The following is a 55,837-nucleotide window of genomic DNA, read 5'->3' on the forward strand; positions in this document are numbered from 1 at the left end:
TCCGTTCACGCTCCACAAACTCCAAGTCAATCCAGTCACTACAACCGCTGAGGCGGGTGATTTTGGCCATGAATCAGCACAAAATCACTCCCGCCTCATCCTTCACTCTTAACTAAACACGACCGTATGTGACGGTGTATCTTTAATCGGAGACGTATTGTTACCTTCCTATAGTGTTCCGATGGTGAGAAAGCTGTTTCCGACGGTTTTCACGGTTGTCCTCCTGACCGCTTGGTCGATATACTTTCTGCGAACGAACGTCTGGATTGGCGGCGGGCTCTTACTCATAGCAGGATTGACAGCCATCGCGTACCTCTCGCCCTCCACTTCTATTCCAACGACCAACTCCAGCTCGCGCTAATCGCGTGGTTCTTCTCGGTAGCGACGGGGATACTGGTAGCTATCGAAATTTGGCACGAACGGACGTTCGGAGAAACGTAGTCGAGCGGCCGACCGGTCGCGGTCCGCTCCAGACATCTAATCAATTGTTAAGAAATCCTCCACCCATGTTAAGAAAATATATAGTTATCTGAAGTCACGATTTACCGTTTCTCCCGCCCACCACCAGCACGCGCAGGTCGTTGACGTTCGTGCCGGTCGAACCCGTCCGAATCGCGCACCCCGCGTCGGCCAGCGGAGCGAGCGCGTCGTTGTCCGCGAGCGCCTCGCGGGCCGCTTCCGCCGAAATTCGCCCGTCGGCCGACGCCGCGGCGTCGGCCGACTTGATAACTGTTCCAGCATCCACCAGCGCGCCCGCCGCGTCGGTCCCGCCGTCGCGCCCGTCGGTGTCCACCGCGGCGAGCGCAACCGGCGCGTCCTCCTCGGCGTCGAGGTCCAGCGCCCACGACAGCGCGAACTCCAAATTCGGCCCGCCGACCCCCTCTCCGCGGACCGTCACCGTCGTCTCGCCGCCGGAGAGGAGGACCGCCGGTCCCTCGACCGGGTTTCCGGAGGCGCGACTCTCCTCGGCGACCGCGGCGTGGGTCTTGGCCGCCTCGCGGGCCTCGCCGCGGACCCGCGAGGAGAGGACCAGCGGGTCGAACCCCCGGTCCCGAGCGCGCTCCGCGGCGGCGTCGAGCGCGGTCAGGCCGTCGGCGAGGACGTGAATCGACACGCGCTCGAAGGCCGGATGCCCCGATTTCGGCGTCTCTCCGATTTCGCCCCGCTCGCCGCCTTCTCCCGCCCGAGCGCCCCGCTCCAAACGCTGGCGGACCGCGGCGGGCGCGTCGATTCCGTAGCGGTCCAGCACGTCGAGGGCGTCCCCGAAGGTCGTCTCGTCGGGCGAGAGCGGCCCGCTGGCGATGGTTCCGAGGTCGTTGCCCACCACGTCGCTCAGCACGAGGCCGACGACCCGGGCCGGGGCGGCGCGCTCGGCGAGTCGGCCGCCCTTGAGCGCCGAGAGGTGTTTCCGGACCGCGTTGATTTCGCCGATGTCCGCGCCGCTGGCGAGCAACTCGTCGGTGACGCCGCGGAGGTCCGCCAGCGAGACGCCCTCGGCCGGGGCGGGCAGGAGCGCGCTCCCGCCGCCGGTCACGACCGCGAGGACGAGGGTGTCCTCGCCCGCCGAGTCGGCGAGTTCGAGGACCTCGCGCGCTCCCTCGACGCCGCGCTCGCTCGGAATCGGGTGGTCGCCCTCGCGGACCGCGATTTCTAGTGTATCTGGACCAGCGCCATCGTCGGTCACGACCGCGCCGCGGTCGATGCGCTCGCCGAGGAGGGATTCGAGCGCGCTGGCGACGGGAACCGCGGCCTTGCCGCCGCCGAGGACCAGAATCTCCGCGTAGTCGTCGAGGTCGAAGGACTCGCCCGCGACCGAGAAGTGGCCGTCGTCGCCGAGTTCGACCTCCTCGCGGACGACTCGGTCGGGGCGGGCGGCCGCGAGGCCCGCCTCGACGCAGTCGAGTGCGAGACCTCGAATTCCCTCCTCGTCCCCGCTCCCGACCAGTTCGTCGCGGTTCCGTATCATCGTCGGGGATTCGCCTGCGGGACGGTTAAATCTCGGCGATGGACTCCGGGCGATGGCGGCTCAGCATTTTCGAGGTGGAGCCTCCGGCCTCAAGGAGCGACCGAGGCGTAGCGAAGGGAGCGAGTAGGCCGGAGAGGAAACCGACATGGTACGACGCAACCGGCATACTGCGACAGACCGACTCCCGAACGTATAAGTACCGTTGGCTCTTCTCTGAAGTATGGATGTGCGTCGAACCGCCGTCGTGAAACTCGTCGTTTCCGACGAGCAACGCGACGCACTCCACCGAACCGCCGAGCAATACCTGTACTGCGCGAACCGAACCGCTGACTACTGTTGGTCCGACACCTCCTACACCGAATGCAAGACCAACAAACGGCAGGTACGGGACGCGCTCTACTCCGACCTCCGAGAGGAGACGGACCTACAGGCACAACTCGTCCAAGCTGCCATCAAACGCGCCGTCGAAGCCGTCAAAGGCGTTATCGAACGCTGGAAGAAGGGACAGCGCGTCTCTTGTCCCACGTTCACCGCCGAGACGATGGACTACGATACGCGAAGCGCGACCTTCTACAGAAACAAGGTGTCGCTGGCAACTGTTGAGGGCCGGGTCGAACCGTCGTTCGTTCTTCCGGCAGACAGCCCCACGCCGTATGAGCGATACGTGTTGTCCGAGGAGTTTGAGTTCCGTGAGAGTACGCTTCGATACGACGCGGCAACCGACGAGTTCTACCTCAACATCTCGACTCGGCGGACAAACGGTAACGACGAGGTTCCGGCAGATACCGGGCACCCCGACCAAACGGTCCTCGGTATCGACCTCGGCGTCAACAGTCTCGCTGTCTCATCGACCGGCACGTTTTGGCAAGGAGACGACTACGACCATTGGTGCCGCAAATTCGAGAAGCGACGCGGCGAGATGCAACAGCGCGGCACGCAAGCCGCTCACAACGCCTTGCTTCGCCTCGGAAAGCGCGAAGAAGCATGGCGGAAACAGTACATCCACACGGTCGCCAACGAACTCGTCGTGGAAGCCGTTGAACACGACTGCGATGTAATCGTGTTCGAGGACTTGACCGACATACGCGAGCGGTTGCCGCACGCGAAGTGGCACCATGTTTGGGCGTTCCGACGCCTGTACGAGTACGTCTCCTACAAAGCGCCCGAGCAGGGCGTCTCCGTGGAGCAAGTCGAGCCGAACCACACGTCCCAACGCTGTTCTCGGATGGACTGCGGATTCACGCACGAGGACAACCGCCACGGAGAACGCTTCTGTTGCCAGAAGTGCGGGTACGAGGTGAACGCGGACTACAACGGTGCGAAGAACATCGGGCTACGGTACGCCCGGAAGCGGACACACAGACTCCGTTCCTCGCCCAAGTCGGGGAGCGGAGACGCAGAAGTAGACCTGCGTGTGAATGGTGGGACGTTGAACAGCGAGAGTCACCGGCCTATTGCTGGCGACTGATTGCCGGGAGTCCACATCAAAGCCCCACCCTCAAGGACCGAGGCGCGGAGCGCCGAGGGAATAGGGTGGGGTAGTTTACATGAAGCGACTGTACCGACACGACGAGCATCGCAGTTCGTCGTTGCGATGCACGAGGACGCCCCGCGAGCAGTTCGGGCACGGGCCGACGACCGCCGACCCCTCGGTCTCGCTGTTGGCCCGAACCACCCGGCGAAGCCACCGGATTTCCGACTCCAACTGCTCGACGCGCGCTTCGAGTTCCCGAACACGCCGCTCCCGGCGGCGGTTGCGCTCGCGGCGACCACCGCGCTCTCTGTCTGCTTCCCGAATCACGGCTTTTCACCGACTACCCGTACGCTGTCTGCCGTAGTAACCGTTCGCACACCTGCAAGTTCGCTTAGAGAAAGGACTTTGCCGCCTGTCAGCGTAGCGCCTCCGGACCATGAGTTCCGAGACACGACCGGAGCGTTCCGACCGCGCCGTCGCTCGCCCCCGAGGTGAGCGCCGATGAGCGTCGTCGCCCGCCTCGAAGTCATCCCGACCCGCGAGGAGAGCATGTCCGACGCCGTCGCGGACGCAGTCGAGGCCCTCGAAGGGTTCGACGTGAGCTACGAGACGACGCCCACCGACACGGTCATCGAGGCCGAGAACGCCGGAGAGGTGTTCGCCGCCGCGGAGGCCGCCCACGCCGCGGTCGCAGACGACCGGGTCATCACCTCCTTGGAGGTGGACGACCAGCGCACCCGGAGCCAGCGCCGCCACGACCGCGTGGAGTCGGTCGAGCGCCGACTCGGCCGACCGGCCAAGCGCGAGCGCCCCGCCGGAGCGTCCCGAGGGCGAGAGACCGAAGGACGAGACCAAGAGACCGGGACCCAGTCGGCCCTGTACGGCGGACCGCGCCGGTCGAAAGCCGCGCCCGCCGAGACCGGTCCGAGTCACTCGCGGTACCTGCGAGCCGAACGACCCCTCCCGCGCTAATCCATGAGAGACGGAAAGTCGCCGGGTGAGAAGTCGCCGGACGAGGAGTCGCCGGGCGAAGGGTCGCCGGACGAGGAGTCGCCGGGTGAGAAGTCGCCGGATGAGAAGTCGCCGAGCGAGGAGCCGCCGGACGAGGAGGTGCTGGAACTCGACGGCGAGGCTGGCGGCGGCCAACTGTTGCGGACCGCGCTCGCGCTCTCGATGGTGAGCCAGACGCCCTTCCGGATGGAGAACATCCGAGGCAATCGACCCACGCCCGGCCTCAAGTCACAGCACCTCACGGGCGTCCACGCCGCCGCCGAGGTCTGCGACGCCGCGGTCGAGGGCGCTGAGCCGGAGTCCGAGGAGCTGACTTTCCGGCCGGGAGCACCGACCGGAGGCCGAGTCGAAGTCGAAATCGGGACCGCGGGGAGCCTCCTCCTGCTGTTCGACGCGCTCGTGCCGATTGCGACCCGTCTCGACCGACCGCTGGCCGTCACCGCGACCGGCGGGACCGACGTGAAGTGGTCGCCGACGATGGCTCACTACCGGCGGGTGAAGCTCCCGCTGGTGCGAAACGCAGGTCTCTTTGGGACGGTCGAGTCCGCCCGGTCGGGCGGGACCGGGTTCTACCCCGCGGGCGGCGGCGAGGCGACCCTCCTGCTCGCGCCCTCCGAGATGGACCCCATCGAAGCGACCGACCGGGGGTCGCTCGAAGGCGTGCGAATCTACTCGAAGTCGTCCGCCGACCTCGCCGAGGCCGACGTGGCCGAGCGACAGGCCGCGGGCGCAGTCGAGGAGTTTCTGGCGGGTCTGGACGAGGAGATTCCGGTCACCGAGCGAACCGTCTCGGCGGTCGAAACCCTCTCGACGGGGTCGGCAATCGCGGTCGCGCTGGACTACGAGGAGACGACCGCCGGGTTCGATGCGCTCGGCGAGAAGGGGAAACCGGCCGAGGAGGTCGGCGCGGAAGTCGCCGAGAAGGCCCTCGGGTTCCACGAGGGCGTCGGCGCGGTGGACGCCCACACCGCCGACCAACTCGTCGTCCTTCTCGCGCTGGCTGGCGGTCAGGTGGCGATTCCGGAGGTCACGGCCCACGTCCGGACCGGCGTGGACCTCGTGAACGAGTTCGGCTTCCCTGTCGAAATCGAGGAGGGCGAATCAGGCGAGCCAGCAATCCTGACTGCACCGAGGTCAGAGTAGCCAGCCGCCCTGATTTCTCGCAGTCACCGAATCCGGTGGTAATCGTACTGCCCGCGGATGTTCTCGTGGAAGTACGACCCGTGAGAGCGGGCGCTGAGGAACTCCTCGTAGGTGTCGCGGGCGACGTCGGCGTACCGGTAGACGCCGCCGCTCTCGAACTCGATTTCGAGTCGCTCGGCCTCGTCGTCGTAGCCGATGGACCGGATGGAACTCGACGCGACGGGCGTTCTGGTCTCGGTGACGCAGTCGAGTCGCTCGTAGGGGACGTAGCCGACGATTCGGTCGGCGTGGTAGAGGACGAGGCCGTTGCGGCCCTCCTCGAGTTCGTCGCACTCGATTCGCTCGTCGCCCACCGTGATGGCTTTCATGTCGGGTGTTCGGCGGATTCGGTGGTCAAGCCATCGGCCGGGCGTCGGTCGAGGTCACACCGCGGACGCGTAGTCGGTCGAGGTCTCGCCGCGAGGCGTTGGCGGAGTCGGTACAACTACGACCCTCGCGTGCCTACCCGGTTCCATGCCCGAACTGTACGGCGAGTACGACGGCGAGGCCGAGTCGCAATTCGCCGCGTGTGTCGTCTGCGGGAAGACCCTCGACCTGTTCGAGTCTCACCCGATGTTCCGCGACGAAGACGTGTCTGAGGTCGGTGACGTGGTCGCTCGAACCTACCACTTCTGTAGCGACAACTGCCTCGAAACGTGGCGGCGCGAGCGGGACATCGGGCAGTAAAAAAGGACGCTGTGTTGCTCTCTCAGGCGATGCGCCGTCTGACGCCGCTGGAGATGCGCTTGCGGTTGTAGAGCAGTTCGCCGAACACCCAACCGACGAGCAGGAGTCCGGCGGCGACAGCGCCGACGAAGTCCCACGGACCCATCCAGACCGGACGGACCCACGGCGCGATTTTCGACCACTGGGTTGCGAACTCGCCCATCGGTTCGGCGATGGGCGTCCCGGCGAACGCGGCGGTCAGCCACTGCGAGAAGGTGAGTTTCTCGCCGGTGCCGGGCGTCAGGCCCGCGCTCCCGGTGATGGGATACTCTCCTCGGGCGTTCTGGTCGGCCATCGTGGGCCGGTCGGTGCCCATCGCTTCGTCGCCGAGGTGCATCCGTTCCACGTCGTAGGGTGCCCACGGCGCGTAGAACTCCCAGACGATTTCGCCCTGCGGGTTGACCTCGATGACGCGGTGGTTGTTCGAGTCAACGATGAGGGTGTTGCCGTTGGGTAGGCGGTCGGCGTCTCGGGGCCAGTTGAAGCTCTGCTGGGACCCGACCTGCCACGTCTGTTCCCATCCGTCGTCACGCTTGGCGTACTCGACAACCCGGTCGCCGTGACTGTCGGCGACGAGGAGAGTGGGCGTCCCGTTCTCGCTCTCCATGTAGGTCGGGTTGTGCTGTTCGTTCATCACGTCGTAGTTGTTGTCGCTCCCGAGGCGCATGTCGATGTCCTTGGTGGAGCGATTGATGACCATCACCTGGTCGAAGTTCCGCGGCGAGACGAGATACTGGCCCTCGGCGATTTTGTCCACGTCGTTGACGTGGGTCCAGTCGTCGTTCGTGCCGTCACCGGCGTACGTGCCGCCCTGCTTTTTCGTCCAGTCGGTGTGGTTGCGGAACTGCCACTCCCAGACGATTTCGTCCTCGCCGCGGTCGTAGATGAAGATGCGGTCCTCGTTGACCTCCTTCTCGGGGTTGTAGTTCCGCATGTTGGCGACCAGCAGTTGGTCGCCGTTGATGAGGTCGGCGTCGTGGGTGTCGTGGACACCGTCGAAGCGCTCCTTCCAGACGACTTCGTCGTCCTGCGGGTTGTACTCGTAGATGATGGTCCCGCCGCGAGCGGTCCCGGTAACGAGGACGTTGCTCCCGTTCACCGGGTCCACGTCGTAGAACCACGTCGCGTCCACGTTGGACCCGTTGTGGACCCACTTCACGTCGCCTCGGGGACCGACCCCGACGAGGCGGGCGGGCTTCTTCCCGTTGGCTTTGCCCTTGAACTTGAATCCCTGTATCGAGATAACCGTCGTTCCGCCAGCGGGCGACTCGATGGTCCCTTTCTGGAGGTTCGTATCGCTCGGTTCGTACGTGAGGGCGGAGACCGCTGAGGGGGCAAGCAACGACACGATGACCAACAACACCACGGCGCGTACCAGCCACGGCCGCGATAGGAATCGCGTCTTCGACTCGTTCGACATACACTCCGATACATCTATCCGCGATATATGGGTTTTGTCCTCTTTCTCCTAGAAGGCGCTGGCAAACTACCATAAGTTGGCCGGGAATTTTACCCGGCTTCGACCCTGGTGCAGGTATCGCTGTCGGCAACGAGTTCGAGTGAGAGGAGGCAGAAAGAAATCAAAACAAAACCTTAAGAAATATATTTCATTCTTATAGACAACAGATTATTTCTTTTAGGTCCAGCTTACCGCCGGACGACTCGTCGGGCGCGCGGCCGAGCAACCGGCGGCAGGGGCACGGTGAAAGATTCCAACACCGAACGACCGGCAAACAGTTCACGGGCGGGATGAAGGGGCCCGACCGGGCGGGGCTGCAACAAAGCAACGTCACACCGGTCCTGCCGTTCGGGATAATTCACGGTCACGTCGAGACGACCCGACCGGACAGAACCGTTCGAGACGGAACTCCATCCTTCGGCTAGTTTTATGCCCGACGAGGTGGCCCACCTACCGAGAGCATGTTCCAGAATCGAACCGACGCCGGACGGCAGTTGGCCGACCTGCTCGACGACCACGACGTGGACGCCGACGTGGTACTCGGAATCCCTCGCGGCGGCCTGCCTGTCGCGCGCCCCGTGGCCGACGCGCTCGACGCCCCGCTCGACGTCATCGTCGCGTCGAAGATCGGCGCGCCGAACAACCCCGAACTCGCCATCGGCGCGGTGGCCAGCGACGGGTCGGTGTGGCGCAACGACGACCTCATCGACCGCCTCGGGGTGGACGAGGAGTACGTCGAACGCGAGCGCCAGTCCGAAGCCGAGGCCGCGCGCGAGAAACTCGAACGGTACCGAGGGACCGACGACCCACCGGACTTGGAGGGCAAGCTCGTGGTGGTCGTGGACGACGGCCTCGCCACGGGCGCGACGACGACGGCGGCGCTCCGGCAGGTCCGCGAGGCCGGGGCGAGCCGCGTCGTCCTCGCCGTGCCGGTCGGGTCGCCCGACTCCGTCGAGCGACTCCAGTCCGAGGCCGACGAGGTGGTCGTCCTCGAAACGCCGCCGCACTTCAGCGCAGTCGGCCAGTTCTACGAGTCGTTCGCGCAGGTCTCCGACGAGGAGGCGATGGAGTATCTCGACGGCTGAGGGCGATGGAGTATCTCGACGGCTGAGGACGATGAAGTCCCTCGAAGGTTGGCGGCGCTTCGGCAGAAGAATATTGCAGAATTTCACAATACTGCTCGCACGAGGACATTCCAGCTAATCCGCGGTATTTACCGGCTTATATCCGGATAAATGGGGCGTTCAGGCGTCGAAATACGCGCGGCAGAACCGCTGGAAGAGGCGGCTTTGAGTGCGAGACTCATGCACGACAGCGAAACATTTAAATAGTTACCGGCCTTACTGATGGTTAGGAAGCGAGGCCCGCGGAGATTCTTTAGGTTTTCTCCTCTCCCTGAGCCTCACCCAACCCATCCATCATGACGAGTACACGCATCCAGAGCTACGACGAACAGAACGGTGTAACCGAGTCCGAGCGAACCGACGAGCCCGAAACCGAGGAGACCGCCCGCGAGACCGAGGACCAGCAGGTATGCCCCGAGTGCGGCGGCGACCTCGCCACCCACGACAACGAGACCGTCTGCGAGGAGTGCGGTCTCGTGGTCGACGAGGACAACGTGGACCGCGGCCCGGAGTGGCGAGCGTTCGACTCCAAGGAGAAGGACCAGAAGAGTCGGGTCGGCGCACCGACGACGAAGATGATGCACGACAAGGGCCTCTCGACCAACATCGGCTGGCAGGACAAGGACGCCTACGGCAAGTCGCTCGGTAGCCGCCAGCGCCAGAAGATGCAGCGGCTCCGCAAGTGGAACGAGCGGTTCCGCACCCGCGACAGCAAGGAGCGAAACCTCAAGCAGGCGCTCGGCGAAATCGACCGCATGGGGAGCGCGCTCGGCCTCCCCGAGGAGGTCCGCGAGACCGCGTCGGTCATCTACCGCCGCGCGCTGGACGAGGACCTCCTGCCGGGACGCTCCATCGAGGGCGTCGCCACCGCCGCGGTCTACGCCGCCGCGCGCCAGACCGGGACTCCTCGGTCCATCGACGAGGTCGCTAACGTCAGCCGCATCGACGAGATGGAGTTCAAGCGGACCTACCGCTACGTCGTCCGAGAGCTGAACCTCCAGATTCAGCCCGCCGACCCCGAGGACTACGTCGCCCGCTTCGCCAGCGAACTCGGCATCTCCGACGAGGCCGAGCGCCGCGCCCGCGAACTCCTCCGGACCGCCAAGCGTCAGGGACTCCACAGCGGCAAGTCGCCGGTCGGCCTCGCCGCCGCCGCGGTCTACGCTGGCCCGCTCCTGACCAACGAGAAGGTCACGCAGGCGGAGGTCAGCGACGTGGCGCAGGTCAGCGAAGTGACGATTCGGAACCGCTACCACGAGCTTCTGGAGGCCTCCGAGAGCGGCGCGGTCCCGGCCTAAATTCGATTTCGACGGCCGGAAGAGCGGCTCTGGGGCGTGAAACCAGTTTTTCGGCGCTGTTTTAAAACGAAGGAGTAGCGATGCGGAGAGTTCAACCCATCAGCAGAAGTTCTGGGTCGCGTACACCTTCCCCTCGCCGGTGACGAAGACGCCGATTCCCTCGTCGTCCCACGCCTCGGTCAGGATGTTCTCGCGGTGGCCCTGCGAGTTCATCCACCCCGTGACGATGCCCTGCGCCAGTTCGTCGGCGTTCGCGTACCGGACGATGTCGCCGTCGCCAGTCCGGACCCGCCGGTCGTAGTAGGTGTAGGCGATGTTCTCCGACCCCGTGTAGTAGGTGCCGTCGCCCGCGTCGGCCCGGCAGTCGTAGCCGAACTTGTCGTACCGGTCGCTCATGGTCTCACCGCTCGGCGAGGTGTGGGCGAAGTAGTCGTTTTTCGCCATGTCCTCGCTGTGATAGCGCGCGATTTCCCGGAGGTCGGTGTCGAAGTCGAGTTCCGCGAGACCGTGGTCGGCGCGGCGCTGGTTGACGTGGTGGTGAACCCGCCGCTCGACCCGACCCCAGTCGAGGTCCGAGAGCGGGGTGTCGCCGCCCGATGCGTCGGCCCCCTCCACGACGAGATACCCGACTCGCTCGCCGAGATGGGCCGTCTCGCCGTCACGGCTCCGTTCCTCCTCGACTTTCACCTCGACAGAGGAGTCAGTCAGATTGCGGTACCGGACCCCGCAGGTGTTCGCGCCCCGGAAGGTCTGGACGGCCGCGACGAGGGTCGGGTCGCTGTAGGTCCCGCCGAACTGGATGGTCCGCCACGACCCGACCACGTCGTCCCGCGTTCCGGCCTCGAACGCCCGACCGTTCAGCGTCCCCGAACCGGGTTCGACCGCGAGGTAGCCCACGTCCTCGACTCGGTGGGGCCCGCCCGCCTCCTCCTCTTGAAGTCGGGCCTCGAACCCCGAGGTCGAGATATTCCGCTGGCGAGCGACGACCGGTTGCGGCCCCTTCACGGTCTGGGCCTGCGAGAACACGACCGGCGCGGTCGAAAACGAGGCGGAGAACGACTGGCTCGCCCAGCGGTGGTTCGTGCCGAAGCGACCGGCTTCGAGGGTCGTCCCGTCCGCGAGGCTGTGACTCCCGGCGTCGGCCGCGACCCATCCGAGCGTCTCCTGCCGGTGGGGCCCGTCGAGATAACGCCACTCCTCGACCGCGATTTCGAACGAGGAGCCTCCATCGGACCCGGCCACGTTCCGGAGTCGCGGCGTCGCGGGTTGCGGCCCCTGATAGGAGAGCGACGGCGCGAGGACGACGGGGGCCGAGTAGGAGCCGGACAGTTCGACCGTCGTCCACTCGTGGTTGGTCGTGACCGCGCCGACCTCGGTCGGGACGCCGTCTGCGGTGGCGGCGCGTGCGGTGGTGTCGGCGGTAACAGACTCACCGACCGCACCGAGTCCGAGACTTCCGGCGAGGAGGCCAGTCGCTCGGAGGTAGTCGCGTCGGTCGAGCAGTGATGGCTCTGAGCCGCCGTCGGGGTCCTGGTCGTGCGCCATGCGCAGTTCAAGGTTCGAGTAAGACTTTATCAACGCTCTGCTCTGGGACGGACCCGCCTCGGGTTCGAGCGAATCAGAGCATCCGAAGGAGGTAGAACCCGACCAGCGCGACCGACGAGAGGAGACCGAGGACCGCCGTCACCGGCACCCATCCGACGTTGAACGGAACCTCGAACTCGGGCGACGCTCCGGTCGCCTCGGGGTTCCCGGCTTCCGTGGTTCTCCCGGCCTCCGCGGCCCCCGACCGCCGGAGGTTCAGAAGCGCGGCATTGACGAGTCCGAACAGCGTCAGCATTGCGAGGTTGGCCAGTTCGGCGACGGTGCCGATGTCGCCGAGGAGCGCGAACGGGACCGCACCGACCCCGACCAGCGCGACCGCGAAGTAGGGCGTCTTCCGGTCCGGATGCACCCGCGAGAGAACGGTCGGGAAGACGCGCTGGTCGGACTCGGCGACGCCGTAGACCAGCCGAGACGTGGAAATCAGGTTGATGAGCGCGGTGTTCGTGGTCGAGAACAGCGCGACGACTGCGAGGAAGACCCCCGCGCTCGGGCCGAGACCGACCTGCGCGACCAGCGCCAGCGGCGAGTCGGACCCGCCGAGCGTCCGCCAGTCCACGACGCCGACCGACGAGACGGCGACCAGCGCGTACAGCACGGTCGTCGTCAGGAGTGCGAAGACGATGGCCCGTGGCACGGTCACAGACGGGTTCTCGGTCTCCTCGGCGACGTTGACGAGGTCCTCGAACCCGACGTAGGCGAAGAAGACGAGGAAGGACGCCCGGAACAGGCCGGTTAAGTCGTTCGGCGTGCTGAAGGGGTCTACTGCGCCCCAGGACCCGATGCCGACCCAGATGACGACCAGCATGCCGACCACCCCGGCGGCGGCCATGAAGACGTTGAGTTTCGTCGAAACGTCGATGCCGACGAAGTTGACGACGGACAGCACCGCGACCAGCGCGAGCGCCGTCGGGACGATGGACACCGCTGCGAGCGACGAGAGGTAGCCTGCGAACGCGAGCGCAACCGTTGCAGCCGCGATGACGCCGACGAGCAGGCGGGCGACCGCGGTAAACTCCGCGACGAGGTCGCTGTCGAACGCTTCGCTGACGTAGGCGTAGTCGCCCGCAGCTGACGGGAGCCGCGAGGAGAGTTCGGCGTAGCTCAGGCCGGTGAACGACGCGACGACCGCCGAGAGGAGGAAGGCGACGACGATCGATTCGCCGGTGAGTGCGACCGCCTCGCCGAGTATCGCGTAGATTCCCGCACCGAGGATTTGGCCGACGCCGTAGGCGGTCGCTCTCGGGAGGCCGATTTCGCGCTGGAGGTCCGGCATACGTGATTCGGCGATACCTATTTTCTCTCTGCCGCCGTATTTGCTTTCGGGGAGATACCATGCCCGGCAAGAAACTCCTGATGATAGTCGGCGACTTCGGGGAAGACTACGAGATTATGGTCCCGTTTCAGGCCCTGCAAGCGGTGGGCCACGAGGTAGACGCGGTCTGCCCGGAGAAAGAGGAGGGCGAGACGGTCAAGACCGCGGTCCACGACTTCCGAGGAGACCAGACGTACGTGGAGACTCGCGGTCACAACTTCCAGCTGACCGCCTCGATGGACGACGTGGACCCCGCGGAGTACGACGGACTGGTCCTGCCCGGCGGGCGAGCGCCGGAGTACCTCCGGACCCACGACGAGGTGATTTCCGCGGTCCGGCACTTCTTCGAGGCGGACAAGCCGGTCGCGGCCATCTGTCACGCGGCCCAGATTCTGGCCGCGGCGGACGTCATCGAGGGCCGGACCTGCTCGGCGTACTCGGCGCTGGAGTCCGACGTGGAGGGCGCGGGCGGCACCTACTACGACGGCGTGACGACCGACGGGAACCTCGTGTCGGGGCGCGACTGGAGCGACCACGTGGAGTGGATTTCCCAGTTCCTCGACGTGCTGGGGACCGAGATTAGCCACGGCGAGGGCACGCAGGCCGAACCGGCGGAGGAATAAACAGCGGTTCCGAATTCGACACCCTCAAATCCGGTTCCGATTCTCGGAGTGTGGGAATTAATGGCAAGTTTCTCGGTCTCTTCCGTCGTCGTTCTACTCGGGGGAAGAACGATGACAGTTCAAGACATCGCCAGAGACGAGGTCGTAACGACTCAGCCGAGCGCGTCCATCGCCGACGTGGCGGCGACGATGCGCGAGGAGAACGTGGGGTGCGTCGTGGTCGCCGAGGACGGCCGACCGACAGGCGTCGTGACCGACCGGGACGTAGCACTGCGAATCGTCGCCGACGGTGAGTCGCCCGAGGAGATGACCGCCGGAGACGTGATGACCGGCGACCCGGCGACGATTCCGACCGACGCCGGGGTGTTCGAGTTGACCGAGGCCATGAGTGCGGCCGCGGTCCGGCGGATGCCGGTCGTGGACGACGGGGGGAGTCTCGCGGGCATCGTGACGCTGGACGACCTGAATCGCCTGCTCGTGGACGAGATGGGCGAGTTGGCCGACGTGGTCGAGGCCGAGTCGCCGCCCTACTGAAACCACATTTTTCGCTATTCGTCAGTCGTCTCAGTCTCGCTCAGTCTCGTCGTCCTCGGCGTGGACCGTGAGGACCGGCGCGTCGGCGAGTCGGACGACCTTCTCGGTGACGCTCCCGAGGAGATAGCGGTCGATACCCGTCCGACCGTGGGTCCCCATCACGACGAGGTCCACGCCGTTCTCGTCGGCGTAGTCGAGGATGGTCCGGTGCGGAGTACCGTGACCGACTGTGGTCTGGACGCGCTCGACGCCCGCCTCCTCGGCGCGCTCGGCGGCCGAGGTGGTGGTTTTCTCGGCGTAGCGGTCGAGTCGCTCCTCGACCGAGGCGGCCTCGATTTCGTTCGGGACCGACGCGACGTCGACGACGAACAGGAGGTGGATTTCGGCGTCGTAGGTCTCGGCGAGGTCCAGCGCGTGGTCGAGAGCGCGGTCGGCCTGCTGGCTTCCGTCGATGGGGACGAGGATTCGCTCGTACATGCTCTCCTCTTCGCGGGGAACCCACAGAAAAGGGCCAGTCAGTTCTCAGATTTCGGGAACGAACTCGGGGAAATCGAATCGCTGGCGCGTCCGGCGTCTCCTCGTCGCTGTCGTGGCCGTCTGTCACCACACCTTTGGCAATCGGCGTCGTGAGTCCGGACGATGCCTCCGGTCCGCCGAATCGTGGCCGACGTGCTGAAGCCCCACGAACCGACGCTGGTCGAGTTCGCCGAGCAGATGGCCGCCGTCGAGGGAATCGCCGGAGCGAACGCGACGGTCATCGAACTCGACATGGAGGTCCAGAACGTCAAGTTGACCGTCGAGGGCGAGGACGTGTCGGCCGACAGACTGCGCGAGGCCATCGAGAACATCGGCGGGAGTCTCCACTCCATCGACGAGGTGTCGTGCGGCGAGTACGTCGTCGAGGACCGCCAAACGCCACAGGATTAGCGTGAACCCGATTCGTCGCTTTCTCCGTCTGCTTCGGCACGAGGACGTGCAGGCCATCTCCCGGCGGTACTTCATCTCCAACGGGTTCGACGGGACCCTGACCAGCATCGGCGTCGTCCTCGGCGCGGTCCTCTCTGGCGTGCCCGACGGCGTCACGGTCGTCAAAATCGGCGTCGGCGCGGGGGTCGGACTGGGGACCTCGGGCGTCTGGAGCGTCTGGGAAATCGAGCGCGCCGAGACCAAGGCCGCGATTCGCCGGACCGAGCGGGCGATGCTCACGGACTTAGACGACACCGGATTCGAGCGCCGCCAGCAGAGCGTGCGGACGGTCCACGCCATCGCCAGCGGGATTGGACCGCTCATCGGGATTCTCCTCCCCCTGCTCCCGTTCCTAGTCGAAGGCGTCCTGCTGTCGCTCTGGCAGGCCGCTGCGGTTTCGGTCGCGCTCGGGGTGGGGCTGCTGGCCTCGTTCGGGGCCTACATGGGGTCGATTTCGGGCCAGCGGTGGTACGTCGCGGCCTTCCGGATGGGACTGGCGGGACTGGTCGTCGCGCTCATCAACCTGTTTCTGCCGGGGTAGCGGAGATTCGGGGCCGCACAGATTCGGAGGTGCGCGGGTTTCGATGGCGGTCGAAATTCGCCCGGAAGTGACTTTTTTCTCTGTTTTAAACATCCAAACCCATTTTTAAGCATTGTTTTACGTCTTTTAGACGATGCCGAAGGCTTTCAGACGGAAGACGGCAGACCGGCCGGTGGGACGCGCCCCGGAGTTTCGAGGTGACGAAGGACGTGGCCGAGCAGATTTCGTAATCAGGTCTCCGCGCCTTCAGTCTCTTCCTCCCCACCGCGGACCGTCAGCACGGGCGCGTCGGATAGTCGGACGACCTTCTCAGTGACGCTCCCCAACAGGTAGCGGTCGATACCGGTCCGGCCGTGGGTGCCCATGACCACGAGGTCCGCGTCGTTCTCGTCGGCGTAGTCGAGGATAGTGCGGTGGGGGACGCCCTCCACGACCGCAGTTTCGACGCGCTCGACACCGGCCTCCGCGGCGCGCTCGCGGAGTCGGTCGGTTATCTTACTCCCGGCCTCCTCGAGTTGGTCGATGACCGTCACGGCGTCGAACTCTGCCGCTAAGGCCGACACGTCAACGACGTAGAGGAGGTGGATTTCGGCGTCGTAGGTCTCGGCGAGGTCGAGCGCCTGCTCGAAGGCGCGGTCGGCCTGCTGGCTTCCGTCGGTCGGCACGAGGATTCGGTCGTACATACCCGTCTGTTCGACGGGGACTGACAAGAAGACTCGGCCGATTCCCCGGAGATGGGAATCCGCCGTTACGTATTTTCCGTAACCCGTGGTAGACCCGCACATGAAGTACGACGACTTCATGGGCCAAGTCCAGAATCGACTCGAACTGCCAGACACCGGCCGGACGGTCCGGGCGACCCGCGCGGTCCTCCAGACGCTGGCCGAGCGACTGCAAGAGGGTGAGGCCGAGGACCTCGCCTCGCCGCTCCCGATGGAGGTAGACTACTACCTGCTGTCGGCCGACTCGGGCCAGCGGTTCGACTACGACGAGTTCCTCACTCGCGTCGAGGACCGCGCGAACGTCGAGCGCTCCGACGCCGCCTACTACGGAAAAGTGGTGGTCGGCCTCGTCAGCGAACTCGTTCCGGCGGGCGAACTCGAACAAGTCCGGGCGCAACTCCCCGACGACTTCGACACCCTGTTCGACCTCGTGGACGCCGAGGAGGTCGAGGAGTAGCGAGAAACGGGAGACCAGACCGTCAGCCAGTTAGCCCGTCAGCCAGTCAGACCGTCATCTGCATCTCCGACATCTTCACGAAGGCGGTCTCGTAACCCTCGTGACGGGCGATTTGCGGCGGCGCGTCCACGACGACAGAGAGTTCGTCGCCCGACTGGAGGCTGTCCACCGCCGCGCCGTAGTGGTACCCGAACTCCGGACTGAGCGCAGGCCGGAGGATGTCGTCGAAGACCGTCTCTCCGTCCCGCGTCACGTTCGCCGACAGCGACATGAACGGGAGCGGGTAGCGGTTGTACGGCGTCCGAGGCGAGACTGCGAGATAGGAGTTCCCGTCGGGAACGAAGTGCGGGTTCTCGTCGGGCGCGAAGACCGCGAACTTGACGTCGCCGGTGGAGGCCATGCCGACGGTGTTGGGCAGCGCGTCGGGCTTGGGCACCTGCGCGATGGGCATCTTCATGTCCATCGGGTCGAGCGCGCCGGGGGTACCCTTCTTGTCGGGGAGTTGCTCGTAGGGAAGCCCGCCGAGTTTCTCGCGGGTGTGTTCGAACTCCACGTCGATGGTGGTCTGCTCGCCGAACGCGCCCTCGAAGGGACCCATCCCGCGGGCCTGCATCGCGCCGATAGAGAGCTTCGCGGTGTAGGTCCCGTCGCCGTCGAGTGTCACGTTGTCGCCGAAGTGGTATCCCATGTTCTGCGAGAGCATGGGCCACAGCGACCGGGAATCGACTTCCTCGCCGTCTTTCAGCACCTTCGCCGAGACGTTCGCAGTCGGGAGGACGGTCTCGGTCTCCGTGTCCCAGATGGACGCCATCAGATGGGCGGTGGCCTCCTCGCCGACCTGCGCGAGGTTGGTGTCGGTGCCCGTAATCGTCCAGAAGGCGTGGGGCGCGCTGTACATCAGGCCGACCTTGTACCGGTCCTTCCCGCCCATCCCGACCATCTCCATCCCGTCGATGTGGGTGGGGTAGTAGACCTGCTCCTTGCGGTTTTCGACCGTGGTGAACTGGCTCGAAGTCGCCGACCGGGTCTCGAACATCCCGGTACACCCGGCGAGACCCGCGAGGCCGAGGGTCGCACCAGCGCGGAGGAAATCGCGGCGTTGCATTGCTGGGAGCTAGTGGAGTCGGGAAAATACGGGTTCTGGTACGGGCGTCGAAAAGAGGTGTCAGTCTATTCGTCGTTATCTCGGGTGAGGACGATGTGGAGGTCATTTATAAATGCGATGTTGCGTGCCTTCCAGAATTTCCGGCCAGCATAAAGGGAAAGGAGGAAAGCAAAAATAACTAGCCAAAAAGCAAGGGTTTCCCATTTACTGAACGCATTTAGATTTGTATTCAAGCTAGTTCCAGAACACTGCAAGATGGCAAATTCGACAAGAAGAACGATGGGCAGTAACAAAATACTTCTGAAGAAATTTACAATTGCTTCGTATTTCGAATAAAGAGTTGCTTCACGATACAGAAGTGTCTCACCGTATTTTTTAGCCTCTTCATTTTCATATTCTGCTCTTAGCCTTCTGCGGAAGTAGCGGTCTAAATCTTCTAAAACTTTGGTTGATACTTTATTAGGAATTTTATTTTTGTCAATGTTTGATCGGTGGCTACTCTCTTCAATTAATTCTTTAATGCAGTAGTCGGGATTCTCCTTGTTCTTTGAAAACGAAGGGAGGGAACCATCGCGTTCGATAACTCCAGTAATCCTACTATTTATCCATTTTAGACAGGGGGAAATTATCGACCCAACCGAGTGGATTAGACGGCCGACAAAATATGCTAATACAAAAAACGCAGTCCCGGCTATCAGGGTTGAGTTCGATAGCGAATCAATTTGAGGTACATCATAAAAAATAAAGGATAAGACAAGAGCTATTGCGCCGGGTATTATATCCGCTAATAAATCATATAGTGTAAAATTTCTAGTCGCCATATCACGAAATAGGGAAACCCCGGATTAAATTTCTGTCCTTTTTACTGGTGGTTTTATAATTCGTCCTGAAACAGCACCGATTCCTTGTCCCCGCACCCCTCTCGACCGCAGACTCCCGCCTCGTCACCAGCACGCTCGACGCCTTCAGAAAGCCGATCAAGCTCCCAGACCGCCTCGTGGCCGGTCTCGGTCCGGTGGTCCTCGATGCACTCGCGGGCCGCCGCGAGTTTCTCGAACTCCTCGTCGAGGTCGCAGTCGGGACAGGTGACGGTGGCGCGTTTGTTCGCCATCGTTCGGAGTGAGGAGTCGGGAGGATAAAATCCCTCCGGGGTCGCGCTCGGGCCATCTTCCACCAGCGAACGCTCGATGAAACAGTCCACCGACAAACGCCCGGCCGACCACCGACAAACGCCCGGCCGACCACTCCACCACGGAGTGGATGAAGGGGCCGACCGGTCGCGTTCAGTTTAGTCGTCTCCGGCGGCCCTATCTTCGCGGGCGGTGCCGAGAGCGAAGATATCCGCCGGAACGACCGCGAGCGGTCGGGGGCTTCAAGAAGCCTTCTTCGACACCTTGGTTGTAGCTCCCCTCGCAGTACCTTTGATTCCTCACTCCCGTCGAACGTCGTGGCGAAGCGTCCCGACGCCCTCGACTTCGACCTCGACCTCGTCGCCGTCTTCGAGGGGCGCGACCCCCGAGGGCGTCCCGGTCGAAACCACGTCGCCGGGTTCGAGCGTGAGGTACGTCGTAATCTCTTCGAGGAGTTCCGGCACGGACCAGATGAACTCGGCGCGCGAGGAGGACTGGCGCACCTCGCCGTTGACGCGCAACTCGACCCCGGCGTCGTCGGGGACCTCCTCGGGCGTGGCGAGGACCGGCCCGAGCGGCGCGGAGTTGTCGAAGGCCTTGCCGCGGACCCAGTTCTGCTCGCGGTCTTGGTCGTCGCGGTTCGACACGTCGTTCATGCAGGTGAAGCCAGCGACGTAGTCCATCGCCTCGTCCGCCGAGACGTTCCGGGCCTGCTCGCCGACGACGACCGCGATTTCGGCCTCGTGGTCCACGCGCTCTTTGCCCGCCGGGAGCGGGACGGTGTCGCCGTGGCCCGAGAGGGTGTTCGGGGGCTTGAGAAAGAGGAGCGGTCGAGCTGGAACGTCCTTGTTTCGCTCCTCGGCGTGGTCGTGGTAGTTCAGCCCCACGCAGACGATTTTCGAGGGGTCGGTCGGCGGGAGGAGGTCCACGTCCTCCTCGTCGTAGCTCCGTCCGGCGGCCTCGATGCCGTCGTCGGTCCACTCGCCGGTTCGGACGCTCCCGGCCGGGTCGCGGAATCTGACTTTGCGCATGTCAGGGGGTGTGTCGGGAGGGGGTAAAGAGGTTCCCGAATCCGCAACCCTGTGGGTGTTCTTCGGGCCGAGGATGAGAATCAACGACCAAAACGAACGTGGACAACGACGAGGAGCTAGCTTCAGACTTGAGCCAAGCCGTCTGCCGCACAGCACCGCACCGCTCCGCGACAGCCTCACGCCTCCCCAACCTCGGCGGCCGCGCGAGGCGGCCGCCTCCCTCGCGCGGTTGGCGGGGCGCACGAGAGCGCCCCGCCAGCGCGCGCCGGGTAGGTAAAACACAAATCGAGCGCGAGAGAAAGGAAAGAACGCTATATATTTTCTATAGAAATAATTATAATTCTCTAATATAGAATAAGTTAGTTCCCGTCCGGCGTCGGCAACGCCCGCTTCTCCCGGGGCGGAAGCAGGAAGTTCCCCCGTCTCAGCACCTCCATGTACTGCAAGATGCCGTTGTTGTTCTTCTGGCCGACCGCAGATCGCTCCGCGAGGTCCTCGCCGTTCATCGCCTCGCGGGTGTCCACGAAGTCCGAAATCGTGCGCTGGAGCGAGACGAAGTGCAGACCCGCGTGGCCGCCGTCGGTCGAGTCGAAGTCCCGGCGAATCATCACCGGCGAACCGTCCTTCCTCGCTCGGGCCGACTTCTGGGAGTGGCCGACCATGCCTCGGGTCCGGGCGTGGTCCTCCGCGTGGGCGGGACAGCCCTTCTCTTCCATCTTCGCCGAGTCGCCGAGGTTGTCGCCCGCGCCCTCCACGAGGTCCTCCTCGGCGTGGACCGGGCAGAACATCTTGCCGACGCGCTGGCTCCGACTGTCCTGTTCGTACCACTGTTCGAGATTGAGTTGAATCCGTGAAATCTGGGAGGTGGTGCCGCCAGCGAACGGCCCCTCCCGAATCGTCACGCTGTCCTCGCTGGCCTGATTCTTCTCGAACCCGGACTTGAAACCCATGTAGAGGGGAGCCTCGTCGTCCACCGGCCCGGAGTCCGGAATCCCGTCCACGTCCTGATGGTCGGCGGGCAGGCCGTCGCCGACGAACCCAGTTCGGCGGTCGGCCTTCTCGAAGGTTCCGGAGAGGTCGCCCTCCATCTCGACGCCGTTGATTTTCGATTGCTTCCCGAGGAGGGCCTCCTCGGCGGCCAGCACGACCTCGGCGTGGTCGCTGGCGAGGTGGACCACGGCGTCCTGCGTATCCAACTCGGGCTCCTCGAACGGCGCGAGCGCCCTCGGCTTCTGCAAGTCAACCGAGTCGGGCAGGTCGGCGTCGAACCGCTCGAAGTACGACCGCGAGTAGCCGACCGTGAACAGCAGGCCCTGATTCCCCCGTTCGTAGGCGCGTTCGAGGCTCCGGAAGGCCGACTCGACGCTCTCGCGGTCCGATTCCGTCGGCGGCCCGTCGCCCGCGTAATTCAACAGGAGGAGGACCCGATGCCGAGGCGGTTCGACGTTGCCGTGGTCGTCCGTACTGAGATACTCGTCCCAGGCGTGCTGGCGGTCGGGGAGCGTCGAGAGGTCGTCGGGACCGGTCGCCACGTCGAGGTCGTCGCCGCGGCTCATGCAGGCCGACAGCGCCGACGCGCCCCCGATTGCGACCGCGGCCTTGGCGAACTGGCGGCGAGACAGTCCTCCTCGTTCGCTCGGTCCGCCTTCGCCGGGTTCGCCGTCGCTCGGTCCGGTGTCGTCCATCGCGGGTGAGTAAGGACGGGAGGTGAAAGGGGGTTCTGGTTCGCGCGTCGAAACGCTCGGGTCGGTCGGCGAGAACCAATTACGGACTAATCCCACGACGTTTTGCTATCTCGGGCGCGCAGTTCTGCGCGCCCGGGATAGCGTTCTGGAAGAAGCTCTCGCCGCCGAAGACGCTCCGGCACAGGGAACGGAGGAACCCGCCCGTGGCGTTGTACTGTCGGGGAAAACGGTTCGGGGCGAGAGCGCGAACCTATCAGGTATCCAATTGAAAAACGTTTCTGCGAACCCTTTTGTGACTCGCAATCGCTTCTCGAAACGTGACCGACGAAAATCTCGACATTCTGGAAGAACTCGCGGGGCTTCCGACATTCCACCACCCGACGGTGTCGCCCGACGGCGACGAGATTGCGCTGTACTACGACGTCTCGGGCCGGAACGAACTCCACTTCGCGGACGCCGAGACCGGCGAGTTGACGCAGGTCAGCGACGGCGAGGTGCCGCGGAACGCTCGGTGGTATATCAAGTGGAGCGCCGACGGAAGTCGGGTCTTCTTCCACGACGACCACGGCGGCGACGAGCAGAACGACGTCTTCGCCATCGACCGCGACGGGAACGTCGAGTCGGTGGTCGAACTCGAGGGCCAGACGGTCCTCTCTGACGTGGGCGAGGACGGCGAGACCCTGCTGGTAGCCTCGCCCGAGAGCGGCCAGATGAACTTCTACCGCCACGATTTGGCGACCGGCGAGACGACCCAGCTCACCGACTACGAGCGGGCGGTCCGGGCCGGAAAGCTCTCGCCGGACTGCGAGCGCATCGCCTACGCCACCAACGAGGCCGACGACTACGACAACGTGGACACCTACGTGGCGAACGCAGACGGGAGCGAGGCCCGCAATCTCGAAATCGGCGAAATCGGGGCCGAGGCCTGGCCCGCCGACTGGGGACCGGCGGGCGAGCGCCTGTTGGTCTCGGACAACACCGAGAACTTCTCGCGGGCCGGAGTCTACGACCTCGACAGCGACGAGGTGACGTGGTACGGGAATCTCGACGCCGAGGAGGACCCAGTCGGCTTCCTTCCCAGCGGCGACCGGTTCGTCGTCCAGCGCACCCGAGACGCCCAAGTCGTGCCGGTGGTCTACGACGTTGCGTCGGGCGAGGGACGCGAACTCGACCTGCCGGAGGGGGTCGCCAGCGTCTCCCAGACCGGCGAGTTCGCGCTGGACGACGACCGGATTGTCGTGACCCACACCTCCTCGAACCGGCGGCCCGAACTGCTGGTCTACGACCTCGACAGCGACGAGTACGAGACGCTGGTCGAGGCCGAGTACGGCGAGTTCGACCCCGAGCGATTCGCGGAAGCCGAGTACTTCACCTTCGAATCGCACGACGGGCTGGAAATCGGCGCGCTCATCTACGACTCCGGGGAGCGGCCCTCGCCGCTGGTGGTCAACCCTCACGGCGGCCCGCGCCACGCCGACAGCCTCTCGTGGGACCTCTACACCCAGTTCCTCGTCTCGCGGGGCTACAGCGTCCTGCAGGTCAACTACCGGGGTTCGACCGGCCGCGGCCGGGAGTTCGTGGAACGGCTCTACGACGACTGGGGCGGCGGCGAGCAGGAGGACGTGGCCGAAGCCACCCGCCAACTGATGGCGGAAGACTGGATAGACGACGAGCGCGTGGTCGTCTTCGGCGGTTCCTACGGCGGCTATTCGGCCTACTGGCAGATGGTCCAGTATCCGGAACTCTACGCGGCGGGCATCGCGTGGATAGGGTTGACGGACTTGGAGGAGATGTACGAGACCACGATGCCCCACTTCCGGACCGAACTCATGGAGAAGCAGCTCGGGTCGCCCGAGGAGAACCCGGACCTCTACCGGGAGCGCAGTCCCATCGAACACGTCGAGAACCTCGACGCGCCCCTGCTGATGGTCCACGGCGTCAACGACTCGCGGGTCCCGGTCTCGCAGGCCCGACTGTTCCGCGAGGCGTTGCTCGATGCCGGATACCGAGAGGGCGAGGACGGCGACTTCGAGTACGTCGAACTCGGCGAGGAGGGCCACGCCTCCTCGGACATCGACCAGAAGATTCGGCTGTTCGAGACGCTGGACGACTTCCTCAAGCGTCGATTGCCGGAGGCGACGGCGAGCGTCGAGCAGACGGACTGAGCGCGCGACGCCACCGCCGAAACAGCGGAAACGCCGGTGTCGAACGGCGCGGGTGTCGCCCAGCGCAGTATGACTCAGACGAGGCGCGGGTCCGGAGCCTCGACCGCGTGGCCGCACCGCGGGCACCGGTAGCGCGCGCCGTCCTCCTCGGCGAACTTCCGCGTCGGGCCGACGTACCCGCACTCCGGACAGCGGCGAATCGGGAGGCGAATCACGTCCGACGCGACGGCCCGGACGAACAAAAGCGGGTCGCCGTCTCGCGCGAGACGGCGTTCCCCGGCGGTCGAGTTGCCGACTCGACCGCGACCCACGAGGGAATCCCGACCGCCTCGAAAACAGCGGAAATCGCGGTATGGCCGAAGACAGCGGAAAGGCCGGGGTGACGAGTGCCGGAGGCCGGACGGCGGAAAGGCCGGTGTGACGAACAACGGAAACGATGGCGTGACGGTGCGGCGAACAGCGGAAACCCCGGTGTGGCGGGAGACAGCGGAAACGACGGGGTGGCGCGGTGGAGGAGGGTCGAAGCGTCGCAACGCCGCGACGGACAGCGTGATTCTAAAGCAATCAGGACAATTTATAAACACCAGTATTTAATTCTTTAAGACAAGATATTATTCTTCTCGAGGAGACCGTAGCGTCGGTTCCCCCGGAGCGCGGGACTGATTACCCTCCAACCCCCAAAACCGGTGATGGCGGTCCGAAAGAGAGACGGGATTCGAATCACCGACGCCGACCGGACCTACGTCGCCGACGCCGCCAGCGCGGTCGGCGACGTGAATATCGTGAGCCACGCTCACGCGGACCACACCTTCCGGAAGACTCCGGAAGCGGTTGTCTGTTCGGCCGAGACCGCCGCGCTGGTCGAGGCCCGGACCGGCGCGTCGCTCCCGGAGTTCCGCGAGGAGACCGACGAGATTACGCTCCTGCCCTCGGGTCACGTGGTCGGGTCGCGGGCCGCGCTGGTCGAGGCCGACGGTGAAAACCGCCCAGACGGGGCCGACCGGCGCTACCTCTACACGGGCGACTTCTCGACGCGCGACCGACTCTACTTGGAGGGGTTCGACCCCGTGGACGCCGACGTGCTGGTGATGGAGACGACTTACAGAAGTGCAAGGAGAAAGCCCCATGCTTTAGCGCGGGGATGAATCCGACAATTCCTCCACCGACCACGTGTGAACGGATGTTTTAAGTTGTCAGATACTGTAGTGATAGTCAACCGAGGCGGCCTGTCCGCCCTGCCAATCGGACAATATCGGAATTCTCCGATTCCGCGCAGAAAGAACCCCTTTCTGTATCGGAACACGGGGTGAAGTCAGAAAAGTATCTCCGAATCCCATGCCGGGATAGGAGTAACGGCTGGTTGGCACAGCCAGTAGTCGTCTTTCGAGGCGACTACAAACCGTAACCATCCCAACCCAGCGGTGCGGTGCCGTGGGAATCCTCGCCCTTCAGGGCGGGGAGGATGTCAAGGGACGCCGACCTACCGATTTCCCCCGGAAACGGAGCTTCAGGGCCGGATTCGGGACTGGCTGGCGGACCACGACGACCGACCGCTCGTGCTGTTCGGCTACTCGCTCGGCAGGGCCCAGAAGCTCCAGCGCCTCGCCCGACAGGCGACGAACCGCCAAATCGTGGTCCACGACGCGATTCGGACCGTCAACGACGCCATCGAGGAGGCGACGGACCTCGACTTTCCGGCCGGGCCGATTCCGTCGTCGCTGTCGGCGGGAGACGACAGCGACGACGGAATTGACCTCGCGGGCGACGAAATCCTGATTCTCCCGACCAACCTCTCGCGGAGCGACTGGGTGGAAACTCTCACCGAGCGCCACGACGCGCTGAAGGCCGGGTTCTCGGGGTGGGCCGTCGAGGAGTCCTTCCGCTACCGGGGCGGCTACGACGCCACCTTCCCGCTGACCGACCACTGCGACTTCGACGAGTTGGTCGCGGTCGTGGAGGCGGTGGACCCCGAGGTGGTCTACACCCACCACGGGTTCGACGAGGAGTTCGCGGACCTCCTCGCCACCCGGTACGACTACGACGCCCGGCCGCTGCTTGGCGACCAGACGCGATTAGACGACTTCTGCTGACGGGAGTCCAGACAGTTTGATTCGATAACAACCCAATCTATTTCCGGTTAGGCTGTCGGGATTCCGACATGGTCTCCCGCGACGGACGCTCGCGCTTCCGTTCCCGACGCGGCCTCACGACGTTCGGAGCTATCACCGCGCTCCTCTTCGGCGCGGCGTATCTCGACTTCGGCACCGGACTGACCGGCGAAACGAGCCTCCTGCGACTCCTCGTCGGCGTCGCCGCCGCCGGAACGCTCCTGACCGCACCGTGGCTGAACTGGCGACAGCGCGCCGCGTCGCTCGCGGTGGTCGTCGGACTCGCCGCCTTTCTGTTCGGCGTCTACGGCGGTGCCGTCAGTTGCCACGAAGCGGAGTACGGAGTGCCGACCGACGACCACGGCGTCGAGTACGACTGGTGGACCAACACGCTCCACTTCGGCGAGAACGTGGACGGGTCGAACTACCGATGTCTGGGAACGCCGAGCCGGACCGCCACGCTCGCCGGATACGCCCTGACGAGTGCTGGCGCTCTCGAACTCCTGACTTAACCGGACCCCTCACGGCCGAACCTTCCGGGGCATCAACGTTTACGTCGATACCCGTCGTGCCATGAGCCATGCCGACAGTTGCCATCGTCGGGGGCGGCCCCGCCGGACTCAGCGCCGGACTGTTCACCGCGAAGAACGGCCTCGAAACCGTCGTGTTCGACACCGACGAGACGTGGATGCACAAGGCACACCTGTTCAACTACCTCGGCGTCCGGAGCCTCGGCGGCGACGAGTTCATGACCATCGCCCGCGGGCAGGTCGAGGACCGCGGCGTGGACCTCCGGATGGGCGAGGCGGTCACGGAAGTCGAGGAGAGCGACGAGGGCTTCACTATCACCACCGAAGACGCCGAGTACGACGCCCAGTACGTCGTCTTCGCCACGGGGACCGACACCGAACTGCCCGAGCAGTTGGGATGCGAGTTCGACGACGAGGAACTCGTGGCCGTGGACCTCTCGATGGAGACCAGCGTCGAGAACGCCTACGCCACCGGCGCGATGATTCGCAATCAGGAGTGGCAGGCGGTCATCTCGGCGGGCGACGGCGGCGCGGCCGCTCTCGACATCCTGAGCAACGAGAAGGGCGAGAAGTTCCACGACTTCGACACTCCCGCCGACGTGCCGAGTCTGAGCGATTTGCCCGACGAGAAGGCAGGAGGGGAAGACGACGAGGAAGAAGCGGAAGACGAGTAGGATTGAGTCCCCGTCTCACAGCACCGAGAACCTTTTTGACTGGCGGGTTTTCTGTCAGGTCATGACGGAAACTACTTCTTCTCTCGAAGGCTCCAACCTCGAAACCCCGGAACTCGAATCGTCCCTCTCGAAACTCGGATCGTATCTCTCGGCGGAACTCGGCGCGGACGTGACCGAAATCGAGATACTGGAGGAAGGTCTGAATCTCATCGCCTCGATTTCGACCGCGGAGGACGAGAGATACATCCTCCGACAGCCGAACAAGTTGCGAGACGCCGGGTACATGATAGGGATAGAGCGGGAGTGGGAGGTGATGCGACGACTCGACGCGACCGAACTTCCCACTCCGGAGCCAGTGGTGTTCTGCGACGACGAGTCGATTCTCGGCGACCCGTTTTTCGTCATGACCCGCCTCGACGGCGAGACCGTTCCCCTCGGCTCGGACCTCCCCGAGCGATTCCGGAGTCCGGACTCGCGCGAGCAGTTCGCCAACTGTCTCGTAGACACGCTCGCAGCGATGCACTCGCTGGACGCGGAACCGTTCGCGGGCCTCCTCGAACGAAAACCGCCGCGGGAGAAAGTCGCTCGCGCGTCGGACCGACTGGACGAGGCGACGAACGTGACGGGACGCGAGTTCACGAGACTTCGGTCGGTCGGGGACTGGCTTCGGGAAAATGCTCTCGCGGACTCGAACACGACGCTGGTCCACGGCGATTTCAGGCCCGGCAACCTCCTGTTCGCGGAAACCGACCGGCCCCAAATCAACGGCGTCCTCGACTGGGAGTCCGCGCTGTTGGGCGATCCGCTGACGGGACTGGGCTACCTCCTGCTCCGGTGGCGCGACGAGGGCGACCCGACGCCCTCGCTCGACCGACTCGAAGCCGAATACTCGAACGAGGAGGAACTCCGGCACCTCCGGGAGGTCAACCAACACGGGTTGGCTCCCTTCACGTCGAGACCCGGCAGTCCGACCCGGCGGGAGCTTATCGCTCGCTACGAGGAGCAAACGGGCTTCTCCTTCGAGAACGGGCAGTTCTACGTGGCGCTCGCGGCGTATCTGCTGGCGACGGTCTGGGCGGACCTCTACCGCGAGCAAGTCGAGTCCCGGAAGGAGGCGGCGTCCGGGGAGGACGGGGCAGAGACAGCATCTGAGGCAGAGTCAGAGACAAAATCAGAAGCCGAGTCCGACAGGCTACCGCACATCGACTACGTGACGACGCTCGCCGAGAGCGTCGTCAGCGGGGCGTTCGAGGTGTAGAGAGAAGATGAGATGTGGAACGGGACAGATTCACACGTCGTGGCCGTACAGCGGCGGGTCGCTGGCGGTGTCCACGACCACGAGGGGTTCGGCCCCCTCCGAGAACATCCCGTCGAGGGCCTCGCGTCCGTCTCGGTCCTCGGCGGAGGCAACCATCTCGCGGCGGTGGACCTCGCGGGCGGCCTCGGCCTCGTCGTCGGACAGCGAGAGTTCCGACCGGAGCGTCTCCCAGATGCCGTCGCCGTAGAGGTAGTAGGCCTCCTCGTCGCGCCACCCGAAGTTGTGCTGTGAAGAGTACTCGTACTCGTCGTCGTTTCGTGAAACTGCGTCCTGAATCCGGGCGAGCGCGTCGTCGAGGGACTCCTCGCTCACGCCGCGTTCGTCGGCGACCGCCGCGATTCGGTCCTCGGAGAACGGATGGTTGGTATCGCTCATGGCTTTCGGGGTGCTACGACGGAGGGGTTTAGAGGTTTGATGGCTCCTCGGTCCCCGGTCAGTTCGACCGCTTCTCTGGCTCCTCTTCGCTCGCCAACTTGTCGGCCAGCGACTTCGAGACGCCAGAGAGGTACGCCCCGCCCCAGACCGCGACCAGCACCCCGCCGACCAAATCGAACACCAAGTCGCTCATCGTGTTCGCCAGACTCACCTGCGCGAGGACGCTCTCGGTTCCCGTCATCGAGGCCATCCCGTCGAGGCCGAACTCCAGCAGTTCCCAGAGGACGCCGAACGCGAGCGTGAAGATGAGGATGAACCCGGCCACGAACTTCCGCGGGAGGTAGACCAGCGGGTCGTGAACGTCGAACGCCCGGACCGTGGCGTAGCCCGCCGCCGCGACCAGCGACGACGAGAGCGCGTGGGTGAGGTTGTCCCAGAGTCCGAACATCCCGTAGAGTCCGAGCGATCCGATAGCGTGGAGGAAGACCGGAATCACGATCCAGAGCGTGAGGCGGGCGTCGATTGGCAACCCGAAGTCGCGTTCGAGGAGGCCGGGCAGTTCCATCACCGCGAGCGCGACGAGGGCGTTGACGACCACGCCGACGTTCAACTCGTAGAGGCCGACCGCGAGGACGCCGACCAGCGCGAGTTGGAAGGCGCGGACGACCCGGCGCTGGTCGCGGTCGGAGAGGCCGAGCCAATCGTCGGCGGAGTCGGCGTCGGCGGAGTCAGCGTCGCCCTTCGAAGCCGAGGACTCGGTGGCCGACGACTTGCGCTCCCTCCCAGTCCAGAAGCCGAGGCGCTCGCGGTCCACGCGCCGGAAGTAGACCGTGAACAGCAGTCCCGCGAAGACGCCGACCCCCGTCGCGGCGGTCAGCGACCACATCACCCAGTAGAGTCCCCGGAGGTTGCTCGTCCCGAGCGCGAGGTCCACGGTCCACTGGACCACCGCCCACGCTCCCGCGGCGGCCATCGTGGTGGTCACGACGAACAGCACGGCGAACCCGGGCGACATCTCGACCACGGTGAAGGTGTCGAACTCGACCGCGACGGCCAGCGCGAGCGCCGGGACGACCAGAAACGCCGCGACCGACCGCGGCAAGAGCAGGTCGAACGACTCGAGGACGTAGGGAACGGCGACGAACAGCGACACCTCCCACGGGAGCGTCGCCGACCAGCGCCGGTAGGCCGCGACCGGCACCGCTGCGATGGCAATCGACGCGAGGCCGAGACCGGTCCAGAGGAAGTCGCCGCGGCTGGTGCTGACGAGCGCGGCGACGCCGATGCAGGCGAGCAAGACCCACGTTGCGACCGCGTTTCGTCGTCGCGCGACGATGCCGTCCGCGGCTTTGGTCTCTCCGGGCACAATCGGGATACGGCGGGGACAGGTAAAAGCGTGGAGCAGGGCGAAATTGGCAGATTACATATCGCAGAATGGAGTTTATTCTACCTCTCCCTCGAACGCCTCGGCGAGTTCCGCGCGCATGAACTCCCGGCGGACCCGGCGAGCGCGCTCCTCCGAGAGGTAATTCGACATGACGACGCGGGGGTCGTCGCTCCCCTGTTCGGCCGCGATGCCCTCCAGTTCGTCCAGCACGCCCTCCAGAACCGAGGTGTAGGTGTCGTACCAGTACCGCCGACAGAGCTGTGGACTCGGGCGCTCGCCGTCGATTTCCTCGGGGAGGCCTGCGCGCTCGGCGAGGGTTCGAAACCACGACCAAATCGTCTCGCGGGCCGCGTGAGGGTCAGCGCCCTGCCGGGAGGGGAAGAGGTAGCCCGACCAGTCCGCGTCCTCGCCCGCGAGGTCCTCGATTCTGTCGTCGAGCGCGTTCAGTCCGTAGACGAGGTTGACCTCGCCCGGCCCGTTCTTTCGCTCCTCGAACGTGACGTAGGGCGCTTCGTCCGGTCCCACGTCGCGGACGATTTGGGAGACGTGGAGGCTGGCGACCTCGTTCGCTCGGAGTCCCCACGCCGCGAGGGCGACGACCAGCAGGCGCTCGCGGGGCGAGTCGGCCGCCGAGGAGAGGTCTTGGACGTGGCGAGCGGAGAGGAGCGACGGGTCGGACTCCTCGGCCTGCCACTTGAACTCGTCGTAGAGGCCGGTCGCGGGGTTGACCGCGGCGAGTCGGCGACCCACGAGGTGCTGGTACCAGTCGTCCACCACGCTTCGGACCCGGACTTTCGTTCGGGCGCTGTACTCGCGGTCGTTCAGCCAGTCGAATGCCGCGTAACAGGCGTTGACGGCGTCGTACACCGGAACATCGGACTCGCGGGCGACGGCCGACAGCAGGTCGTCGGTGTCGTTGGCCTCGCGGTACGCTCGGACGTAGAGGTTGAGCCGACGGCGTTTCGCGTCGATAGACGATTTCCGGAGCGAGTGGCGGGAGCGCCGCCGATCGAGGAAGTTCCGGAGCGCGTCTCGGGTCTCGGAGTGGTCGGTCTCCCAGTCGTAGCCGTCGCCGCCGCCCAAACCGAGGTCCTCGCGCCAGAAGTCGCCGAACGAGCGGTCGTGGTGTCTGCGGAGGGCGGCGACGAAGGCGCGAAGCCCTTCGTTGCGGAACCACTGATGGGTCGGACGGTGGTTCTCCGGGTCCTTTCCCTCGGCTTCGAGCCGCGGGGCGACGGCCTCCCAGTAGAGGTCACAGAAATCTTCGAGCGAACACGTCGTCCAGCGAACGTCGGCGAAGGGGTCGCCACCCTGACCGTCCTGTTTCGTCGTTTCAGTCACGGGTTCGGTCCTCCCGTCGCGTCGAACCGGCGGTAGACGCCGTCTGCGTTGGATGGCGCGAATCTAAGACCGTCATATCTGGTCGTTTCGCCGGTTCTCACGCTTTGCTTATAATTTTATGGAAATAACGGACTGGTGGAGTCTGTTATCCCCACGGAATATTCGGCGCGAGCGACGGGAAAACGAATAAACTGTATCTCGATATATAAAATTCCCGGGTCGAGTCGTGGCGAGCGGGAGACGATTGACTCGCTGAATCAATCGACTTTGCCACTCGAAAGGACGCTGAGGCCCATCTAAGCCAACTATCTAATTTCTAAAGAAAGGTAATTGTTTTCGAAGCAATGCTAGACCAACGTCTCTGGTCGGTCGCCGAGGTAGTCGAAGACGGCCCCGAGGGTGAACCCGTAGGAGAAGTGCGCCCCGAGCGTCAGCACGAGGTACAGCACCAGCGCCAGTCCGGTGTAGCCCTCGTAGAACGCGGGTGCGAACCCGGTCCAGAGGACGAATCCGAACGGGAGGCCCTTGGTCGCGTACTTCTCTCCCGGCAGGTACGCCCCGATGGACGCGAACAGCAGGGGCCACATCACCATCCCGGTCAGCAGGAACAGGACGAACCCGACCGCGGTCGGACTCAGCGGTAAAATGGCGTTGAATCCGGTGAGTTCGGACAGCGTCCCGAAGCTCTCGATTTGGAACGCCCCGAGCGACGCCGCGATGAGCAGTCCCACCGTCAGCGCGCCGGTCCCAACCAGTCCTCCGACCGCGCCGATGAGACCGTCCACGACGATTCCCCATAGGTGATCAAAGTCCGGTTCCGCGGCCGCTTCGGCCACGTCTTCGCGCATTTCGGCCCCGATGTCTCTCTCTTCCCCATCCATGTGGGTAGTTACCACCTCACGAACGATAAGCCTTCCTCAACGTTCACGAAAGTTTGTCCAAAATAGATAAGTCCACGCGTCATGTTATCAACCACCATGAAGCTGGGGGCCGGGGACTACGCGCACGTAGTCCTCCAGCAGGGGGGAATCGTACCGAAGGGAACCCGCGTCGAAGTGTTCCGACAGATATTCACGGTCTTTCTGGCGCTGGGGACGCTGGTCGGGGTCGTCGTCGTCGGCTACATGGTGTACAACGCCTACAAGTACCGCGACGGCGACGGTCGGGGCGACGACCCGGACGCGCCGCGCCTCGGGGAACTCCCGACCGGAGGAGGCGGCGGTCGGAAACTCTTCCTCTCGTTCGGTCTCAGCACCATCATCGTGGTCTCGCTCATCGCGTGGACCTACGGGACGCTGCTCTACGTCGAGGAGAACCCGCCGGGCGAGGAGGGAGAGACCACCAACATCGAAGTGGTCGGGTTCCGGTTCGGGTGGGAGTTCGTCTACCCGAACGGCCACTCCGCCTCCACTTTGCGCGTACCTGAGAACGAGACGATTCGCCTGAGCGTGACCTCAGACGACGTGTTCCACACCTTCGGGGTGCCCGACTTACGCGTCAAGACCGACGCGATTCCGGGCCAGACGACCGACACGTGGCTCCGCGCCGACGAGACCGGGACCTACGAGGCCCGGTGTTTCGAACTCTGCGGCGCGGGCCACTCCTACATGACCGCCGAGGTCGTCGTGATGGAACCCGACGAGTACGAGGCGTGGTACGCCAACACCAGCGGCCCGAACGGAAATTCGAACAGCAGTAGCGCGGGCGACGCGCCGGACGGTTCGTCCGCGCTCGGAGCGCCGACCGGCGCTCCGAGCGTGCCAGCGGCCGCGAGTTCGCTGGAGGTGGTTGCATGACGGACGAAAATACGAAAGCCGACGGCGGAGTAGCCGACGCGACCCACGGCGCGGACCACCACCACGACCTGCCCGACCCCGGTCACGTCAAGCGATGGCTGGTCACGACCAACCACAAGGACATCGGCGTCCTCTACACCATCACGGCGCTGTTCTTCCTCGTGTTCGGGGGCGTGCTGGCGCTGCTGATGCGCCTCCAGTTGTGGACGCCGGGCGTGAGCCTCCTCGAACCGCTCCAGTACAATCAGGCCGTCTCTGCACACGGCCTCCTCATGATTTTCTGGTTCCTCTCGCCGTTCGCGTTCGGGTTCGCAAACTACGTGGTGCCCCTGCAAATCGGCGCGAAGGACCTCGCTTTCCCCCGACTCAACGCGCTGTCGTACTGGCTCTACCTGTTCTCGGGGATTCTGATGGGCGTCTCGTTCTTTCAGGGCGGCACCTTCTCCGGCGGGTGGACGATGTACGCCCCGCTCAACCTGCCGGTCTACACGCCCAACATCGGCGCGAGTACGGCGGTGCTGGCGCTCACGATGTTCACCGCCTCCGTCACGGTCGGGTCGGTCAACTTCCTGACGACGATGCACCGGATGCGCGCCGAGGGGCTGACTCTGCGCCGGATGCCGCTTTTCACGTGGACCATCCTGCTCACGACGTGGATGATGCTGTTCGCGTTCGCCGCCCTGCTGGCGGCGCTGATGATTCTGTCCGCAGATAGGCTCCTCGGGACGACCTACTTCTCGGCGACCGGCCACGCTGGCTCGCTGCTGTGGGCGCACCTGTTCTGGTTCTTCGGCCATCCCGAGGTCTACATCGTCTTCTTCCCGGCGCTGGGCGTGATGGCCGAGTGCTTCCAGACCTTCACGGGGCGTCGGCTCGTGGGCCGCAAGTGGTTCATCGCCGCGATGGTGCTGGTCGCGCTCCAGAGCTTCCTCGTCTGGATGCACCACATGTTCCTGACGAGCATCAACCTCCAAATCAAGACGCTGTTCATGGCGACTACCATCGGCATCTCGCTGCCCTTCGACCTGATGGTGTTCGCGCTCATCTACACCACGGTCAAGGGGAAGGTCCGGTTCACCACGCCCTTCCTGTTCTCCTTCGGCGCGCTGATGCTGTTCATCCTCGGAGGCATCACGGGCGTCTTCCTCGGCGCGGTGGTGCTGGACTACGAGTTCCGTGGCACCTACTGGGTGGTCGCGCACTTCCACTACGTGATGGTCGGCGGCGTGACCGCGCTGGTCGGCGGCCTCTACTACTGGTACCCCAAGATGACGGGGAAGATGTACGACGAATTTTTGGGCAAGGTCCACTTCGCGCTCTACTTCGTCGGGTTCAACCTGCTTTACTTCCCGATGTTCGTCGCGTGGGAGACTCCTCGGCGGGACTTCGTGTATCCGGAGGTCTTCGTCGGGTGGCACCAAGTCGCCACAGTCGGCGGATTCGTACTCGGAGCCTCCTTCCTCGTGATGTTCTACAACCTGTTCGTGAGCCTCTGGCGGGGCGAGGAGGCCGACGACAACCCGTGGCAGTACTCGACCACGACCGAGTGGGCGATTCCCTCGCCCCCGCCGCTGGAGAACTTCCCCGGCAAGCCGACTTTCCGCGACGGGTCGCTGAAGTTCCTGCCGGGGGCCGGTAGCAGGACCGGCGGCACGGGCGGGAGCGTGGCCGACGGCGGGGAGTTCACGGTCGAGGAGGCCACGGACGGCGGCGCGTCAGTCTCGCAGGCCGCCGACACCCACGCAGCGGACGAACCCGAGAGCCACGCGAGCATCTGGCCGTTCGCCATCGGCGTCGCGTCGTTCGTCCTGCTGTTCGGCCTCTCGGGTCTCCAGAACGCCAGCTTCCCGTCCGGAATCGAAGGCGGGTTCTACGCCGCGCTGACGGTCGGCGGACTGGTCGGCGGGCTGGCCGCGCTCGTTGCGATGGCGACCGAGGAGTTCCACGCGCTGACCGGCCCCTTCGGCGAGAGCTGGCCGTTCGAGGGCGTCGAGAACACCAAGCTCGGGGTCTGGATATTCCTCGCCAGCGACGTGGTGCTGTTCGGCGCGTTCGTCGGCTCCTACGCCTTCATCCGGGTCGCGGAGGGGTGGACGAACTGGCACCACCTGATTCCCGAGGCCCACGTCCCTCTGCCCGGACTCATCAACACGTACATCCTCCTCACGAGCAGTTTCACGGTGGTGCTGGCGCTCGTGGCGGCGGAGAAAGGGAGTCGCTGGGGACTGGTCGGGTCGCTGGCGACCACCTTCGTCCTCGGGATGGCGTTCCTCGTCAACAAGGCGCTGGAGTGGTTGCACCTGTTCCACGTCCACACCGAGGCCTTTCCGCAGGGGTGGAACATCGGGACCAACATCGCGTCCTCGACGTTCTACCTGACGACGGGTCTGCACGGCCTGCACGTCATCGCGGGGCTAATCGTGACGCTGTACCTCCTCGTGCGAGCGTGGAACGGGGCGTATCTGGACGACGACCGGCCGGTGGAGTACTTCGGCCTCTACTGGCACTTCGTGGACATCGTGTGGCTGTTCCTGTTCCCGCTGTTCTACATCCTGTGACCACGACCAGAAAATCAACCACCGACATCCAACCATGACCCGAGTCAAACTATACACCGCGATTTACGTCGTACTGTTCGCGTTCGCAACAGCGCAGGTCCTCGTCGAGCAGTCGGGCGGCCTGCCCTACTGGACCGCGTTCTGGGCCATCATCGCGCTGTCGTTCGTGAAGGCGCTGATGGTAGCGTGGTACTACCAGCACCTCAAGTGGGAGCCGCGGTCGGTGACGTTCACGATGTTCGTCGGCCTGCTGGCCGCGCTGGCGCTGACGACCGCGGCGGCGTACTCGATACTCTGACCCGGCGGGATCTCGACCTTCACGTAAAATTTTTTACCGGAGACTCGGACGAACGACGCACGGCCGAAAAAGACGTTCGAGTGACGTGTCCGTACTGCGACGGGAAGACGGGGTGTCGATTCCCGCGCGCCGGTCCGTCCGGCGCGTCCACGAGGAGTACAGCGGCCGGAAGGTCCGCGACGGGTTCTGCAACCAGTGCGGCGAGGAGTTCGCGGTCAGGTACGAGTAGCCCGCTTTCTCGATTCATCCCGGCGTCTGCATCGCCGAGGCGGCCATGTACGCCAGCAGAAGCAGGGCGTATATCGCCACGAGCGCCGCGACGACCTTGAGGTGGAACAGAAACAGGTCCTCGCGCTCGGCCTCGCGGGCCTCGTCGTACGCCACTCGCTGGTCGTCGGTGGACTCCTCGGCGTGAACGTCGCCGAGGTGGAGCGCGCGCAGTCGCTCGGTCCGGAAGGGTCGAGCGCAGTAGGGGCACCGCGGGGGCGTCTCGCCGTCTGGCACCCGGACCTCGGGGAACTCGGAAGTCCCCGGGGGTTCGGGGGTCTCGGGAGACTCGGGAATCTCCGGAGATTTGGGGGACTCGACCGCCATCTATCCGGCGAGGACGAGTTTGACGGCGATTCCGGTGACGAACAGCGTGCCAAAGAGCCACGCACTCACCAGCGCGGCGTGGGCGCTCGGCAGGCCCCGGAAGCGAGCGGAGTTGTAGGTCCCCCAGAGCAGGAACGCGCCGAGGAGGACGCCGAAGACGACCGCGAGCGCGAGCCAGCTTCCGACCGCGCTGGCTACTCCGGCGTCGCTGACGAGCAGGACCGCGCCGCCGCCCGCGATAGCGACCAGCGCGAGGAACCCCGCGACCCACGCGCCGACCGAGTCGTCACCGGACGCCCGGGCGGAGCGCCCGCCGTCCGCACTTGCTCGCCCGCCGGTCCCTGCGACGCCAGCGAGTTCGTACCGCCGCCAGTTCTCGATTCGGAGGACGAGCGTCCCGACCGCGAGCAGGAGCGCCCCGGTCAGGATGGCGCTCACCAGATAGGTTGTTTCGGCCATACGAACCAGTCCATAACAATTGTTAGTTATTAACAGGCATAAGCTTTGACCTCGACTGAGCGCGGACGTTCGAGATTCGTTTCCGTCTCGGGAAGCCTGTCGAGTGCCGACGGAAACTCCCGCTCGCCAGCCACACACCTTTCCGGCTGGAGACCCTGTATTTAGGAATGGCAGACGACAAAACAGGCCGGAACAAGCAAGCCGACGACGCCGAGCGACGCCAACGAGAGCGTGACCTCGCCGCGGAACTAGAGCGCAGCGACGAGACGGAACCGCAGGTAGACGCCGCGGAACTCACCGAGTTCGAGGAGGAACTCGAATCCGTGTCCTTCCCGGCGACCGGGAGCGAGGTCGTCGCAGCGGTCGGCGACCGGACGGTCGAATCGACCGCCGAGAGCCACACGGTAGAAGAGTTGGTGCCGGACACCGACGAGGAGACGTTCGACTCACCTGCGGCAGTCCGAATGCGGGTGCAACGACCGACGGTCGCCGCGGCGATGAAGCGAATCGTAGAAGCGACTGCGACGCTCCAGAACGCGAGCCTCGGTGGCTCGCAGCGCGACGCCTACGAGAAGACCCTTCGGGAACTCAAAGCAATCGACGCCGACGACGACGACGAAGGGATTCGGGTCATCACCGACTGGATAGTCGAGCGAATCCGCGACAAGAAGAAGCTACCGGAGTCCCGAGCGGTCCGCCGCCAAGCGGCGAAGTTCTGCCGGTCGAACGGCTATCAGGTCCGGAACGACGAGTGGCTGGGAATCTAGACGACGCGAAGATGCCCGTCATACGTTAGCACAGTTCAGTCAGTTTTAATAGATAACCGATTATAGCCAAAGACACTCCGTCGCCCGGCACGACCGGGCGCGCGAGGTGATTCACCCATGAGCAATCCACCACTCCGGGCCCGCACTTTCGGCAATACTGCCGAGAGCGGCCAGTCCGGTATCCCGGCTTGCGAGCGTTATGCCGGGACTATCTGGGCGTTCGAGCGCGCCGGAGGGGTGGATTCTGTGGGTGATATGACCTATCGCCTCGAACGGACCACCCCGACCGCGTAAGGCGTCTCGGGCGCGAACTCGGTGGACTCTGTCTCCGAGTTCGCGCGGACCGGAACGCCGGGTCGGCTCGCTTCCTCTCGATTTCGACTCGGAAGCGAGCGGCGTGCGTCGGGAAGGTGGTCCGTTCGGCCACGTCCTTCTCCGGCGCACCGACTCGGTAGCACGGCGCGCGTCTCCCGCGAGTCGGCACCCACCGACCAGAGGCATCTCCGCGCTCCCGTAGCGTCGCGTCTCGCGCTCGGGAGACGGGCAGGCATCGACTGCAAACGACACACTCAGAACACCACAACAATGAACGCACGCGAAATCGACGCGACCGCCGACCTCGAAATCCAAGTGCCCCGCGGCGACGACGGCACCCTGCAGGACGGTATCGTCACCGTCCTCGGCCGGAGCGCCGCGGTCGACCGCACCGAGGTCGTGGACATCTCGGGCGTCACCCCGACGCTCAACGACCTCCGCGTGGACGCCGAAGTTCGCCTGCGCGTCCACCTCGACGACTCGGTCGAGGACGAGCGGGCCGCCGTCCGCGAGACCGTCGCCGACCAGTTCGGCGTCCGCACGGTCAGCGCGGTCGAGACCGACCGCTCGTCGTGAGGAGCGGACTCCTCGTCCCGACGCATCGACACACCAACTCGACGTACCGACGAACCACCGAACCCGACCCAATCCAGACCCATGCGATACACGAAGTACACCGCGAAACTGCCGACGAAGACGACACTCCGAGACGCGGCGACCCGAACTCGCCGCGCCGCGAGTGGCTACGCCGCAGGCGCACTCGTCGCTGGCGCGGCGATAGCGACCCTCGGCGCGGGTGCGACGGCCGCCGTCGTCGCGCTCGCCGTCCTGCTTGCGACCCTGCCCGCCAATCCCTTCGCCCTCCTCGCGGCCGTCGCGGCGGTCGTCGCCGCGGCCCGCGCGGTCCCCCTGCTGGCGCTCTACGCGGCCCGTCTCGCGGCCCGGACGCTCGACTGACCCGCGAATTAGCCATCTTTTATCTCCTGTTTCTGTAGCATTTTATCGTTGACAACAGTCCGAGTAGGCGGTCGCAAACGGCGCGAAGGCCCTCCTTACGCCGGAGCAAGGCCCGCCATAACAATGGAAACGTGGCCCAGAGAACCCGATGTCATGGACGTACTGAAAGACATCACGGACGGCCTGCGGGGAAGCGACGGCGACGAGAGCGAGGAGAGCGACCGGACCGGCACGGACGCTCGCCGCGAGGGCGCGGCACGCTCCTCGACCGCCGACTCGGCGGGCGATTCGGCGAGCAATTCGGCAGGCGACTCGGCGGGCGACTCGGGCGCAAACGGCGGCGATAGCGACGAATCGGGGTCGAATGCGTCGGGCAAATCGACCTCCTCGACCGAATCGGCCCCCGAGGAGATTCACGTCTGTTCGTTCTGCGAAACCGAGTTCGACGCCGGGCGCGACGCCTGCCCGGAGTGCGACGCGAAAATCGTCCTCCGGGGTGCGAGATAGTCCGTCCGGAGCGAGATAGTCCGTCCGGAGCGAGATACCATCCCCCTAAACACGAGATTACACAGTTTGACACGCGGCACTTATCGCGCAACGTAAGTGCACTTTTACACCGGATGGTATCGTGGCGAGCGTCAATGACCAGACGGTACACTCGACGCGAGTTTCTGGGAGCAACCACGGTCGCCGGAGTAGCCGGAATCGGCGGCTGCGCCGCTCCGACCGGAAGCAGGCGCGGCGACGCCGACACCGCGGACTCGAAGGGGAACGGGTCCGGGCCAGCCACGGTGACCGAGACGACGCCCGAGGAGATGGCGCAGGCCAACGCCGACCCCATCGACGTGCGGGGCGCGCTCTACGTCCCGGCTCGGGCGTGGAACACCTTCCAGATGTGGCACAACTACGACGAGAGCGTCATCGAGCGCGACCTCGGCTACGCCGAGCGGGTGAACATCAACGCCATCCGGACGTGGGTCAGTTTCGAGCAGTGGCACGAGGACCCCGAGAAGTTAGAGCAGTCCATCGACCACTTCCTGAACGCGGCCGACGACCGCGGGATACGGGTCCTGTTCGGCCTGTTCGAGAGCGTGGGCAAAGAGCCGAGCGAGAAGAACCTCCACGACCAGGACCCGCTGACGGCCCCGCCGGTCCAGTCGCCCTCGAGCGACGTCATCGTCAACGAGGACAAGTGGGACGAACCCCGCGAGTTCGTCCGGTGGTTCATGGACCGCTGGAAGGACGACGACCGCCTGCTCGCCGTTGAGGCGATGAACGAACCGGGCTGGCTCCCGAACATGAAGAAGTTCGCCGCCGGGATGTTCGAGACCATCGCCGAGAACCGCGGGTCGGTCCCGCTGACGGTCGGCTCGACCAGCCTCGCCAACAACGCCGACTACGTCGATTGGGGCGCGGACATCCTCCAGTTCCACTACAACTTCCCGAGCAACAAGCAGGTGTACCACGACCTGCTCCCGGACGCCAAGCAACTCGGCGAGGACCTCGACATGCCGGTCTACCTCACCGAGTGGCAGCGCATCGCCAACTACGGGTGGGGTAGCACCAAGACGGTAGACCAGTGGCAACCTGACTACGCCTCCATCGCGCCGACCATCCACCAACACGGCATCGGCAACTTCTTCTGGTCGCTGATGGTGAAACCGGCCTACGTCCGGTACATGCGAAAGCGGGGCATCATCAACGGCCTGTTCCACGAGGACGGCGCGGTCTGGAACAAGGACGACGCCGAGGCCATCAAGGCGATGTCCGGCGAGTCGGACGTGAGCGACATCGAACAGCGCCAAGAGTGGCCCGAGTGGGCGATGAAAGTCAAGCGTCACGCCCACAGCGGCGGGTAAAGTCGAGGAGGGAGGGCGGCCTCAGTAGAGTTCCCCGCCCAGCGGGACCCCCTCGTCCGGCGCGACGAGGACGGGATGGCCCTCCTCGTCGGGGACGCCCACGGTCAGGACCTCGGACTCGTAGCCCGCGATGCGGACCGAGCCGAGATTCGTCGCGCAGAGGACCTGCCGACCGACGAGTTCGGCGGGGTCGTAGTTGTACCCGGTCTGGGCGACCGACTGGACCTCCTCGTCGCCGAGGTCGATTTTCAGCTTGGCCATCTCGGGCTTGTTCGTCGCGGGGAACTCCTCGGCGTCTGTGACCTCGCCGACGCGGAAGGTGGTGTCGAACGGACCTTCGGACATGGGGACTGCTTGTGCGGCATCTGACTTAAGTATCGAGTCGGAGGCAGACCGTGGTGGTCGGATTTGGGTGACAAATCTCCGGAATCGCTCGGTGGAACAATCTACGCTCCTTGGCGGACTGAAAGGGCGAGCGCGGTTCGCATTTACGTGGTCGTCTCAGCGACCCCTATCGGAGGCGAATCGAAGGTGAGCCGGAGATATGTCGCTGAGCGACCGCGAACCGCGCGAGGGCTTTCGAAACTACAGCTTGCGATTCGACTGACTTCTCCGAACACTCCGGAAACTACGGAGGAAGGAAACAGGAAGCTAGCTTCAGGCGTGAGCCGAGGCGTCTCCCGCAACCGCCCCGCACTGCGACCGCACCTCGTCCTCCCCAGCCTCCTCCTTCGCTCCTTGCAGTCGCTCAGTCGTCCACCGTCAGAGGCAAGCTCTGACGAGCCTTGCCTCGCTACGCTCGGCAAGACCTCGCGCGACGGTGGTGTGGCACGGAGGCACCGGCGGACAACCCGCGTCCGCCGAGCAGTCACTCGCTACGCTCGTGACGACCGCGCCAGCGCGCGCCGGAGTAGAAGGGGGAGGTTAGCCCCTCCTAAGAAATATTACTATATGTTTTAGCAATATATACAATTACTAAACATATATATTCATATCAAGCCGGAACGCTGTTGTTCTCGCTCCCACGAGCAGTCACGAAGTTCCGCCGGTTGTCCCGAACGACGTTCGCCCGGAAGCGGTTGTCGCTGGAGGCCAGCAGGGAGACTCCTCGCCGGTTGCCCGTCACGCGGTTCTCGACCACCGAGTTGCGGTCGCTCTCGATGAACAGCAGCCCGTCGCGGTTGCCCGTCGCCAGATTTCCCCGGAGGTGGTTCCCGTCGCTGTTCCGGAGGCGGAACCCGACCGCGTTGTCCCGGGCGCGGTTCCCCCGGAGCGTGTTGTTCGCCGCGTCGTCGGCCAGAAAGACGCCGTAGAAGCGGTTTCGGAGGCGGAGGTCCGCGACCAGATTCGCGTCCGCCGCCGAGAGCCAGACGCCCGCGATGCGGTTGCCGGTCGCGCTTCCGCCGACCACTCGGTTCTCGTCCGCGCCGACCGCCACGACGCCGTACTCGTTACTTCGGGCGGTCACGTTCCGAATCCGGTTGCCCGACGAGTCGGCCCCGAGGTGGACGCCGAAGAGCGCGTTTCCGACAGCAGAGAGATTCTCGCCGCGGTTTCGGTCGCTGTCGTCAACCAGCGAGACGCCGTGGACCGCGTTGTCGGCGGCGCGCACGTCGGCGAGGCGATTCTCGCTCGCGCTGTAGAGGCGAACACCGACCCGGCTCTCGGTGGCGGTCACGTCGTCGAGTCGGCCCCGGTCGGCCTCGGTCAGGCGCACCGCGTCGTCCCACTCGGCGACCGTGAGATTGCGGATTGTGACGTTCGAGACGCTCCGCGCCCACGTGCCGACCGTGACTCCTGCGGTGCCGAAGGCTCCGCGTCCGTCCACGAGGTGACCCCTGCCGTTCAGAGTCACGTCGCTGGCCCGGATTCGGATGCACTGGCCCGCCGCGGCGTTCCGGATGTCGGCGGTGAGCGCGTAGGTTCCGGGTTCGGAGAGAGTCGTGCAGGAGTCGATGGTCGCGGGTTCGGTCGGTCGTTCGGCGGGAACAGTCGGCGAACCAGCCGCCGGAAGCGCGACGAGCAGGACGACGAGGAGCGCGCGGCGCATACCGGACGTTCGTTTCTGCCAACTATCGTTATTCGGCCGATTCCGTGGCGTAACGCGGATTATCGACGGGGAATCTCGCTCCGACTCGGTTACGGTCGGCGTCCTCGGCGGGCGGTCAGCTACGGCCTGCGGTCTTCCACGGCCTCCGCGCTCCGCTCGGTCACTCGGACCCCCTTCGCCGAGAGGTGTTGCATCCGTCGGCGCGCGAAGTCCTCCTCGGTCGTGCCCCGGGTGGCGAGGACGTACATCCGGGCGCTCCCCGTCGGGCGCATCGTCCGGCCAGCGCGCTGTGCGCCCTGTCGGCGCGACCCGCCGAGGCCCGAGGCGACGATTGCCAACTCGGCGTCGGGCAGGTCGATGCCCTCGTCGCCGACCCGCGAGACGACGAGCGTGTCGCGCTCGCCCGACTTGAACTCCTGAAGCAGGTGCTGTCTGCGGGCGTGGCGCATCTCGCCCGAGATGAACGGGACGCCGAGCGCCTCGGCCAGTTCGTCGCCTTGGTCGAGGTACTCCACGAAAATCAGGGTCTTGGCGTGGGGATGCTCCCCGCGCAGGTGGCGAATCTCGTCCAACTTGGCCGGGTTGCTCGCGGCGATCTGGCGCTTCTCGTGGCCCTCGGCGGTGCCGTACTCGTGGCGGTAGGTCTCGTCGTCCCACGGGACGTAGCGAATCTGGACCTCGGGTTCTTGGACGTATCCGGCCTCGAACAGCGCGTCCCAGTCGGTCCCGATGGGCGGGCCGATGAGGGTGAAGATTTCCTCCTCCTTGTCGTCCTCGCGGACCGGCGTGGCCGAGAGGCCGAGGCGGTGCTTGCTCTGGAGTTCCACGGAGCGGCGGAAGACCCGACTCGGCACGTGATGGACCTCGTCGTAGATGATGAGACCCCACTCGCGCTGGTCGAAAAGCTGGCGATGGCGGTCCATCCCGGCGGTCTGGTAGGTGGCGATGGTGACGGGTCGCACGTCCTTCTCGCCGCCGTGGTACTCACCGATTTGGTCGGGCGAGAGATTCGTGTGGGCCAGCAGCTCCTCGCGCCACTGATTTGCGAGTTCCCTCCCCGGCACCAGAATCAGGGTCTCGCCGCCGACCGCCTCGATTGCGCCCATCCCGGCGACGGTCTTGCCGCTTCCGGGCGGGCCGACGAGGACGCCCGCCTTCTGCTGGACGAACTGGTTGACCCACTCCTGCTGGTAGCGCCGGAGGTCGAGGCCGAGGTCCACGTCCAACTCCTCGCCGGTTTCGAGGTCCCGCTCGTCGCTGACGGGGTATCCGGCCTCGTAGAGGATGCGCTTGACCTCGGCGACGGACTCCTCGGCGACCCAACTTTCGGTATCCGAGAGGGGCGCGCGGAGTTGGCCCGAGTCGAGTTTCTGGCGCGCGACGTTGCCCATCAGGTCCTCGCTTGCGGCTTCGAGGACGACGTAGCCGTCCTCGTCGTCGGTTCGGAGGACGAACTGGCGGGCGCGCTTCCACTGGCCCTCTATCCACTCTTCGAGGTGGGGCGACCGCTCGGGGAGCACGTCCCTGACGGTGCCGATGAGGTCCTCGAAGTCGTCGAAGGGCGCGGCCCAGACGTCCTCTTGGCGAATCTCGTACATGTACCCGCCGTCGCGGGTGGTGTCCACGAGGTGGGCGAACTGCGAGAGTTGCGCCCGGGTGAACTGGGTCGGTTGGTCCACGACCAACTCGCGGCGCTTGGGGAAGACGACCACGCGCTCGCGGTCGGCGAGTTCGCCCCAGTCGGTCGGGTACCAGACCACGGGGTCGTTGGACACGTCGAGGCGCTCGACGCCCTTGCCCTCGCCCTCCGAGAGGCCCGAGAGGGCGTCGTCAGTTTCGGCTTGGGACCGGTCGAGCGCGCGGGCGACCTCCTCGGCGGTGACGACCGGGCGTCCGAACTCCTCGACGGCGTCGTGGAACTCCTCGACGTCCACCGAGGAGGAGGCGTCGTCGCTTTCGGTGGAGTCGGTCGGGTCGCTCTCGGCGGGGACAGTCTGGTCGTCCGGTGATTCTCTGCTCTCGGACTCGTCGCTCGGGGGGTCCGCTGGGCCAACGTCGTCCTCGGAATCAGTCATCGAACCGCGATAGGGGCGTGAGAATTAAACGATTTGCGCTATTAAAATCGATTCTTTTACATTGAACGGCGGGGTTGAATTTCCAACTAATGGCCACAAGATTTATTTCTGTATATTGACAGCCAGAGTAAAGCTTGAGTAGTGTGGGTTTGACGGGGGTCACATGGACACGGGAATCGCGGCCATTGAACGCTGTGCGTACTGCCGGGAGTACGTTCCGATTACAGTCTTACCAGTCGCTCCGAAGGACGGCCCAATTTCGGCGGAAGTGGCCGTCTGCGAAGAGTGCCGCACCGACGGTCGCTGAGGCCGCGAGTGCAGAACCGGGTCGGTAGTAGAGCGGACGTGCGCCGAATCGGTCCGGCCGGTCGGCGAGTCGGCCGTCGAGTTGGTCGGTCCGGACCGAGGTCGGTTCGCCACGCGGGACGGAGAGCGCCTGCCAGAGCGGCGAAAAGCCGGTTGCCGTTCGCCCGCGATTAGTCGCCCCTTACTGTTTCGTTTACGGCAGTTCGGCGTCGAACCGCCGCGAGGTATAACTGCCCCTCTGTCGTTGCTGGGAACGTGACTTCCCGAGACGTTCGCACGCTCGGCGTACTCTTCGTCGCGCTCGCGCTGGCCGTCGGCGGTGGTGCCGTCGTCGGCGCTGGCCTGACCGGCGCGGCGAGTCCGACCGACGCGGCCCAGAACAGCATCGACTCGTGTACCACCATCGACCAATCGGGCACCTACGTCCTGACCAAAGACATCGAGAACGGCGGCAAGACCCCCATCTCGAAGTCCTGCATCACGATTACCGCCGACGACGTGACCTTCGACGGCGACGGCCACCGCATCGACGGCCGCGGCGTCAGCCACACCAAGGCCATCGCGGTCAAAGACGCTGAGGGCGTCACCGTCGAGAACGTCGAGGTCAACGACTGGCACGCTGGCCTCCTCGTCAAACAGGGGTCGGCCACGCTCCAGAACGTGACGACGTTCTCGAACGCCTACGGCGTCCGACTGGAGCAGCCCAACGACGTCCGACTCGAGAACAGCAACGTCTCGGACAACCTCGTCGGCGTCTACACCGACAACCGGAGTCTGACCCTCGACGGGACGAAGTTCTCGGAGAACGAACTGAAGATTCAACGCGACGGCGGGTAAGCGAAGCAAGAGCAGTTTTCGGCGACTCTTCGCGGGATTTGTGAGTACTCGATTATAGTTGTTTGGCGCGCGCTGGCGCGGTCGTCACGAGCGTAGCGAGTGACTGCTCGGCGGACGCGGGTTGTCCGCCGGTGCCTCCGTGCCGCGCCATCGTCGCGCGAGGGATGAGTAGCGCAGGAGCGAAGCGACGAGCAACGCAATCGGTTGGGGAGGGTGTGGCCCGCGGTCGCGGGGCGGTGCTGTGCGGTGACTCCTCGGCTTCGGCAATAGTTAACTCCGTTTCCTGTTCGACTCTACTTAGCGAGGAGGCCAAAAATCGTATTACCCCGCGAGGACGCTAAAAGTTCGACTCTACTTAGCGAGGAGACCAAAAATCAGCAATACTAGCGTTCGGAACTGCCACGAACGCAAATCCGAGGTCTCACCCGGTCGGAAGCTTCTCTTCGACGTCACTCGCTACCGACTGAAACCGTTCCTCGAACTGGTCTTTCAGGGTCGCGGCCTCGTCCTCGAACCGCTCGACCTCGCGCTCGACGTAGTAGACCTTCTCAGAGGGGATGCGCCGCACCGTGTCGTTGCCCGCGTCGTCCTCGCCGGTCTTGACCAGCCAGTGGTCTTGGAAGTAGACCACGTGTTCGTTCTGAACCGTGAGTTCGCTCGGGTCCTCCTCGTGGGGGTCGTCGTAGACGACCGTCGCCTCTCCGAGTTCGCGTTCGACCATACGTCACCTCCGACAGCGAGGAGGTTAACGAATGGGGCCGAAGTTCGAGATGAATCGTGGTTTTGCGTTCGGGGAGAGTCGTGACTGTAAACGCTTCTCGAAGCCCCCACGCGGTCGCGGTCGCTCCTCGACATATCCGACGGACGTGGTTGCGACGGATAGGGGTCGAGGAGCGACCAAGCCTCCGGCGCGATCGCGCGGCCCCTTCATCCCTCCCTGTCAGTTAGTGAGTCGAGCGTTTACCGGTGGTTCGTAGCGCCGAGCGCCGCCATGGCGACTTGCCAGTCGAGTGCCCCCATCGGTCGGACGTTCCACCGAGCGCATCCGCGGCGGCTGGTCGGCCTGCCATCGCAGAGGAGTACCGCCGGTCGCCCGCCAGCGCGTATCTCGAACCCCGGCGAGAGAGCAAAGAAACCCAACCCGTTGTTTAAGCAATATTTTTGCTCGGGAAAGAATAAATTATATTTCCCTGTACCCACGCGAACGGCGTGTAAGCGACTCCTATCGGGGGTTACCCGCCTGCTGTCTTTCTGGTACGTTCGGTCTGCGAGAACGTAGCGAACTCCAGAATTCACGCAAGAGAGTCCATAACAAAGGGAAATACCGGAATACGGTGGGGTAGTAGCGTAATGGATACCGATAAAACCACGATATTGAGTCTCGCGCTGACGGTGCTGTTAGTCACGTCGGCGCTTCCGGCAGGCATCGTCGGGCTGGTCGGCACGGCCAGCGCGCAGGACGCCAGCGGAGCGTGGTACACCGTCCGGCAACCCGAAGCTGGCGTGTGCCACGAGGTCCGCGCGTTCTCGCACGACCATCCGAAGATGGAACCAGAGGTAGACGTCCGCGGGAGTATCCCCCACTTCACGGAGCCGCGAGAGGCGGACGTGTACGGGGACTTCCGCGACCCCGACTGGGGCGGATTCGAGTCCATCGAGTCCATCATGGACTACCGCTACCGGTACTATCCGGAGGGCCCCAGCGAGAGCCACGCCGTCGGGCAGACGTCCTACTACGCGCCGTACCTCAACGACCAGTACCGCCACGAGGGGTGGGACTACGGCACCTACGGCCTCTACAACTGGTCGGACAACGGCGAGAGCCACATGTTCTTCTACGAGAATCCCAACGGCGAGGTCAGCCTCGTCATCCGCCACGACCGGATTTACGAGGAGACCGGCACGTCCTCGCACAACCCCTACAACGGGATTTACGGACCCGGCGACGGCTTCTTCGAGGAGTCGCCGGGCGGCGGGGCCGCCGAGTGGCAGTTCCGCAACCTCCCGAACGGCGAGTGGGCGTACATCGACGACATGTATCCCCGCGAGGACATGGACGACGAGTACTACGACGCGAGCGGAACCCGGTACGGCCACCGCGAGGCCGAGTACGACTCCGAGCCGCTCGAATCCTTCCACCCGAGCGAAGACGGTCGGTTCTTCGAGATAAACTGGTTCTGGGGGTCGGGCGGCACCGACGGCGGTGCCTACCGCGGCTTCGAGAACCTCGGCGGGCGAGAGACCGTCATCGAACCCTCGTTCTCGAACATCGACGCGTGGCAGGTCCGGACCAACGACGGGAGCACGAACGGCCAGCAGTTGGGCCTCGACATGAGCAGCGAACTCGTCATCCAGCGCGGTCAGCACTGCCCGGACGTGAGTCTCGGCACTCGCCCGAGCGACAACCCGCCTGAAGCGGGCGAGACCGTGACCTTCACCGCGAACGTGGACGAGAGCATCGAGACCTACTACTGGGACATCGACGGCGACGGCGAAGCCGAGGAGACCACCTCCAGCGGGACCTTCGACTACACGTACAACTCCGCCCAGAGCGGGACCGTGAGCGTGACGGTCGAGACGCCCGACGGCATCCGCGACAGCGACAGCATCTCCTTCGAGGTCGCCCAGAACCTCCCACCGACCGCGAGAGTACACGTTGACCCCGGCGAGAAGGGCCTGCCCGAGTACCACGTCGTCGGCGAGCGAATCGTCCTCGACGCGAGCGAGAGTACCGACAACAGCGGCCCGCCGTCCGACGAATACGAGTGGGACTTCGGCGACGGGACGAACGGAACGAGCGACTCGCGGGTCGCCCACACCTACGACGAGACCGGTACCTACGAGGTCACGGTGGAGGTCAGCGACCCCGCCGGAAACACCGACACCGAGACCATCACCGTCGAAATCGTCGAGGAGGACACCGAGTCGCCCACCGCCAGAGCCGACCTCCCCGACGAAATCGAGGCGGGCGCGACCCTGACCTTCGACGGCGGCGATAGCGACGACAACCGCGGCATCCAGACCTACCGGTGGGACTACAACGGCGACGGAAGCTACGAGAACCGGACTGGACGGGCGACCCACGAGGCCGCGCCCTTCGATTCGCAGGGGCAAGCCAACGTCACCCTCCAAGTCGAGGACGGCGGCGGCAACGTCGATAACACGACGGTCCCGGTGACGGTCCACCGGGGCCTGGACCCGAACGTCACCGAGGTCTCGGTCCCCGACGAGGTCTCGGCGAACGAGGAGTTCGAGGTCTCCTCGCGGGTCGAGGACAACGGTCGCGTGGCGAGCGTGACCTATCGGTTCAGCGACGGCGAGACCGAGACGATAGAAGCCGACTCCTCGACCGACACCTTCGAGAGTAGCGCCACCCACGCCTTCGGCAGCACGGGCACGCCGACGGTCTGGGTCGTGGCCCGCGACGCGGCGGGCAACGAGGTCTCCTCGGACCAGTACACCGTCAACGTCACCGACGCGCCGAACGCGGTCCTCTCGGCCTCGACCAACGAGACCGAGGCGGGCGAGCCGGTGACGCTCGACGCCAGCGGAAGTAGCGACGCCAGCGGTCAGGTCGTGGAGTACCAGTGGGACTTCGACGGCGACGGCAGGCCCGAGGAGACGACGAACTCCTCTCGGCCGAGCGTGAACGCGACCTACGACGACGGCGACACCTACGACGCGACCGTGACGGTCGTGGACGACACGGGCCGGATCGACACCGCGTCGGTCGAAATCGAGGTCGAGGACGACGAAGACGAGCGCGCCGCGATCGGTGGCGGCGGAGGCGGCGGTGCCAGCCTCGGCCCGCCGCCGGTCTCGACCGACGTCGAGAAATCGGGGTCGAACGCGGCGAAAATCGACGTGCGGAACGCCCAGTCCGACCAGACGATTACGGCCGGTCTGCCCGCCAGCGCGACCAGCAACCAGACCGGCGTGCAGTTCGAGCGCGTTGCCATCGACGTGCGGCGCGACGACCCCCACGTCGTCTTCCAGACCGCCGCGAGCGCCGAGTCGCCCAGCGGCGTCACGCAACTGACCGAGGCCGACGAGGCGATGGCGTACCTCCAGATGGACGCCAAGTACCTCGACAGGGGCGTGCGGAACGCGACCGTCGAGTTCACGGTCCAGAAGTCCGCGCTCGGCGCGCTGGGGTCGGCCGACGACGTGTCGGTCCACCAGTACGACGACGGCTGGACGGAACTCAACGCGACGGTCGTGAAGACGACCGGCGACGCGGTGCAACTGAAGGCGACGGCCCACAGCCTCGGCACACTCGCGGTCGGCGCGAGCAACTCGCTGTCGGTGGCCGAGGCCGGGCTGGCGACCGACACCGTGGCGACGGGAGACGACGTGACCGCGAACGCGACGGTCGAAAACGCCGGGTCCGCGGCCCGGAGCGCGACGGTGAACCTCACCGTCGGCGACACCGTGGCGGCCTCGAAGACGGTCGAGGTCGCGGCGGGTCAGACCGCGAACGTGACCCTGACCGGGACCGCCACGACCACCGGAAGCTACGAGGTCTCGGTCGGCGGCGTCTCGGCGGGCAACCTCACCGTGAAGGAGACGCTCCCGGCCGAGACCGCGGTCAGCGACGTGTCGCTGAACGAATCGACTATCGCGGCGGGCGAGACGGTCGAAATCACCGCGGCGGTCGAGAACACGGGCGGTTCGGCGGGCGAGCAGAACGTCACGCTGACCATGTTCGGCAAGGAGCTAGCGACCGAGACGGTGGAGGTGCCCGCTGGCGAGACGAAGGAGGTCACCTTCGTCCGGAAAGTCGATGCGGCGGGCAACTACACGGTCGAGGTCAGCGGCCAGACCGCGGACCTCGGCGTCACCGAGTCGGACGACGGCGGCTTCGGAGACAGGGCTCCCGACGTGCCCGGATTCGGCGTCGGCGCGGCGCTGGTCGCGCTGCTGGCGGCCGCGCTGTTGGCCCGGATGCGGGACTGAGCGACGAGACGACGAACGACTTCCCTTTTTCTGCCCGTTGGCGTTTTCCGTCTCAGGACCCTACTACTGCCGGGATGAGCGGGGGGCCGGGGAGCGACCCGACCAGCGAGGAGGCCGCAGACGAGGAGTCCGGAGTCGGTGGCGAAGGGTCCGAGAGCGGTGGCGAGAAGTCCGGAGTCGGTGGCGCGTCCGCAGTCGAGGACCAGAGCGGGGCGTCGTCGGTCAAAGACGGACTGGCGGTCGAGAGCGGGCAATCGTCGGACGACGGCGACCACGAGGAGTCGGCGAGTCAGATGGCGGACCTGAGCGAGAAGACGACCGACCTGCGCGAGTGGTTCCTCCTCGACGGGAATCGACTGGGGATTGCGGCCATCCTGCTGGTCGCGCTGGTGGGCCTCCTCGGGGTGGCCGAGCGAGTCGGCTGGATACCGATGGCCGACAGCCAGCCGATGTTCTACGTGCTGAGTTCGCTCATCAGCGGGAATCTCACGCTGATTACGGTCGTGGTGTCCATCAACCAGCTCCTGCTCTCGCGGGAGATGAGTTCGCCCGGCGAACTCGAATCGCAGATTCAGAACGTCATCGAGTACCGCGAGGACGTCGAGGGCCACGCCGGGGAGATTGCGCCGGTCAAACCACTCGGCTTCCTCGAACTCCTGTTCTCGAACACGCGACAGGAGGCCCAGCGAATCGGCGGGATGACCTTCGGCGCGGTCGGCGAGGAGATTCGCGGCGAAGTGGACGACACCGTGGAGGCGCTGACCGAACACGCGGACCACGTCGAGGAGATTCTCGACGCCTCGGACGCCAACACCTTCCGGGTGCTGTCGGTAACGCTGACGACCAACTACGCCCAGCAGATAAACGAAATCCGGCGAATCCGCGCGATTCACGGCGAGGAGCTACCCGAGACCGTGATGGACGCGCTCGACAACCTCATCGAACACCTCCAGAAGGTGGACATCGCGCGACAGTACTTCAAGTCGCTATACCTGCAAGAGGAACTCTCGTCGCTCTCGCGGGTGTTGCTCTACGCTGGATTCCCCGCCGAGGCGTTCCTCGTGCTGATGCTGTTGGGGTTCACCGCCGAGGAGCCGACCGCGGTGACCCAGCACAGCAGTCTGCTGATACCGGTCATCGTCGGCATCGCGTTCACGCCCTTGGCGCTCCTGTTCGCGTTCATCGTCCGGATTGCGACCGTGACCGAGCGGACCGCCGCGACGATTCCGTTCACGACGCCGAAACAGGAGCAATGACGTATACTCAGGCGTTTTAGAACAGCTATACAAACAATAGGGGAATAACCATGTGCTTTAGTAGCGAACGCTCTCGAACTGGCGGAACGATTCGGTGGGATTGATTAGCAACTCACACGGTGGAACTGCGCCGCTGGTAATAAGAGCTATTAACCATAGACGCCCGAGTTAACAGCATGACCGTCGTCAGCATCTCGATGCCCGACGAACTGCTGGACCGCGTGGACGACTTCGCCGACGAACACGGCTACACCGGTCGGAGCGAAGTCTTCCGAGAGGCCGCCCGGAACCTGCTGGGAGAGTTCGAGGACAAGAAGTTAGAGGAGCGCGAGCTGATGGGCGTCGTCACGGTGCTGTTCAACTACGAGAGTTCCGGCGTCGAACAGCGCATGATGGAGTTGCGCCACGAGTACGACGGGTTAGTCGCCTCGAACGTCCACAACCACGTCGGCGACCACTACTGCATGGAACTGTTCATCCTCGAAGGCGGCCTGACCGACATCTCGACGTTCGTCGGCAAGATTCGGGCCACGCAGGACACCCTCACGGTCGATTACTCCGTGATTCCGGTGGACGAGGTCGGACCGTTCGCTGGCGAGTAGTTGGTCAGGGTGGAAGAGAGCGGTCGAGAGACCAGTAGACGCCGAACGAGGAGTAGAGCAGGGGCTAGTTGTTAGAGTCGGACGCGTCTTCGCCGCCCTCAGACACGTTCTCACCGCCGTCGGTCATCGCGTCCTCGCCGCCGTCAGTCACGGCCTCGTCGCCACCGTCGGTGACTGCGGTCTCTCGCTTGCGCTCGAACCAAGTCCACTCCTTGGTCTTCATGCCGTCGTCTTCGAGGTTCCACGGGTCGGCGCTCTCGACTCTCCGGCCTTCGAGCCACGAGGTGACGAGGTTCCAGACGAAGACGAGTTGGCCGAAGGCGATGAGGAACGCGCCCACAGTCGCCACGACGTGGAGCGTCTGGAACTGCGGGAGGTAGGTGGCGTAGCGCCGGGGCATCCCGCCGTATCCCAGCAACAGCAGGGCGAAGAACGTGACGTTGACGCCGATGATAGAGGTCCAGAAGTGGAGTTTCGCCAGCGTCTTCTGGTACATCCGACCGGTGAACATCGGGAACCAGTAGTAGACGCCAGCGAACACGCCGAACGGGATGACTCCCATGATGATGAAGTGGAAGTGCCCGACGACGTAGTAGGTGTCGTGAAGCACGAGGTTCACGGGGATGGACGCGAGGAAGACCCCGGTCACGCCCCCGATGATGAAGTTCTGGACGAACCCGATGCAGAACAGCATCGGGGCCGTGAGCCGAAGCCTGCCGTTCCACATCGTGGTGATCCAGTTAAAGACCTTCACCGCGCTCGGGACCGCGATTGCCAAGGAGACCGCCATGAAGCTAGCCCGGATGCGGGGGTCGATGCCCGTGCTGAACATGTGGTGTGCCCACACGCCGAAGGAAAGGACGCCGATCGCCAGCGTCGAGTAGACGACGAACTTGAACCCGAACAGCTTCCGGCCCGAGAAGCGAGGCAGGATGAGGCTGACCAGCCCCATCGGCGGCAAGACGAGGATATAGACCTCGGGGTGGCCGAAGAACCAGAACAGGTGCTGCCACAGCAGCGGGCCGCCGCCTTCCGAGAGGAAGAACGTCGTGGCGAAGTTCCGGTCCAGCAGGAGCATCACGAACGCGCTCCCCAGAAGCGGGAAGGCGAACAGGATGAGGCCCGACTGGGTCAGCATGGTCCACGAGAAGATGTCGAGGCTCTCCCAGCCCACGTCGTCGCCGCGCTCGGTGAAGATGGTTGCGATGAAGTTAATCGCACCCATCGTCGCCGAGACACCGGAGAGGTGCAGACCCAGCAACATCAGGTCCACGCCGGGATTGGTCTGCTCCGCGGAAAGCGGCGTGTACATCGTCCACGAGGTCTGTGAGGGCTGGATGTCACCCGCGGTCAGCGTCGCCAGCGGGAAGCCCGCCCAGATGAGGAGCGCCGCGGGCGGAAGCAACCAGAACGCGATGGCGTTGATTCGCGGGAAGGCCATGTCGTCCGCGCCGATGAGTAAGGGAATGAAGTAGTTGCCGAACGCCGCCAGTATCGGCGTCCCGAACAGGAACAGCATCGTGATGCCGTGGGTCGTCAGCAGGGCGTTGTAGAAGTTCGCCCCGATGATGGCCGAATCCGGCGTCATCAGTTCGGTCCGCATCAGGAGAATTGCGACCCCGCCCCAGATGAACGCGATGAGTCCGTAGAGACCGTACAGGTACCCGATGTCCTTGTGGTCCACGGTGGTCAGCCATCTGGCGAGACCGCCGGGTTTCTCCTCGTGACCGGCTTCCGCCCCTTCGCCGTACCCACCGCCACCTCCTCCTGCGAGCGGTGTGTACGATTGCCAGTCCTCGATGCGCAAGATGTACGCGATGACCGCGACGAGGAGGACCCCCATGACGACGGTAAGTGCGAGTTGCCCTGCATCAACCATACCCCAAACCAAGGCCGAGAGATACGTGTCTCCTCGGTTGGCGCACGCCAACTCCACTCGAAAATCGGATAATTTCGGGATATCGACCCGCTCTCGGCTTACTTTCTGTACATCTCCGATAAATAGCTTATCAATTCGAAGGTTCATTCGGTGGCCCGGCGAGGGTGAAAGCGAAGTTGTGGATGCGACCGAAGAAACCGGACTAGTCGGCGACTCCTCGCCGCGACGGCGGCGAGCAGTCGCGCAGATTCAAGTTAGGTGGTCATTTGTCTTAGCAATATTTCTATTTTCTAGAGAGGCACTGTCTAGTTAGCGCAGTTTAAGAAGTGAGCAGGTTGTAGCGGTTGTGTCCATGCAAGCCGCAAACCTGCTCAAAAGGACGTTAGACACCGCGACTCTTGAATGTTGGCAGCGGGAGCGGACG

Annotated in this window: 54 protein-coding genes and 2 pseudogenes; 30 read left to right on the plus strand and 26 right to left on the minus strand. The window is 64.8% G+C overall.

What is annotated here, in order from left to right:
• Both EPL01_RS20395 and EPL01_RS20400 read right to left on the minus strand, forming a co-directional pair.
• Positions 1 to 70, minus strand: a pseudogene (locus tag EPL01_RS20395) (IS6 family transposase); the annotation flags it as partial.
• Positions 71 to 535: 465 nt separating this feature from the next.
• A complete protein-coding gene (locus tag EPL01_RS20400) occupies positions 536 to 1,966 on the minus strand; it encodes a glycerate kinase type-2 family protein (protein WP_135827130.1) in 1,431 nt (476 codons plus the stop codon).
• Positions 1,967 to 2,186: 220 nt separating this feature from the next.
• On the opposite strand from EPL01_RS20400, the gene EPL01_RS20405 reads away from it, so the two are divergent.
• Positions 2,187 to 3,434, plus strand: a complete 1,248-nt coding sequence (locus EPL01_RS20405; protein WP_135827131.1) for an RNA-guided endonuclease InsQ/TnpB family protein — start codon at positions 2,187 to 2,189, stop codon at positions 3,432 to 3,434.
• A gap of 75 nt (positions 3,435 to 3,509) precedes the next feature.
• On the opposite strand, the gene EPL01_RS20410 is transcribed toward EPL01_RS20405, so the two are convergent.
• Positions 3,510 to 3,767 (minus strand): hypothetical protein, encoded by a 258-nt coding sequence (locus EPL01_RS20410; protein WP_135827132.1) that lies wholly within the window; start codon positions 3,765 to 3,767, stop codon positions 3,510 to 3,512.
• Positions 3,768 to 3,941: 174 nt separating this feature from the next.
• Here EPL01_RS20410 and EPL01_RS22670 point away from each other — a divergent pair, with 174 nt between their 5' ends.
• On the plus strand, positions 3,942 to 4,412 hold the full coding sequence (locus tag EPL01_RS22670) for a thiamine-binding protein (protein ID WP_135827133.1): 471 nt from the start codon (positions 3,942 to 3,944) through the stop codon (positions 4,410 to 4,412).
• A gap of 3 nt (positions 4,413 to 4,415) precedes the next feature.
• Entirely contained in the window at positions 4,416 to 5,594 is a 1,179-nt protein-coding gene (gene rtcA, locus EPL01_RS20425; RefSeq protein ID WP_246045804.1) for an RNA 3'-terminal phosphate cyclase, read from the plus strand.
• A 23-nt stretch (positions 5,595 to 5,617) separates the two neighbouring features.
• On the opposite strand, the gene EPL01_RS20430 is transcribed toward rtcA, so the two are convergent.
• Positions 5,618 to 5,962: a KTSC domain-containing protein gene (locus tag EPL01_RS20430; RefSeq protein WP_135827136.1), complete on the minus strand. Its 345-nt coding sequence runs from the start codon at positions 5,960 to 5,962 to the stop codon at positions 5,618 to 5,620.
• 145 nt (positions 5,963 to 6,107) lie between these two features.
• On the opposite strand from EPL01_RS20430, the gene EPL01_RS20435 reads away from it, so the two are divergent.
• Positions 6,108 to 6,320 carry a DUF7576 family protein gene (locus EPL01_RS20435; RefSeq protein WP_135827137.1) on the plus strand — a complete coding sequence of 71 codons (213 nt, stop codon included), beginning with the start codon at positions 6,108 to 6,110 and terminating at the stop codon, positions 6,318 to 6,320.
• 22 nt (positions 6,321 to 6,342) lie between these two features.
• Here the strand turns inward: EPL01_RS20435 and EPL01_RS20440 are convergent, their stop codons facing one another.
• Complete coding sequence (locus EPL01_RS20440) at positions 6,343 to 7,779, minus strand: aryl-sulfate sulfotransferase (RefSeq protein ID WP_135827138.1); 1,437 nt, start codon at positions 7,777 to 7,779, stop codon at positions 6,343 to 6,345.
• 500 nt (positions 7,780 to 8,279) lie between these two features.
• On the opposite strand from EPL01_RS20440, the gene EPL01_RS20445 reads away from it, so the two are divergent.
• Positions 8,280 to 8,903 (plus strand): phosphoribosyltransferase, encoded by a 624-nt coding sequence (locus EPL01_RS20445; RefSeq protein WP_135827139.1) that lies wholly within the window; start codon positions 8,280 to 8,282, stop codon positions 8,901 to 8,903.
• Positions 8,904 to 9,238: 335 nt separating this feature from the next.
• Positions 9,239 to 10,240, plus strand: coding sequence for a transcription initiation factor IIB (locus EPL01_RS20450; RefSeq protein ID WP_135827140.1), 1,002 nt, complete (start codon positions 9,239 to 9,241; stop codon positions 10,238 to 10,240).
• Between the two features lie 99 nt (positions 10,241 to 10,339).
• Here EPL01_RS20450 and EPL01_RS20455 read toward each other — a convergent pair whose 3' ends face one another.
• Together EPL01_RS20455 and EPL01_RS20460 are read right to left on the minus strand one after the other, a co-directional pair.
• Positions 10,340 to 11,785 (minus strand): CAP domain-containing protein, encoded by a 1,446-nt coding sequence (locus tag EPL01_RS20455; protein ID WP_135827141.1) that lies wholly within the window; start codon positions 11,783 to 11,785, stop codon positions 10,340 to 10,342.
• A 73-nt stretch (positions 11,786 to 11,858) separates the two neighbouring features.
• Complete coding sequence (locus EPL01_RS20460) at positions 11,859 to 13,118, minus strand: APC family permease (RefSeq protein WP_135827142.1); 1,260 nt, start codon at positions 13,116 to 13,118, stop codon at positions 11,859 to 11,861.
• A gap of 59 nt (positions 13,119 to 13,177) precedes the next feature.
• Between EPL01_RS20460 and EPL01_RS20465 the strand changes: the two genes are divergently transcribed.
• Together EPL01_RS20465 and EPL01_RS20470 are read left to right on the plus strand one after the other, a co-directional pair.
• The gene (locus EPL01_RS20465) at positions 13,178 to 13,780 is read left to right on the plus strand and encodes a DJ-1/PfpI family protein (RefSeq protein ID WP_135827143.1); all 603 of its coding nucleotides are present in this window, start codon (positions 13,178 to 13,180) and stop codon (positions 13,778 to 13,780) included.
• Between the two features lie 111 nt (positions 13,781 to 13,891).
• Positions 13,892 to 14,314, plus strand: a complete 423-nt coding sequence (locus EPL01_RS20470) for a CBS domain-containing protein (RefSeq protein WP_135827144.1) — start codon at positions 13,892 to 13,894, stop codon at positions 14,312 to 14,314.
• Positions 14,315 to 14,344: 30 nt separating this feature from the next.
• On the opposite strand, the gene EPL01_RS20475 is transcribed toward EPL01_RS20470, so the two are convergent.
• A complete protein-coding gene (locus tag EPL01_RS20475) occupies positions 14,345 to 14,791 on the minus strand; it encodes a universal stress protein (protein ID WP_135827145.1) in 447 nt (148 codons plus the stop codon).
• Positions 14,792 to 14,953: 162 nt separating this feature from the next.
• Between EPL01_RS20475 and EPL01_RS20480 the strand changes: the two genes are divergently transcribed.
• Together EPL01_RS20480 and EPL01_RS20485 are read left to right on the plus strand one after the other, a co-directional pair.
• Positions 14,954 to 15,241, plus strand: coding sequence for a DUF211 domain-containing protein (locus EPL01_RS20480; RefSeq protein ID WP_135827146.1), 288 nt, complete (start codon positions 14,954 to 14,956; stop codon positions 15,239 to 15,241).
• Position 15,242: 1 nt separating this feature from the next.
• The gene (locus tag EPL01_RS20485; RefSeq protein WP_135827147.1) at positions 15,243 to 15,821 is read left to right on the plus strand and encodes a VIT1/CCC1 transporter family protein; all 579 of its coding nucleotides are present in this window, start codon (positions 15,243 to 15,245) and stop codon (positions 15,819 to 15,821) included.
• 230 nt (positions 15,822 to 16,051) lie between these two features.
• On the opposite strand, the gene EPL01_RS20490 is transcribed toward EPL01_RS20485, so the two are convergent.
• Positions 16,052 to 16,504, minus strand: a complete 453-nt coding sequence (locus EPL01_RS20490; protein WP_135827148.1) for a universal stress protein — start codon at positions 16,502 to 16,504, stop codon at positions 16,052 to 16,054.
• A 100-nt stretch (positions 16,505 to 16,604) separates the two neighbouring features.
• Between EPL01_RS20490 and EPL01_RS20495 the strand changes: the two genes are divergently transcribed.
• A complete protein-coding gene (locus EPL01_RS20495) occupies positions 16,605 to 17,000 on the plus strand; it encodes a DUF2267 domain-containing protein (RefSeq protein ID WP_135827149.1) in 396 nt (131 codons plus the stop codon).
• Between the two features lie 46 nt (positions 17,001 to 17,046).
• Here EPL01_RS20495 and EPL01_RS20500 read toward each other — a convergent pair whose 3' ends face one another.
• From EPL01_RS20500 to EPL01_RS20520, 5 genes are all read right to left on the minus strand, one after another.
• Positions 17,047 to 18,105 (minus strand): iron transporter, encoded by a 1,059-nt coding sequence (locus tag EPL01_RS20500; protein ID WP_135827150.1) that lies wholly within the window; start codon positions 18,103 to 18,105, stop codon positions 17,047 to 17,049.
• A gap of 65 nt (positions 18,106 to 18,170) precedes the next feature.
• Entirely contained in the window at positions 18,171 to 18,926 is a 756-nt protein-coding gene (locus EPL01_RS20505; protein ID WP_135827151.1) for a hypothetical protein, read from the minus strand.
• Positions 18,927 to 18,979: 53 nt separating this feature from the next.
• Positions 18,980 to 19,216 (minus strand): DUF7542 family protein, encoded by a 237-nt coding sequence (locus EPL01_RS20510; protein WP_135827152.1) that lies wholly within the window; start codon positions 19,214 to 19,216, stop codon positions 18,980 to 18,982.
• Positions 19,217 to 19,534: 318 nt separating this feature from the next.
• Positions 19,535 to 20,266: a fumarylacetoacetate hydrolase family protein gene (locus EPL01_RS20515; RefSeq protein WP_135827153.1), complete on the minus strand. Its 732-nt coding sequence runs from the start codon at positions 20,264 to 20,266 to the stop codon at positions 19,535 to 19,537.
• A 359-nt stretch (positions 20,267 to 20,625) separates the two neighbouring features.
• Complete coding sequence (locus tag EPL01_RS20520) at positions 20,626 to 21,951, minus strand: DUF7405 family protein (RefSeq protein ID WP_135827154.1); 1,326 nt, start codon at positions 21,949 to 21,951, stop codon at positions 20,626 to 20,628.
• A gap of 317 nt (positions 21,952 to 22,268) precedes the next feature.
• Here EPL01_RS20520 and EPL01_RS20525 point away from each other — a divergent pair, with 317 nt between their 5' ends.
• On the plus strand, positions 22,269 to 24,116 hold the full coding sequence (locus EPL01_RS20525) for a S9 family peptidase (protein WP_135827155.1): 1,848 nt from the start codon (positions 22,269 to 22,271) through the stop codon (positions 24,114 to 24,116).
• A gap of 74 nt (positions 24,117 to 24,190) precedes the next feature.
• Here the strand turns inward: EPL01_RS20525 and EPL01_RS20530 are convergent, their stop codons facing one another.
• On the minus strand, positions 24,191 to 24,427 hold the full coding sequence (locus EPL01_RS20530) for a hypothetical protein (protein ID WP_135827156.1): 237 nt from the start codon (positions 24,425 to 24,427) through the stop codon (positions 24,191 to 24,193).
• 378 nt (positions 24,428 to 24,805) lie between these two features.
• Here EPL01_RS20530 and EPL01_RS20535 point away from each other — a divergent pair, with 378 nt between their 5' ends.
• The 5 genes from EPL01_RS20535 (at position 24,806) to EPL01_RS20555 (ending at position 28,686) form a co-directional block, all read left to right on the plus strand.
• On the plus strand, positions 24,806 to 25,261 hold the full coding sequence (locus tag EPL01_RS20535) for an MBL fold metallo-hydrolase (RefSeq protein WP_135827157.1): 456 nt from the start codon (positions 24,806 to 24,808) through the stop codon (positions 25,259 to 25,261).
• 411 nt (positions 25,262 to 25,672) lie between these two features.
• Positions 25,673 to 26,206 (plus strand): hypothetical protein, encoded by a 534-nt coding sequence (locus EPL01_RS20540; RefSeq protein WP_135827158.1) that lies wholly within the window; start codon positions 25,673 to 25,675, stop codon positions 26,204 to 26,206.
• A 68-nt stretch (positions 26,207 to 26,274) separates the two neighbouring features.
• A complete protein-coding gene (locus tag EPL01_RS20545) occupies positions 26,275 to 26,736 on the plus strand; it encodes a hypothetical protein (RefSeq protein WP_135827159.1) in 462 nt (153 codons plus the stop codon).
• A gap of 68 nt (positions 26,737 to 26,804) precedes the next feature.
• A complete protein-coding gene (locus tag EPL01_RS20550) occupies positions 26,805 to 27,428 on the plus strand; it encodes an FAD-dependent oxidoreductase (RefSeq protein ID WP_135827160.1) in 624 nt (207 codons plus the stop codon).
• Between the two features lie 61 nt (positions 27,429 to 27,489).
• Positions 27,490 to 28,686 (plus strand): phosphotransferase family protein, encoded by a 1,197-nt coding sequence (locus EPL01_RS20555; protein WP_135827161.1) that lies wholly within the window; start codon positions 27,490 to 27,492, stop codon positions 28,684 to 28,686.
• A gap of 30 nt (positions 28,687 to 28,716) precedes the next feature.
• Here the strand turns inward: EPL01_RS20555 and EPL01_RS20560 are convergent, their stop codons facing one another.
• From EPL01_RS20560 to EPL01_RS20575, 4 genes are all read right to left on the minus strand, one after another.
• A complete protein-coding gene (locus EPL01_RS20560) occupies positions 28,717 to 29,121 on the minus strand; it encodes a DUF8048 family protein (protein WP_135827162.1) in 405 nt (134 codons plus the stop codon).
• A 58-nt stretch (positions 29,122 to 29,179) separates the two neighbouring features.
• On the minus strand, positions 29,180 to 30,487 hold the full coding sequence (locus tag EPL01_RS22295; protein WP_135827163.1) for a DUF2238 domain-containing protein: 1,308 nt from the start codon (positions 30,485 to 30,487) through the stop codon (positions 29,180 to 29,182).
• A 75-nt stretch (positions 30,488 to 30,562) separates the two neighbouring features.
• Positions 30,563 to 31,849, minus strand: coding sequence for a tyrosine-type recombinase/integrase (locus EPL01_RS20570; protein WP_135827164.1), 1,287 nt, complete (start codon positions 31,847 to 31,849; stop codon positions 30,563 to 30,565).
• Between the two features lie 347 nt (positions 31,850 to 32,196).
• On the minus strand, positions 32,197 to 32,730 hold the full coding sequence (locus tag EPL01_RS20575; protein WP_246045806.1) for a DUF6789 family protein: 534 nt from the start codon (positions 32,728 to 32,730) through the stop codon (positions 32,197 to 32,199).
• A 96-nt stretch (positions 32,731 to 32,826) separates the two neighbouring features.
• On the opposite strand from EPL01_RS20575, the gene coxB reads away from it, so the two are divergent.
• The 4 genes from coxB to EPL01_RS21890 all read left to right on the plus strand — a co-directional run bounded on the left by coxB (position 32,827) and on the right by EPL01_RS21890 (position 36,730).
• Positions 32,827 to 33,645 (plus strand): cytochrome c oxidase subunit II, encoded by an 819-nt coding sequence (coxB, locus tag EPL01_RS20580; protein WP_135827165.1) that lies wholly within the window; start codon positions 32,827 to 32,829, stop codon positions 33,643 to 33,645.
• Positions 33,642 to 36,203, plus strand: coding sequence for a cbb3-type cytochrome c oxidase subunit I (locus tag EPL01_RS20585; RefSeq protein WP_135827166.1), 2,562 nt, complete (start codon positions 33,642 to 33,644; stop codon positions 36,201 to 36,203). The genes coxB and EPL01_RS20585 overlap by 4 nt, the downstream gene beginning before the upstream one ends.
• 34 nt (positions 36,204 to 36,237) lie before the next feature.
• Positions 36,238 to 36,501, plus strand: a complete 264-nt coding sequence (locus EPL01_RS20590) for a cytochrome C oxidase subunit IV family protein (protein ID WP_135827167.1) — start codon at positions 36,238 to 36,240, stop codon at positions 36,499 to 36,501.
• Positions 36,502 to 36,586: 85 nt separating this feature from the next.
• Complete coding sequence (locus EPL01_RS21890; protein WP_168215970.1) at positions 36,587 to 36,730, plus strand: hypothetical protein; 144 nt, start codon at positions 36,587 to 36,589, stop codon at positions 36,728 to 36,730.
• 14 nt (positions 36,731 to 36,744) lie between these two features.
• On the opposite strand, the gene EPL01_RS20595 is transcribed toward EPL01_RS21890, so the two are convergent.
• Together EPL01_RS20595 and EPL01_RS20600 are read right to left on the minus strand one after the other, a co-directional pair.
• Positions 36,745 to 37,095, minus strand: coding sequence for a DUF7410 domain-containing protein (locus EPL01_RS20595; protein WP_246045808.1), 351 nt, complete (start codon positions 37,093 to 37,095; stop codon positions 36,745 to 36,747).
• Positions 37,096 to 37,554 (minus strand): hypothetical protein, encoded by a 459-nt coding sequence (locus EPL01_RS20600; RefSeq protein ID WP_135827168.1) that lies wholly within the window; start codon positions 37,552 to 37,554, stop codon positions 37,096 to 37,098. It abuts the gene before it with no gap.
• A 167-nt stretch (positions 37,555 to 37,721) separates the two neighbouring features.
• On the opposite strand from EPL01_RS20600, the gene EPL01_RS20605 reads away from it, so the two are divergent.
• From EPL01_RS20605 to EPL01_RS20620, 5 genes are all read left to right on the plus strand, one after another.
• Positions 37,722 to 38,321: a DUF5789 family protein gene (locus EPL01_RS20605; protein ID WP_135827169.1), complete on the plus strand. Its 600-nt coding sequence runs from the start codon at positions 37,722 to 37,724 to the stop codon at positions 38,319 to 38,321.
• A 585-nt stretch (positions 38,322 to 38,906) separates the two neighbouring features.
• Positions 38,907 to 39,212: a hypothetical protein gene (locus tag EPL01_RS20610; RefSeq protein WP_135827170.1), complete on the plus strand. Its 306-nt coding sequence runs from the start codon at positions 38,907 to 38,909 to the stop codon at positions 39,210 to 39,212.
• A gap of 81 nt (positions 39,213 to 39,293) precedes the next feature.
• A complete protein-coding gene (locus EPL01_RS21895) occupies positions 39,294 to 39,593 on the plus strand; it encodes a hypothetical protein (RefSeq protein WP_168215971.1) in 300 nt (99 codons plus the stop codon).
• A 153-nt stretch (positions 39,594 to 39,746) separates the two neighbouring features.
• Entirely contained in the window at positions 39,747 to 40,100 is a 354-nt protein-coding gene (locus tag EPL01_RS20615) for a hypothetical protein (protein ID WP_135827171.1), read from the plus strand.
• A 134-nt stretch (positions 40,101 to 40,234) separates the two neighbouring features.
• Complete coding sequence (locus tag EPL01_RS20620) at positions 40,235 to 41,452, plus strand: glycoside hydrolase 5 family protein (RefSeq protein ID WP_135827172.1); 1,218 nt, start codon at positions 40,235 to 40,237, stop codon at positions 41,450 to 41,452.
• A 21-nt stretch (positions 41,453 to 41,473) separates the two neighbouring features.
• Here EPL01_RS20620 and EPL01_RS20625 read toward each other — a convergent pair whose 3' ends face one another.
• From EPL01_RS20625 to EPL01_RS20635, 3 genes are all read right to left on the minus strand, one after another.
• Positions 41,474 to 41,797, minus strand: a complete 324-nt coding sequence (locus EPL01_RS20625; RefSeq protein WP_135827173.1) for a tRNA-binding protein — start codon at positions 41,795 to 41,797, stop codon at positions 41,474 to 41,476.
• A gap of 649 nt (positions 41,798 to 42,446) precedes the next feature.
• Positions 42,447 to 43,502, minus strand: coding sequence for a right-handed parallel beta-helix repeat-containing protein (locus tag EPL01_RS20630; RefSeq protein ID WP_135827174.1), 1,056 nt, complete (start codon positions 43,500 to 43,502; stop codon positions 42,447 to 42,449).
• Positions 43,503 to 43,621: 119 nt separating this feature from the next.
• Positions 43,622 to 45,577: a DEAD/DEAH box helicase gene (locus tag EPL01_RS20635; RefSeq protein WP_135827175.1), complete on the minus strand. Its 1,956-nt coding sequence runs from the start codon at positions 45,575 to 45,577 to the stop codon at positions 43,622 to 43,624.
• Between the two features lie 561 nt (positions 45,578 to 46,138).
• On the opposite strand from EPL01_RS20635, the gene EPL01_RS20640 reads away from it, so the two are divergent.
• Positions 46,139 to 46,720, plus strand: a complete 582-nt coding sequence (locus EPL01_RS20640) for a right-handed parallel beta-helix repeat-containing protein (protein ID WP_135827176.1) — start codon at positions 46,139 to 46,141, stop codon at positions 46,718 to 46,720.
• Positions 46,721 to 47,144: 424 nt separating this feature from the next.
• Here EPL01_RS20640 and EPL01_RS20645 read toward each other — a convergent pair.
• Positions 47,145 to 47,441, minus strand: a pseudogene (locus EPL01_RS20645) (hypothetical protein); the annotation flags it as partial.
• Positions 47,442 to 48,070: 629 nt separating this feature from the next.
• Here EPL01_RS20645 and EPL01_RS20650 point away from each other — a divergent pair.
• The 3 genes from EPL01_RS20650 (at position 48,071) to EPL01_RS20660 (ending at position 53,534) form a co-directional block, all read left to right on the plus strand.
• Positions 48,071 to 51,676, plus strand: coding sequence for a PKD domain-containing protein (locus tag EPL01_RS20650; protein ID WP_135827178.1), 3,606 nt, complete (start codon positions 48,071 to 48,073; stop codon positions 51,674 to 51,676).
• Between the two features lie 74 nt (positions 51,677 to 51,750).
• A complete protein-coding gene (locus EPL01_RS20655) occupies positions 51,751 to 52,932 on the plus strand; it encodes a DUF7972 family membrane protein (protein WP_246045810.1) in 1,182 nt (393 codons plus the stop codon).
• A gap of 176 nt (positions 52,933 to 53,108) precedes the next feature.
• Entirely contained in the window at positions 53,109 to 53,534 is a 426-nt protein-coding gene (locus EPL01_RS20660) for a CopG family ribbon-helix-helix protein (RefSeq protein WP_135827179.1), read from the plus strand.
• A 64-nt stretch (positions 53,535 to 53,598) separates the two neighbouring features.
• On the opposite strand, the gene ctaD is transcribed toward EPL01_RS20660, so the two are convergent.
• Entirely contained in the window at positions 53,599 to 55,377 is a 1,779-nt protein-coding gene (gene ctaD / locus EPL01_RS20665; RefSeq protein WP_135827183.1) for a cytochrome c oxidase subunit I, read from the minus strand.
• Positions 55,378 to 55,837: the final 460 nt, after the last annotated feature.

It is taken from the genome of Halorussus ruber (genome assembly GCF_004765785.1).
Taxonomy (GTDB): Archaea; Halobacteriota; Halobacteria; order Halobacteriales; family Haladaptataceae; genus Halorussus; species Halorussus ruber.

Excerpts from the sequence above, each read along its gene's own strand:
- EPL01_RS20400 (WP_135827130.1), bottom strand. The coding sequence starts at position 1,966 with ATGATACGGAACCGCGACGAACTGGTCGGGAGCGGGGACGAGGAGGGA.
- EPL01_RS20405 (WP_135827131.1), top strand. The coding sequence starts at position 2,187 with ATGGATGTGCGTCGAACCGCCGTCGTGAAACTCGTCGTTTCCGACGAG.
- EPL01_RS22670 (WP_135827133.1), top strand. The coding sequence starts at position 3,942 with ATGAGCGTCGTCGCCCGCCTCGAAGTCATCCCGACCCGCGAGGAGAGC.
- rtcA (WP_246045804.1), top strand. The coding sequence starts at position 4,416 with ATGAGAGACGGAAAGTCGCCGGGTGAGAAGTCGCCGGACGAGGAGTCG.
- EPL01_RS20430 (WP_135827136.1), bottom strand. The coding sequence starts at position 5,962 with ATGAAAGCCATCACGGTGGGCGACGAGCGAATCGAGTGCGACGAACTC.
- EPL01_RS20435 (WP_135827137.1), top strand. The coding sequence starts at position 6,108 with ATGCCCGAACTGTACGGCGAGTACGACGGCGAGGCCGAGTCGCAATTC.
- EPL01_RS20440 (WP_135827138.1), bottom strand. The coding sequence starts at position 7,779 with ATGTCGAACGAGTCGAAGACGCGATTCCTATCGCGGCCGTGGCTGGTA.
- EPL01_RS20445 (WP_135827139.1), top strand. The coding sequence starts at position 8,280 with ATGTTCCAGAATCGAACCGACGCCGGACGGCAGTTGGCCGACCTGCTC.
- EPL01_RS20450 (WP_135827140.1), top strand. The coding sequence starts at position 9,239 with ATGACGAGTACACGCATCCAGAGCTACGACGAACAGAACGGTGTAACC.
- EPL01_RS20455 (WP_135827141.1), bottom strand. The coding sequence starts at position 11,785 with ATGGCGCACGACCAGGACCCCGACGGCGGCTCAGAGCCATCACTGCTC.
- EPL01_RS20460 (WP_135827142.1), bottom strand. The coding sequence starts at position 13,118 with ATGCCGGACCTCCAGCGCGAAATCGGCCTCCCGAGAGCGACCGCCTAC.
- EPL01_RS20465 (WP_135827143.1), top strand. The coding sequence starts at position 13,178 with ATGCCCGGCAAGAAACTCCTGATGATAGTCGGCGACTTCGGGGAAGAC.
- EPL01_RS20470 (WP_135827144.1), top strand. The coding sequence starts at position 13,892 with ATGACAGTTCAAGACATCGCCAGAGACGAGGTCGTAACGACTCAGCCG.
- EPL01_RS20475 (WP_135827145.1), bottom strand. The coding sequence starts at position 14,791 with ATGTACGAGCGAATCCTCGTCCCCATCGACGGAAGCCAGCAGGCCGAC.
- EPL01_RS20480 (WP_135827146.1), top strand. The coding sequence starts at position 14,954 with ATGCCTCCGGTCCGCCGAATCGTGGCCGACGTGCTGAAGCCCCACGAA.
- EPL01_RS20490 (WP_135827148.1), bottom strand. The coding sequence starts at position 16,504 with ATGTACGACCGAATCCTCGTGCCGACCGACGGAAGCCAGCAGGCCGAC.
- EPL01_RS20495 (WP_135827149.1), top strand. The coding sequence starts at position 16,605 with ATGAAGTACGACGACTTCATGGGCCAAGTCCAGAATCGACTCGAACTG.
- EPL01_RS20500 (WP_135827150.1), bottom strand. The coding sequence starts at position 18,105 with ATGCAACGCCGCGATTTCCTCCGCGCTGGTGCGACCCTCGGCCTCGCG.
- EPL01_RS20505 (WP_135827151.1), bottom strand. The coding sequence starts at position 18,926 with ATGGCGACTAGAAATTTTACACTATATGATTTATTAGCGGATATAATA.
- EPL01_RS20510 (WP_135827152.1), bottom strand. The coding sequence starts at position 19,216 with ATGGCGAACAAACGCGCCACCGTCACCTGTCCCGACTGCGACCTCGAC.
- EPL01_RS20515 (WP_135827153.1), bottom strand. The coding sequence starts at position 20,266 with ATGCGCAAAGTCAGATTCCGCGACCCGGCCGGGAGCGTCCGAACCGGC.
- EPL01_RS20520 (WP_135827154.1), bottom strand. The coding sequence starts at position 21,951 with ATGGACGACACCGGACCGAGCGACGGCGAACCCGGCGAAGGCGGACCG.
- EPL01_RS20535 (WP_135827157.1), top strand. The coding sequence starts at position 24,806 with ATGGCGGTCCGAAAGAGAGACGGGATTCGAATCACCGACGCCGACCGG.
- EPL01_RS20545 (WP_135827159.1), top strand. The coding sequence starts at position 26,275 with ATGGTCTCCCGCGACGGACGCTCGCGCTTCCGTTCCCGACGCGGCCTC.
- EPL01_RS20550 (WP_135827160.1), top strand. The coding sequence starts at position 26,805 with ATGCCGACAGTTGCCATCGTCGGGGGCGGCCCCGCCGGACTCAGCGCC.
- EPL01_RS20555 (WP_135827161.1), top strand. The coding sequence starts at position 27,490 with ATGACGGAAACTACTTCTTCTCTCGAAGGCTCCAACCTCGAAACCCCG.
- EPL01_RS20560 (WP_135827162.1), bottom strand. The coding sequence starts at position 29,121 with ATGAGCGATACCAACCATCCGTTCTCCGAGGACCGAATCGCGGCGGTC.
- EPL01_RS20575 (WP_246045806.1), bottom strand. The coding sequence starts at position 32,730 with ATGGATGGGGAAGAGAGAGACATCGGGGCCGAAATGCGCGAAGACGTG.
- coxB (WP_135827165.1), top strand. The coding sequence starts at position 32,827 with ATGAAGCTGGGGGCCGGGGACTACGCGCACGTAGTCCTCCAGCAGGGG.
- EPL01_RS20585 (WP_135827166.1), top strand. The coding sequence starts at position 33,642 with ATGACGGACGAAAATACGAAAGCCGACGGCGGAGTAGCCGACGCGACC.
- EPL01_RS20590 (WP_135827167.1), top strand. The coding sequence starts at position 36,238 with ATGACCCGAGTCAAACTATACACCGCGATTTACGTCGTACTGTTCGCG.
- EPL01_RS20595 (WP_246045808.1), bottom strand. The coding sequence starts at position 37,095 with ATGGCGGTCGAGTCCCCCAAATCTCCGGAGATTCCCGAGTCTCCCGAG.
- EPL01_RS20600 (WP_135827168.1), bottom strand. The coding sequence starts at position 37,554 with ATGGCCGAAACAACCTATCTGGTGAGCGCCATCCTGACCGGGGCGCTC.
- EPL01_RS20605 (WP_135827169.1), top strand. The coding sequence starts at position 37,722 with ATGGCAGACGACAAAACAGGCCGGAACAAGCAAGCCGACGACGCCGAG.
- EPL01_RS20610 (WP_135827170.1), top strand. The coding sequence starts at position 38,907 with ATGAACGCACGCGAAATCGACGCGACCGCCGACCTCGAAATCCAAGTG.
- EPL01_RS21895 (WP_168215971.1), top strand. The coding sequence starts at position 39,294 with ATGCGATACACGAAGTACACCGCGAAACTGCCGACGAAGACGACACTC.
- EPL01_RS20615 (WP_135827171.1), top strand. The coding sequence starts at position 39,747 with ATGGACGTACTGAAAGACATCACGGACGGCCTGCGGGGAAGCGACGGC.
- EPL01_RS20620 (WP_135827172.1), top strand. The coding sequence starts at position 40,235 with ATGACCAGACGGTACACTCGACGCGAGTTTCTGGGAGCAACCACGGTC.
- EPL01_RS20625 (WP_135827173.1), bottom strand. The coding sequence starts at position 41,797 with ATGTCCGAAGGTCCGTTCGACACCACCTTCCGCGTCGGCGAGGTCACA.
- EPL01_RS20630 (WP_135827174.1), bottom strand. The coding sequence starts at position 43,502 with ATGCGCCGCGCGCTCCTCGTCGTCCTGCTCGTCGCGCTTCCGGCGGCT.
- EPL01_RS20635 (WP_135827175.1), bottom strand. The coding sequence starts at position 45,577 with ATGACTGATTCCGAGGACGACGTTGGCCCAGCGGACCCCCCGAGCGAC.
- EPL01_RS20650 (WP_135827178.1), top strand. The coding sequence starts at position 48,071 with ATGGATACCGATAAAACCACGATATTGAGTCTCGCGCTGACGGTGCTG.
- EPL01_RS20655 (WP_246045810.1), top strand. The coding sequence starts at position 51,751 with ATGAGCGGGGGGCCGGGGAGCGACCCGACCAGCGAGGAGGCCGCAGAC.
- EPL01_RS20660 (WP_135827179.1), top strand. The coding sequence starts at position 53,109 with ATGACCGTCGTCAGCATCTCGATGCCCGACGAACTGCTGGACCGCGTG.
- ctaD (WP_135827183.1), bottom strand. The coding sequence starts at position 55,377 with ATGGGGGTCCTCCTCGTCGCGGTCATCGCGTACATCTTGCGCATCGAG.